Below are 57,671 nucleotides of genomic sequence, written 5' to 3' on the forward strand. Positions count from 1 at the left end.
AAGTATAATTTCAGAAGCTGATGCAAAGGACAAAATATCGGCAAGACAGCAGTCATTTATCGATAACGTTATTCGTACATTCTACAATACAGTTTGGGACTTCGTGAGTCAGGAGATATCTCTTCAAACGATGCGCGGACAGAACGTAGACGAGCTTCGGCCAGGAGTTGAGGCAAGCGTCCAAAAATACCGTGAAGGGTCCTGGAGGTCAGAGTTGAATGCGCTGAGAGAGAGAAGGGAGACAGTAGAGCTGGAGCCTCAGATAGATGATATAGAGGAAATAGACTCTGAGGGAAATCAGCAGAGTGAGGGGCAGTCGTTGGACGAAGAGATGGTTGAGCAGATCTCTGAAATGGGAGCAGAGGTGATCAGTAATTGAACTTTCCCGAGTACGGGGATCTGATACACGTCGATTTTACTCCATCTGAGAGATCCAAGCCTGGGGAGTTTGAGGACCCACACCCCGCAGTTGTAGTCCAATACACCAGCCAGGACGACAGAGCTGTGGTTGTCGCCCCGGTCTCATCGCGCGAGAAGGATAGCCGATCACGCGAAGTCAAACTTCCTGCTGAAACCCCCGGATTAGACGAAGAGTCAGTGGTAATTCTGAATTTAATAACTACTGTTTCATTCGATGGCCGAGTGGAGCCGGAGGACGATGGAGATTTAGACTCTTGGAGGCTTGGAAAGGTCCCACCTAAAAAGATGGAAGAGGTACAGAAGAAACTCAAGCGGTTGTTCAGAATCTAAGGCAGTGTATCACCACCAGACTGGGTAAATAAACACCCCACTTACATTCACTTGTGCTTCGGCAGAATCGATTGATAGTCCCGGGCGGATTCGAACCGCCGTCACGGGCTTGCTTCCGCGCGGGGACCGAGCGCGTCCAAAGGCCCGTATGATTGGCCACTACACCACGGGACTACGATTCGTCGGTAGACGGTCGTCCCACAAGAGTCTGCCGTTCGTGGGTCAGTCCGCCCCAGCCTCTTCTAACTCCATCAGCGCGCAGGCGTCGGTCTCGGCGTCGAAGCAGTCCGGACACTCCTCGGCGCGGTCGACGAGTCGGTCCAACCGTTCGGCGACGGTGTCGTCGATGACGGCCTCCAACGACCGGGCTTCGACCCGGAACGCCTCGACCTCGAGGACGTTCGCCAGGAACCGCTCGATGATGCAGTAGTTCGACAGTGCGTCGCGGGCGCGGACGATTCCCTCGTCGGTGAGGTCGACACCCTTGTACTTCTCGTGGTTTGCGAGCCCGCGGCCCTCCAGTTTGCCGATCATCTCGTTGGCGCTGGCGGGGCTCACCTCGAGCGCGTCGGCCACGTCGCCGGTGGAGGCGGGGCCGTCTTCCACTTCCTGGATCAGGTAGATCGCTTTGAGGTACTGATCTGCCGTATTCATGTTCGTCGTTCCATCATGTCGGTCACGGTCTCGACGCCCTCGGCCTCCTCTTCGCGTATCTCGCGGAGCGTCTCGACGAGTCGATCGCGGTCGAGTGAGAACTCCGCGTCGGCCGCGAGCGTCGACTCGTCGGCGTCGTCGTCCGTCACCCCGAGTGCTCGCAGGAGGTCGTCGTAGAACTTGTAGGCCGTCTCCTCGTTGCACAGTTGGTCGTACAACACGTCGTCGAAGGCGTCGTCTGCGGCGTACTGTGCCTCGACGACCGCCTCGATCTCCTCGTAGGCGACGGAGTCGGCGTCCAACTCCGCGATCAACGCCTCCAACCGCTCGCGGTGTTCGGCCGACTCCTCGGCTGCCTCGGCCAACAGCTCCGTGACCGGCTCGTCTACCGCCTGCGGCTCTCGGCGAACGTGGTGGGTGGCACCCGCCTCCACCATCTCCTCCAACACGACACCGATCTGGAGGAGCCGCGCGAGCTGCCGGTCGGAGTCGACCGCGCGGCCGAGGCTCACGGTCCCCCCTCCGGTCGTCGACTGTCTCTCATGCTCGACACTCTGTGAGTCGCAGACTTAAGCCCTCGCACGCGTCGCCAGCGGGGTCGCGGTGTGTGGCTGTCCGGCTCGGCGACGGCTCACTCCGTCGCGGCCGCGACGCGCTCCATCAGCGTCTCTGGGTCCTCGGCCGGCTCCCCGTCCGGACGGACGACGGCGGTGCCGTCGGGAGCGTCGTCGGCTCCCGGGACGACCACCTTCTCGTGATCGGCGACCCGCAGGGCGGCGCGGTGGAGGTCGCTGCCGGGCGCCGTCCCGACGGCGACGACGAGCGGGTCGGAGCGGTAGCGGTCGACCGTCCCGCCGTAGCCGGCCACCTGCGCGCCCATCCGCTCGGTCGCGCCGGCGAACGCCGTCAGCGCCCGCCGGCCGCGTGCCCGGTACGACTGGTCGCCGGTCAACACGGACAGCTCCAACAGCCCCTCCGCCAGCGTGACGCCGTCGTCAATGGGCCGCAGCGGCCGGTCCAACAGCCCGACACCCGTCGCCGGCCCGTCGCGGAACCCGTCCTCGTCGCCCAGTCGATCGATCAGTCGGTCGGCGACGCTCCGGGCCACGTCGACCCCGTCACCGAGCACCTGGGCGGCGGTCGTGAACGCCCGGACGACCCGTGCGCCGTCGGCCAGCACGTCCGTCGGCGCGTCCGGGTCGGCGAAGTGACGCACCCGACCGTCGTCGTCGACGATCTCCTGGCGGAGATACCGGAGCACTCCCTCGGCGTCCCGGCGGGCGGTCTCGTCGTCCGTGCAGGCCACGAGCGTCAGCAACGACGCCGCCAGCGTCGCGTTGCCGTCCGCGTACGGCGTCAGATCCCGGCGGCGACCGTCGGGACCGACGCTGCCCCCGTAGCCGTCGCCCACCCGGAGCTCCGACCGGAGGTAGTCGGCCGCGTCCGTCGCCGCCGTGTGGTACGCCTCGTCGCCGGTGTACAGGTACCCCCGGGCGAACGCTCCCAACAGCGCGGCGTTGTCGAGCAGGAGTCGTTCCTCGTGGGTGTCCGACCAGTCGCGGGCGGCCGCGTAGCGGTCGAAGCCGCCGTCGTCGCCTTGGAGGTGCGCCTGGACGGCGTCCAACGCCCGTGTCGCCCGGGTGCGGTCTCGCTTGAGCGCGAACTCCACCGTCTCCGGCAGGGGGAACTTCGCGTCCGTCCCCCACCCGGCGAACTCCGGGTCCCACTGCTCCGTCAGCTGGCCCGCGAAGTGGCGCGGAATCGACGCGTCGAGGTCACCCGCCGGCGTCGGCGCGTTCGCCAACGCCCGCGGCACCCGACCGGCCTCCGTCCCCCGGCTGTCCCAGGTCTCTCGCACTCGGTCCAGGATCTGGCGGAACCCGTCGGGCGCGAGGTAGGTCGCCCCCGTCAACAGCTCCCCCTCCGGGGTGCAGAAGACGGTCGACGGGAACCCGCCGACGTTGTACCGCTCTCGCACTCGGGGTCGACGGTCGGCGTCCACCTTCACCGGGACGAACCCGTCGTTCACGTTGGCTGCGATCCGGGGCTCGCCGAACGTCTCTGCCAGCATCTCGTGACAGTCGTCACACCAGGTCGCCGTCAGGAACAGGAGCACCGGCCGTCCCGTCTCGGCCGCGTCCGCGAACGGCTCCGGCCCCCACTCCCGCCACTCGACGCGGGAGTCGTCTCCCGGCGTCGACTCGCTGTCGTCGTTCACGGTCACGCTGAGGGTTCCGGTCGCATGAACCTCGCGGCTCGCCGACCGGCCACGGCGGTGGTGACCCGACAGTCTGTGCCGCAGGGTCACGGCTTCGTCCAGCGCAGCCGAGGAAAAGGCTGATACACCGCTGCCGCGAATCGGCGGCATGGTCGACACCCGGTACCTCCTGGCGGCACTCCTGGGGGTCCCGTTGATCGACGCGACGCTGCTCGTGTTCGTCGCCGGCGCTATCGGTGGGGTGACGACGGTGTTGCTCGTCGTGTTGACGGGACTCGTCGGGATGCTCCTGGTCCGCGCGGAGGGCCGTCACACCCTCAGACGAATCCAGGGGTCGCTCGCGGACGGTCAGCCGCCCACGGACGAACTGCTGGACGGTGCGTTCCTGATCGCCGCCGGGGCGTTCCTGCTCACTCCCGGGCTCGTCACGGACGTGCTCGGGTTCCTGTTCGTCCTGCCGCCGACGCGGTACCCGCTGCGGGAGCTGCTGTCCCGGCGTGTGGTCACGCCGTACTTAGACGAGAAGACCGGCGGGTTCGCCAGCGGAAACGTCTACATCGGGGGGTTCCCCGGCGACGACGACGGCGACGGCAGCGCGTTCGGAGACCACGACGCGAGCGAGGAACGACGACGCGCGGAGTCGGACGGCGACACCGTCGACATCGGCGACGACGAGTACAGCGTCGAGTAGGTAACCGACGACAGTACAGCGTCGGGTAGGTTACCGACGACAGTACAGCGTCGGCGGCGGCAGACGAGTGCAGGCAGTGTCTACCCGTCTTTCTCCCAGTCGATCCACTCCTGTTCCCAACCGGTGCGGGCGAAGTAGCCCTGCCGTTCGAACTCGCGGTCCTCGCGTCGGGTGCGATTTCGGACCGGCGCGCCGGGTTGTTCACCCTCTGCCAACAGGGGTCGGAGGGCGACGTCGCCGCCGTCGGCGACGGTCTCCCCCCCCGAGTCCCCGTCGACCTCGACGGCGACGATCTCCTGCCCGCCGGCGCGACCCCTGGGGACGACCAGGCGCCCGTCGGGAGTGAGTTGGTCCAACAGAGCACTGGGCGGGGAGACGACGGCGCCTTCGACGAGGACGCGGTCGTAGGGGGCGTAGCGGGCGAGTCCGTCGGAGCCGTCGGTACGGTCGACGAGCACGGCGTCGTAGCCGGCGGCCGCGAGGTTGTCGCGGGCCTCCTGCACCATCCCGCGGGCGATGTCGACGGCGTGGACGCGGCGGGGGCCGACGATCTCTGCCAGCACCGCGGCGGTGTAGCCGACACCCGCGCCGACGACGAGCACCTCGTCGTCCGGCGTCGCCGCGAGCACGTCGAGGAATCGGACGACTGTCGCCGGCGAGAGGACGCGGGTGTCCCCCTGCTGGCCGGTCCGGTTGGCGTACGGCGCCTCGGCGACGAACTCGTGTCGGGGAACGCGCGCCATCGCCTCCCGGACCGGGTCGGAGGGGGCGCGACCGAGACTGTGTTCGACCCCGTCGAGCATGTCCTCCCGGAGCAGTTCCGGGTCGGGGCTGTCCATACGACACCTCCGCAGTCGTCGCTATTGAACCACTCGGTGCGGCGGCTCGGGGGGCAGCGGTGACCCGAGGTCTGTCGGACCGCCAGAACGATACGCCGGCCGGCCGCGGGTGGGCGTGTGTCAGATCCCACCGTGTTCGCACACCGCGGCTGTCCCGCACGCGGCCCCGAGAACACCGTCGCCGCCTTCCGACGGGCGGCAGCCCGTGTTCCGGCGGTCGAACTGGACGCCAGACGCTGTGGCTCCGGCGAACTGGTCGTCTTCCACGACGACACGCTCGACCGATTGCTGGGGCTCGACGGCCGGGTCGCCGAGACGTCGCTCGACCGACTCCAGTCGCGTGGCGTCCTCGACAGCGACGAGCGCGTGCCGACGCTGTCGACCGCGCTCGCGGCGATCCCCGACGACGTGACGGTCAACGTCGAGCTGAAGGAGACCGGAATCGCCGACGGCGTCGCCAGAGCGGTCGCGGCCGTCGACAACGAGGTGCTCGTCTCGTCGTTCTCGCGGACGGCGTTGTCGGAGTACGCCGCCGTCGCCGACGACCCGCGGGCGTTCGTGACGGTGCCGGACGAGTGGGAGAGTGCCGTCGAGACGGCCGCAGACGACGGCTGTGTCGCGCTCCACCCACAGTACGAGACCCTGTTCGTCGGCGACGACGACCGCGTCGAGACCGCCCGCCGCCGGATCGAGACCGCCCACGATCACGGACTGGCGGTGAACGTCTGGACGATCCGGTCGCCGGATCCGGTTGCGGATCTCCGGGCGGCCGGGGTCGACGGTCTGATCGCCGACGACTGGGCCGACGCCGGCGTCTCGGACGAAGGTTGAAGTGAAGAGCCGGGACCAGACGCCCCGTGCACCGAGCCAGCGACGACGGTTCGAGCGAACGACGACGGCGGCGGCCGACACCACACACCTGTCGTGGGCGGCGGCGCTGGAGTCGACAGCGCCGTTCGGGTCGACGCCACTGCTCCGGTCGGCGACACCGTCGACGGCGACGACGCAGACGACGCAGACGACGGCGACACACGACGGACGACGGGGTCATCCGGCGGCGGCGCGGCACTGGCGACTCCTCGCGGCCCCCAGTGTCGCCAGTGGTCGTCGGCACCGTCGCGTTCCTACTGACGGCTGCCGCGGTCGCGGTCGGGATCGGGCTCCTGACGGCGGCGTTCCCGAGGCCGACGACGGCGCTCGGAGTCGGTGGCGACGGGTCGACGGTCGGCGTGACCGACGAGAGTGCGGCCGTCGGGCTCGCGCGGACCGTCGCGCTCGTCACCGGCGCAGTCGGCGCGGTCGTCGGACTGTACGCCGTCGGACGGGCGGCCCGTCGGTGACGGGCGAGCGACGGTACGGCTGGTGGCCGTAGTCCGTCGGTACCGTGGACGGCGAGCAGCCCCTGGCTCGTCGTCACTGGGGTGTGCGGGGGCGAGGACGGGGGCGTTCCCGCGGTCAGGCGCGTCGTTCCTCGCCGTCCCCCCCGGGGGCTCCGGCAGTCGGGTCGACCGGGCCGCCGTCGGCGTCCGTCGGGTCGCCCCTGTCGACGCCGTCCGCAACGGTGACGCTGCGCTGTGGGAACGGGATGTCGACGCCCGCGTCCGTCAGCGCTGCGTACAGCCCACGGTTCACCCGGTGTCGGGTCTTCCCCTCCACCGTCGGGGAGGCAACCCAACAGAGGAGGTCGTACTGGAGCGCAGAGTCGCCGAACGACCGGAAGCGCATCCGCGGGCAGGGCTGGGCCAACACGAGCGGCTCCCCGTCTGCGACCGCGAGCGCTGCCGCCTCGAAGGCGTCCAAGTTCGTGTCGTAGCCCACGCCGACGGGCACCTTGATCCGCTTGCGCCGCTCGGGGGCGGACTCGTTGGTCACCTTCCCCGCGTTCAACGTGGAGTTGGGGACGGTGACGAGCACCTCGCCGCGGGTGAGCAGCGTCGTCGACCGGACGCCGACGTCGACGACCGTCCCGGAGTCGCCGTCTTCGAGGACGACGAAGTCGCCGACGCGGTAGGTGTCGTCGACGTACAGCGCCAGCCCGCCGAAGAAGTTGGCGACCGTGTCCTTGGCGGCGAAGCCGACGGCGACGCCCGCGACACCGGCCGCGCCCAGCAACGGTGTCACGTCGACGGTCCACAGCGACAGGAGGCCGAACCCGGCAGCCCCGCCGACCGCGAGCGTCCAGACGTTCGACAACACCGGCGCAACGTCGTAGTGGTGATCGCCGGCCCGCATCGTCTCGACGACGGCGTCGGCCACCCGGATCAGCCCTCGTGCCCAGACCAACAGGACGACCGACAGCGCCGGCCGCCCGAGGAGCTGCTGGACAGCCGTGTCGCCGAGGACGGCGGCAGTCGCCGGCAGCAGTGCGACGGCGTACACGCCGCCGAGGAACACGCTCGTCACGACCGGGAGCCGAAGCTCCGCGAACACGGCGTCGTCGATCGCGCTGTCCGTCCGGGCGACGACCCGCCGCAGCAGTTCTAGCCCGACCCGTTCGGTTGCGACCGCGAGCACAGCCGTCGCGGCCACGACGACGGCGACCGCCTGCCACAGCGGCAGCCCGCCGAGCGCGGCGGCGACCTCGGTCGGCAGCGTCGAGACGGACTGGAGCGGGACGACGGTGGGGGCAGAGGCGTGTGTCATGCTCTCACAACGCGGCCGGGAGGCATAGCCGTATCCGTCGGCGTGGTGTGCGCAGTGTGAACGGTTTTGTGGTCGGCGAACGGAGCGATCGTATGGTCGCAGCCGAGTCGGAGACGGATCTGGAGATCGGCGACGAGGCACCGCCGTTCGAACTGCCGGGCGTCGACGGGGAGTACGCCCTGTCGGCGTTCGACGAGACGGCAGTGCTCGTCGTGTTCACCTGCAACCACTGTCCGTACGCGAAAGCGAAGTTCGACCTCCTGAACAGTCTCGCGGCGGAGTACGACGACCTCGCGGTCGTCGGGATCAACCCGAACGACGCCGAGGAGTACCCCGACGACTCCGTCGAACAGATGGAAGCGTACGTCGAGTCGGGAGAGACCGCGTACGACGCCTACCTCCGGGACGAGAGCCAGGCGGTCGCGCGGGCGTACGGCGCCGTCTGCACGCCGGACCCGTTCCTGTTGGCGCGCGACGACGACGGCTACCGGCTGGCGTACCACGGCCGGCTGGACGACGCGCTCAATCCCGACGACGAGGTCACGGAGGTGTACGTTCGGGAGGCGATCGATCGGGTGTTGGCGGGCGAGGTCGTGGAGATGGACCCCGGGCCGAGCCGGGGCTGCTCGATCAAGTGGCGGGAGTGAGTTGGCGCGAACCGCAAGGGTCGTACCGTTGCCCGCCGACGCTCGGGTATGGACCTGTTCGGAACGGCCGGCATCCGCGGCGACGTGCGCGACCGCGTGACGACAGACCTGGCGCTGCGGGTCGGACGCGCCGTCGGCGCCCACGCCCACGAGGCGGGCGACCGGGAGTTCGTCGTCGGGCGCGACGGGCGGACCACCGGCCCGGGGCTGGCGGCGGCGGTGGAGTCCGGGCTGCTGGCGACCGGCGCGGACGTGCGCCGGGTCGGGCGCGTCCCGACGCCGGCGCTGGCGTACGCCTCCCGCGGTCGGCGAGGGGTGATGCTCACTGCCTCCCACAACCCCCCGACCGACAACGGCATCAAGCTGTTCGTCGACGGCCAGGAGTACGGCGAGACCGCCGAGACGGCAGTCGAGTCTCGCGTCGCCGACGACCCGGGCCACGCCGACTGGACGGCGTGGGGCCAGCGGACGGAGACGGAGCCGTTGGCGGCGTACCGCGAGGCGATCCGTTCGTACGCCGAGCGGTTCGGTGCCGACCCGTCGGAGACGACGGTCGCGGTCGACTGCGGCAACGGCGTCGCCGCGCGGGCGACCCCACAGGTGTTGCGGGCGCTGGGGGCGAACGTGGTGACGCTGAACGCCAACGTCGACGGCCACTTCCCCGGACGGGAGTCGAAGCCGACGCCGGAGACACTGCGAGATCTCCGGGCGTTCGTCGCCGACGGCGACGCCCAGCTGGGGATCGGTCACGACGGCGACGCCGACCGGATCGTGATCGTCGACGGGGACGGGGAGGTGGTCCACGAGGACACCGTCCTGGCAATTCTCGCGGAGGCGTACGTCCGGGCCCAGGAGTTCGCGGACCCCGTGGTGGTGACGACGCCGAACGCCTCCGGTCGGATCGACGAACGAGTGGCGGCCGCCGGCGGCCGCGTCGAACGAGTGGCGCTGGGCTACCTCCACGACGGAATCACCGCGGCACGCGAGGCCGGCGGCGACGTGGCGTTCGCGGCAGAGCCGTGGAAACACGTCCACACGGCGCTGGGCGACTGGATCGACGGGGTCGCCAGCGCCGCCGTGTTCACCCGGCTCGTCGCCGAAACGGGACTGGACGGCCTGCGTGAACCCGTCACAGAGCGACCGTACCGCAAGGAGAGCGTCGACTGCCCGGACGACGCCAAGCGAGCAGCGATGGAGCGGCTGGAGACGGCGCTGCCGGCGGCGTTCCCGGAGACGGACGCCGAGACGGAGTACGGCGTCCGGCTGACGTTCCCGGACGAGTCGTGGCTCCTGGTCCGCCCCAGCGGGACGGAGCCGTACGTCCGGGTGTACGCCGAGAGCGACGAGGTAGACCGAGTGGTCGCCGAGGCGGTGGAGACGGTCCGGGAGACTGTCGAGACGACCACGGGGTGAGCCCTCGCCGCAATAGCAGTATATAGACCGGTATCGGTATATGGCCACGAGACGTAGATTCGGAACGAAACGGTCCGAGGCGCCCGATTTCGGGGGAAGCGTCCGCCCCGAGGCGAGAGTTTTAAATCGTTAACTACCACCAGTACAGACGAGTATGACACGAGACATCGACAGACGGCAGTTCGTGCGCGCCGCGGGGCTCGCGGGCGTCGCCGGACTGGCTGGCTGTGCCGGTGAGAGCGGGGGCGGCGGGACCGAGACGGCGACCGCGGCCGCGAACATCGGGATGGTGTACGCCACCGGTGGCTTGGACGACGGGTCGTTCAACGACCAGGCCCAGCAGGGACTCCAACGGGCCAGAGAGGAGTTCGACATCGCCTCCGACCGGACACAGCCCAGCGAGGTGTCGCAGTTCACGAACTTCCAACAGCAGTTCGCGCAGTCGACGAACCCGGACTACGACCTGGTGTGTTGTATCGGGTTCCTCCAGACGGACGCGCTGGAGCAGACCTCCGAGTCACACCCGGAACAGAACTTCATGATCGTCGACAGCGTCGTCGAGCGCGACAACGTCGGCTCCTACGTGTTCAAGGAACACGAGGGGTCGTACCTGGCGGGTGTACTCGCCGGGATGCTCTCGACGCGGGAATTCTCCGCCGGGGCGGGCGAGAGCGCCGGCAACGCCAACGTCGGCTTCGTCGGCGGCGTCGAGGGGTCGCTCATCAAGAAGTTCGAGGCCGGCTACCTCTCCGGGCTGGAGTCGATGGACACGGACATCCAGACGCAGTCGACGTACGTCGGCTCCTTCTCCGACCCGCAGGGCGGGAAGGAGGCCGCGCTGTCGATGTACGACAACGGCGCCGACGTGGTGTACCACGCCTCCGGCAACACCGGGACGGGGGTGTTCCAGGCCGCACAGGAGCGAGGGAAGTTCGCGATCGGCGTCGACCGCGACCAGTCCGTGACGAAGAGCGCCTACGCGGACGTGATCCTGGGGTCGATGGTCAAGCGCGTCGACACGGCGGTGTACGAGTCCATCGCGTCCGTCGTGAACGACGATTTCGACGGCGGCGCGGTGACGACGCTCGGCCTGGACAGCAACGGGGTCGCGCTCGTGTACGGCGACGAGCTCGGCGGCGACGTGCCCGAGGACGTGAAGTCCGCGGTGTCGTCGGCCCGCGAGGGGATCATCGGCGGAGACATCTCCGTTCCGACGGACCCGAGCGGCGTCTGATCGGCCGTCGCAGTCGGGGACACGGGTGGTGTAGCGTCGACTCTCGCTCTCGTGATACGGGCCGACAGCCGCTCTACACCCCGGGAACACGGGCTTTATCACTCGACCACAGAAACCCCACACAGGATGGTCGAAGCGGTTCGTCTAGAACGGATCACGAAACGATTCCCCGGCGTGGTCGCCAACGACGAGGTGACTCTCTCCGTAGAGCGCGGCTCCGTCCACGCCCTGTTGGGCGAGAACGGAGCGGGCAAGACGACGCTGATGAACGTCCTCTACGGACTCTACCGGCCGACCAGCGGGAGCGTGTACGTCGACAGCGAGGGGCTGGCGACGGACACGGGTGGGACGGTGGAAGCGAGCCCTCGGTCGTTCGACTCACCGCGGGACGCTATCGACGCCGGCGTCGGGATGATCCACCAGCACTTCATGCTGGTCGACACGATGACGATTGCGGAGAACATCACACTGGGCAACGAGCCGACGAAGTGGGGCGGACTCGCGGTCGACCGGGCGGCCGCGAGAGAGGCCGTGCGCGACCTGTCCGAGCGGTACGGCTTCGACGTGGACCCGACCGCGCTCGTCGCGGACGTCTCCGTCGGCGTCCAACAACGGGTCGAGATCCTGAAGGCGCTGTACCGGGGGGCCGACGTGTTGATCTTAGACGAGCCGACCGCCGTGCTCACGCCACAGGAGGTGACGGACCTGTTCGAGGTGTTCGAGGAACTCACCGCGGCCGGGAAGACGATCATCTTCATCACACACAAGCTGGGCGAGGCGATGGAGGCCGCAGACGACGTGACCGTGCTGCGCGACGGAGAACACGTCGGCACGGTCGACGCGAACGCGACCACCCGCGAGGAGCTGGCGGAGATGATGGTCGGTCGCGGGGTCGTGATGGAGACACAGACGCCGACGGTCGACCACGGTGACCCGACGCTGTCCGTCTCCGACCTCGTCGTCGAGGACGACCGCGACGTCCGGGCGGTCGACGGGGTCGACCTCACGGTCCGGGAAGGGGAGATCCTGGGCGTCGCCGGCGTCGACGGCAACGGCCAGTCGGAGCTGATCGAGGCGATCACCGGTCTCCGGACGCCCGAGACCGGGAGCATCAGTCTCGCCGGCCGCGACCTCTCGGACGTGTCGCGCCGGGAACGGGCCCGCGCCGGGATGGCGTACGTCCCCGAGGACAGACAGGAGCGTGGGCTCGTGATGGAGTTCGATCTGACCGCGAACGGTCTGCTGGGGAGCCAACACGACGAGCCGTTCTCGGCGGACGGCCGGATCGACTGGCGGCACACTCGGGAGCACGCCGAAGACATCCTCGAGGAGTACGACGTGCGGCCGCCGGACCCGGAGGCGACGGCAGAGTCACTGTCGGGCGGCAACCAACAGAAGTTCGTCGTCGGCCGGGAGGTGTCCCGGGAGCCGAGCTGTCTGATCGCCTCCCACCCGACCCGAGGGGTCGACATCGGCTCGACGGAGTTCATCCACGACCGACTGATCGACCTCCGGGGAGAGGGGACGGCCGTGCTCCTGGTGTCGTCGAAGCTCGACGAGGTACGCGGACTCTCCGACCGGCTGGCCGTGATGCACGACGGCGAGGTGGTGGACGTGGTCGACCCGGACGCGGTGACCGAAGAACAGCTCGGCCTGCTGATGGCCGGCGAGGAGCCGACAGACACCCCGGCCGCGGCGTCGGTCGAAGAACGCGACGACACGGTCGCCGCCGGGGAGGTGGCAGATGAGTGACGACAGCCTCCGGGGGCGCGTCGAGACCGTCCTCGAACGACTGACGAGCGCGTCGGCCCGGGAACGGTTCGCCATCTCCGTGTCGGCGTTGCTCCTGTCGGTGGCGGTCGGCGGGCTGTTGATCTACGGCGCCGGGCTCGTGACGACCTGTCGGCGGGTGGCGTTCCTGGGGTCGTGTTACGACCCGTTGGTCGTGTACGACGAACTGTTCCTGCGGTCGTTCGGCGACGCGCTGGCGAATCCGACGAACGGGAAGGTGGCGACCACGCTCGGCGAGACGACGATTCTCGTGCTCACGGGGCTGTCGGTCGCGGTCGCGTTCAAGGCCGGCGTGTTCAACATCGGGACACAAGGGCAGTTGGTCGTCGGCGCGCTGGCGACGGCAGTCGTCACCTACGCCGTCTCACAGACGGTCTCCGGCACGGTCGGGACCCTCGTCACGCTGCCGATCGGCGTGTTGACCGGCGCCGTGTTCGGCGGGCTGTACGCCGCCATCCCGGGTGCGCTGAAGGCGTACGCCGACGCCAACGAGGTGATCACGACGATCATGCTCAACTTCGTGGCCACCAACCTCGCTCTGTTCGCCGTCCAGGCGGAGTTCAAAGACCCGGAGAGCTTCGCCACCCAGACCCGGACGCTACCGGAGTTCGCCCAGTTCCCTCGGGTCGTGTTCCCGGAGACGGCGGACTTCTCGATCGTCGCGTTGGCGCTGGCGGTCACGCTCGCGTTCGCGGCGGCGTACCTGCTCGCGGCGACGGCGTTCGGCTACGACGTGCGGACGAGCGGGCTCCAGCCGCCGGCCGCGGAGTACGGCGGGGTCGACGCCAAGCGGACGGTCGTGGCCGCGATGACGCTGTCGGGCGCGCTCGGCGGCATCGGCGGCGCGGTGTACGTGATGATGAAGCTCGGTAACTTCCAGACGAGCGTCCCGGCGTACGGCTTCGACGGTATCACCGTCACGATCCTGGCCGGCAACAACCCGATCGGCGTGCTCGCGGCCGGACTCCTCTTTGGGGTGTTGAAGTCCGGTTCGATCAACGTCAGCGTAGCGACGGACGTGCCCCCGGAACTGGTCGGCGTCATCCGCGGGCTGATCGTCCTGTTCGTGGCGATGCCGGAGTTCTTCCGGCTGCTGGGCCGCCGGTACGTGAGCGACGACGACGACGCCGGCGTCGCCGTCACGGACGGCGGACGGCCGACGGGAGACGGCGACACCTCCGGCGGGGGTTCGGGATCGACCGCCGACGCCGACGCTTCCGACGGCGGCCCACCGACGGCCGCCGACGCTTCCGACGGCGGCCCACCGACGACCGCCGACGCTTCCGACGGCGGCCCACCGACGGCCGCCGACGCTTCCGACGGGGGTGACGGCTCGTGAGTGAGACACCGACACCGTCCGGCGACGACGGGGACGGGTGGATCACCGCCTGGCTCGCCGACGCCGGGGTGACGGAGTATCTCGGGCTGTTCGTGGCCGCGGTCGTGGCCGTGACGCTCGTCTTCGGGCTGGCGGTGCCGTCGTCGCTGCCGGGTGCGGTCGTCGCCATCCTGCTGTCGGAGGGGACGCTCGCGGCGACGCTCCGCCGGACGGTCCCCATCGCGTTCGCGGCGCTGGGCGGCATCTTCGCCGAGAAGTCGGGCGTCATCAACATCGGACTGGAGGGGCTGCTCATCATCTCGGCGTTCGTCGCGGCCGCGGGCGCCCACTTCACCGGCAGCGTCTGGCTCGGACTCGTCGCCGGCGTGGTGGCGTCGATGCTGTTGGCGCTGTTGTTCGCCGTGGCGTGTATCGAGTTCCGCGCCGACCAGATCATCGCCGGGCTGGCGATCTGGCTGATCGCGCTCGGGCTGGCGCCGTTCGCCTCCGTCGTGATCTTCGGCTCGAAGAACACCCCCACCATCGACTCCTTCGGGACGCTCACGCTGCCGGTACTGTCGGAGATCCCGGTGTTGGGGGCGTTGTTCGACGCGTCGCCGACCGTCTACCTCCTGTTCGTCGCCGTCGTGGGGTCGTGGTGGCTCCTCAACCGGACGACGTTCGGCCGGTGGGTGCGCGCGTCCGGCGAGAACCCGGAAGCGTTGGACACCGCCGGCGTGGACGTGGCCCGGGTGCGGTACGCGGCGGTGCTCCTGTCCGGCTTCCTCGCCGGCGTCGGCGGCGCGGCGTTGTCGATCTCGCTGCGCGCCTTCACCGGCAACGGCCCGACGATGGTCAACGGCCGCGGGTTCATCGCCATCGTGGCGTACCTGTTCGGCAACTACGACCCGATCGGCGCGCTGCTGTCGACGATGCTGTTCACGTCGCTCACCCAACTCCAACTGGAGCTCCAGGCCAGCGGCGTGTTGGCCGTGCCGGGGTCGGTCGTCCGGACGATCCCGTTCCTCACCGTGATCGTGGTGCTCGCGTTGTTCGGGAAGACCCGGATCCCCGCGGCCGCGGGCGACCACTTCGAGTCCGGCGAGGAGTGACGAGTCACCGGGCTGGACGCCGGGCACGACCCCCGTCCGGTCGCCACCGCCCGGTCGCGCGCCGACACAAGACGTATGCCGTCGGTCGGTGACGCCCCGTCCGTGTCCGACCACACGCTCTCCCGTCGTCGCGTCCTCGCGACGGTCGCCGCCGTCGCCACCGGCGGTTGTCTCGACGCCGGCACGTCTGGGCCGGGAGCGACGGCCGCCGACACCGACGCGCCGCCGTCGGAGGCGGACCCGACGGACTCGACGAACTCGACAGACTCGACGGACCCAACGGGCTCGGCGGATCCGACGTCTACACGCTCGGCGTCTGCGACGCCGCCGCGCGCGGACGTGGGTCCGGACTGGCCGGCACCCGACGCCACGACGACCCCGGGGTACGGGGCAGAGCCGACCGCGACCGCAGCCGTCGGGGACCCCGAGCGGCGACCGTCGGGGATGGAGCCACACGGGGTCGTCGTCCGGAACGCGGCCGGCGGCACCGCGACGGCCGACGACACTACGACGACCGACGGTGCCGCGACCCGGATCACGACCCGAGTCTGGCGCGACGGGACGCGCGTCCTCGCCCGTACCGACCCGCTGGCCACGGGGGAGTTCCTGCGCGTCACGCTCCGAGAACCGGGGGGGTACCTCGTCGCCGTCCGGGCGGCCCCCGACCGCCGGGGCGTGGTCGTCTCGAACCGCGACCGGACGTGGTTCGACTGCAACGCGTCGACGACGACGGTCGAGGCCCGGCCCGAGGGCTACGCTCGCGGGTACATCACGACCTCGCTGGCGTGCGTGACCCCCGAGTGACCGGGCGACCGGGCGACGAGACGGGAGTGTGGGCCCGGGGCTGCCGACCGGCTTGACAAGAGTTTTGCCCGGGCGGTGGCCAGTTCCTGCCAATGAGTACCACCTACGAGCCGGACGTCGCGGTGGTGGGCGCCGGCACCGTCGGCTGTTACGCGGCCGCGACGGTCGCGGAGGCGGGACTGGACGCCGTCGTCGTCGAGCGCAAGCCCGAGTCGGAGGCCGGCCACATCGCGTGTGGCGACGCGCTGAAGGGGGCCGCCAACTTCCCCGACGCCATCCCCAAGTCGCAGATCGAGTCGGCGTTCACCAACACCGGCGTCGACCACGGCCGGTTCGAGATCCCCACCGAGGACACCACCCTGGAGATCCCCGTCCCGGGTGAACTCGCCGTGATCGACCGGCTGGAGTACGGCCGGAAGCTGATCGAGGGCGCCGAGCGGGCCGGTGCGGAGTTCCACTACGACACGGTCGTCCAGGACGTGTTACAGGACGACGACGGCACGGTGACGGGCGTCCGTGGGAAGTCCGGCGGCGACGTGGTCACCTACGACGCGGAGATGGTGATCGACGGCGCCGGCGCGCTGTCCATCCTCCAGGACAAGGCCGACCTCCGCGACACCACCTTCGACACGAACGTCTCCTTCCAGCAGTTCTGTTCCGCCTACCGCGAGGTAGTGGAGGTGCCGGAGCCGGTGGAGTACGACGACGCGCTCGTGTTCAAGCCGACGGAGCGGGCAGCGGGGTACCTCTGGTACTTCCCGCGGACGGACACGGAGATCAACGCCGGGCTGGGGTTCCAGATGACCGAGGAGCCGATGAAGCTCGTGGACGACCTGAAACGCGACATGCAGAGTCGGGCGGAGTTCGCCGGCGCCGAGGTGAAAGACAAGCTCGGCGCCTCGCTGCCGACCCGTCGGCCGTACGACTCCGCGGTCGCGCCGGGGTTCCTGGCCGCGGGCGACGCCGCCGGCCACGTCAACCCGACCACCGGCGGCGGAATCGCCGGCGCAGCCTACGCTGCCACCTACGCCGCCGAGCAAGCCGTGACGGCGATCTCCGAGGGGGACGTGAGCGAGCCGAACCTCTGGAACTACAACGAACGGGTGATGGACCACTTCGGCGCCCGCTACGCCGGCTTGGACGTGTACAACCTCCTGTCGACGGCCGTCGACGTGGACGAACTGATGGGGCTGCTGGCGGCGCTGCCGGGCGAGAAGCTCGCGGAGGCGCTGTACTCCGGGAAGGCATCCGTCGGCCTCCGGCTGGCGCTGAAGACCGCCTACGAGAGCTACGGCCACTGGAGCCAGATCTGGGAGTTCTACAAGACGAAGCGGACCGCCGAGGACCTGATCGACCACTACGGTCGCTATCCGGACAGCCCGGAGGACTTCGCCGGCTGGCAGAACACCCGCGACGCGCTGATGGAGGACGTGTACGAGGTGACGGGCGCGGAGCCGAAGTACTGAGCCGAGTCAGTCGGCACCATCCCGGAACCGTTCAAGTGGAACGTCGGCCACCTCGTCGTAGTCGTCGTCACCGCCGACGACGAGCACCGCACCGAGTCGTTCTGCGGTGGCGAGCGCAACGGCGTCGCCGAGAGCTGGACTGTACCGGAGCACGTAACGGCAGTCTGCCGCCAGACACCGTCGGTGTCGACCGGTTCGACACCGATGGTGACGAGCCAATCGAGGTACTCGTCTTAGTGCTCGGTCGTGGTTTCGTGCGAGGACGCACCGTACTTCGGCGATGGTTGTTTGACTCGCGTAGCCACCTCTATCACCCGACTCAACCGCGTTGAGCAGTTTTGCGACGTACTCCGCACCGAGTTCGTCGTCGGCGTGCGCAATCAGAGGCTCCGCGTCGAACACCAACGGCCGATTGCTCGTCGGTGTCCTCGAACTTCGCCTCCCGATCGGGTACGTCTTGTTCGCGTTTCTCCTTGAGCAGGTCGGTCGCTCTCTTGTCTCCGTCCGTCTCCGAGCCTGCGCGTGCCGTGAACCCTCGCATCTCGTCGGGCGACGGAACCGGCTCGACGACAGTTTCACCATCGTCGGTCTCTCTGAACGACACTCTCCCCGGGGTGTCCAGCCCTAACCGGTCACGGAACCGCTTCGGGATCGTCGCCTGTCCGTGTTTGCTCACAGAGACAACTTCTTTGACAGAGCTGTTCTTACATTCAGAGTCACTCGTGTTCTCGAGTATAGCGTAGAGTCTGAATAACTGTTTGCCAGAGCACGTCGCCGGTACGTTCGTCTACCGAATTCGGTCAGTCAGACTCTGCTCACGACAACACCCGTCCCGACACGGAACGCTTTAGCCGCCCGTGGCCGCAGGATTTGCCAACAGATGACCGGACAGCCACGAGGTGGTCGCCCGTGACGATGGACGACCGGATCGAAGAGCTCCGGGAGCGACGGAGCGAGGCGGAGAAAGGTGGCGGCGAGGAACGCATCCAGTCACAACACGACAAAGGGAAGCTGACCGCCCGGGAACGGATCGACTACTTCCTCGACGACGACACCTTCCACGAGTTCGACCAGTTCCGCAGCCACCGCACCCACAAGTTCGGGATGGAGGAGAAGCAGTACCCCGGCGACGGCGTGGTGACGGGCTACGGCGAGGTGAACGGTCGGAAGGTGTTCGTGTTCGCCCACGACTTCACCGTCCTCGGCGGGTCCCTGGGCGAGGTGTTCGCCGAGAAGGTGTGTAAGGTGATGGACAAGGCGATGGACGTGGGGGCGCCGGTGATCGGGCTGAACGACTCTGCCGGCGCGCGCATCCAGGAGGGGGTCCAGTCGCTGGCGGGGTTCGCGGAGATCTTCCGGCGCAACACGGAAGCGTCGGGCGTGATCCCGCAGCTGTCGGCGATCATGGGGCCGTGTGCCGGCGGCGCCGTCTACTCGCCGGCGATCACGGACTTCGTCTTCATGGTGGAGGACACGAGCCACATGTTCATCACCGGGCCGGACGTGATCGAGACGGTCACGGGCGAGCAGGTCACCTTCGAGGAGCTGGGGGGTGCCAACACCCACGCCAGCACCTCCGGAGTGGCCCACTTCGCGGAGCCGTCGGAGGAGGACGCCTTGGACGACATGCGACGGCTCCTGTCGTACCTCCCGCAGAACAACGTCGAAGACCCGCCGCGGGTGGAGCCGTGGGACGACCCGGAGCGGCGCGACGACGCGCTGAACGAGATCGTCCCCGACGAGCCCCGGAAGCCGTACGACGTGACGGACGTGATCGACAGCGTCGTCGACGAGGGCTCCTTCTTCGAGACCCACGAGCGGTTCGCGCAGAACCTCGTCACCGGGTTCGCCCGGCTGGACGGCCGGTCGGTCGGGCTCGTCGCCAACCAACCCCGGGTGAACGCCGGCACACTCGACATCGAGGCCAGCCAGAAGGGGGCGCGGTTCGTTCGCTTCTGTGACGCGTTCAACGTCCCGATCGTCACGTTCGTCGACGTGCCGGGGTTCATGCCCGGGACGGATCAAGAGCACGACGGGATCATCCGTCACGGGGCGAAGCTGTTGTACGCCTACAGCGAGGCGACGGTGCCGTTGCTCACCGTCATCACCCGGAAGGCGTACGGCGGCGCCTACGACGTGATGGCGTCGAAACACATCGGCGGCGACGTGAACTACGCCTGGCCGACGGCGGAGATCGCGGTCATGGGCCCGAAGGGTGCCGTCAACATCCTCTACGACGAGGAGCTCGAGGCCGCAGACGACACGGAGGCGCGGCGCGACGCCCTGATCGAGGAGTACCGCGAGGAGTTCGCCAACCCGTACACCGCCGCCGACCGCGGGTTCGTCGACGACGTGTTGGAGCCGACCGACACCCGGCCGCGACTGATCGACGACCTGGAGCTGCTGAACAGCAAGCGCGACGAACTGCCGGACAAGAAACACGGCAACATCCCGATCTGATGAGCGAGGACGACAGCGAGCCGGCGACGCTCGCGGACGCGCTGACGCTGCCGGCGGACGCGACGGCAGACGAGACGGCGGCGATCACGGCCGCCGTCGGCGCTCACATCCGCGATCAGGCGGCCGCCGCGGCCGCGGCCGAAGCGTCGGGTGACGACGAGGAGACCTGGGACGACCGTCGGTGGCGCTTCGCCGGCCGGGCCCAGGCGCTCCAGGGCCGTGCCGCGCGGGCTCCCGACGGCGCTCCGGCGGACGCCTGGACCGCTTCGGGCCGGACGGATCGGTTCTGACCGTGTGAGCGGGCCTCGGAGGGTCGTGAGGCTCGTCGCCGGGGGGAGCCGACGAACCGAAACGGCCAACTCACCCAGTCCGTTACCCGGTCGCGTGCAGAACGTCACGGACAGAGTGTCGAACCCGTTCGGCTTCCGGCCGGACTGTGAACGGTTCGTCCCGGGGTACGGCGACGCGAACGCCGACTTCCACGTCGTCGGCGACCACCCGAAGGCACACGGCGGCGTCGACACGGGCGTGCCGTTCACCGGCACCGCCGCGGCCGAACGACTCCAGGACACTCTCCTGCGGGCCGGGCTGTTGAAGACGACCGGCGACCGCCCGACCGTCGCCGACGCGTACCTCTCGTACCTCCACCTGTGTGTCCCCGAGGGCGACGAGCCGACGGCGGCGGCGTACGCCGACGCGGAGCGGTTCCTCGACACGGAGGTACGGGCGATCACCGCCCACGTCCTCCTGCCGGTTGGCCAGCGGGCGACGCAGTACGTTCTCGACAACTACACCGCCCGGGCCCGGACGGTCGACGAGGAGTTAGACGGGCTCCACGCGACGGAGGTCCGGGGCGCCGGCTGGCTCGTCTTCCCCGTGCGCGACCCACGGGAGTGGGCGGACGGCGACGGCGACGCGCTCGTGGACGCGCTGACGCGGCTCCGTCAGACGGACTACCGTCGGGAGTCGGATCTGGGGCGGTTCCTCCCGGGCGACGACCCGTACCGAGTGCGGTGAGCCGTCGAATGCGAACGCTCTTGTCGGCCGGTCGCACACGTCGGGTGTGAAGCGGATTCGGCTCCACAACTCCGAGTTCGAGGGCGAGAACGTCGTCTACGTCTTGGACGACGGGACGGAGACGGTGCTCGTCGACGTCGGTGCCGCAGAGGAGGCGGTCCGATCCGACCTCCGGGCGGGACTCGCGGAGATGGACCGGGAGCTCGCGGACGTCGACGCGGTGTTGCTCACACACTGGCACTACGACCACTGTGGACTGGCCGGCGAGGTGCAGGCCGCGTCCGGGGCGACAGTGTACGCCCACGAGGCGGACGCCGGGCTGATCGCCGGGGGCGAGGGCTCACCGTTCGACGACCCCGACGAACGGGACGAACGACTGACCGGGTGGGGTGTCCCGGGCGACGCCCGCGAGGAGCTGTCGGCGTTCGTCGACACCCACCTCGACCTCGCCGGCGAGTCGGTGGACGTGACCCCCCTGTCGGACGGCGAGGAACTGACGCTGGCGGGTGTCGATCTCACCGCCGTCCACCTCCCGGGTCACGCCGCCGGGCTCGTCGGGTTCACCGCCGCGAACGAGGATTTAAACGCGACGCTGGGCGACGACACCGTCGAGACGGGCGGCGACGGCGCGACGGCGGCGTTCGTCGGCGACGCGATCCTCCCGCGGTACACCCCGAACGTCGGCGGCGCGGACCTCCGGCTGTCGGAGCCGTTGGGGCAGTACGTCGACAGTCTGCTCCGGCTCGCCGACCTGGCGCCGGCGGTCGCGTACCCCGGCCACCGCGACCCGATCACCGACCCACGCGGGCGGGCGCTGGAGATCCTGGAGCACCACCGCGACCGCACCAGCCGCGTGGTCGACGTGTTGGCCGAGCGGGGACCGTCGACGCCGTGGGCCGTCTCCGCGGCGTTGTTCGGCGACCTGTCCGAGATCCACATCCTCCACGGCCCCGGCGAGGCGTACGCCCACCTCGCGCACCTCGCAGCCGCCGGCGTCGTCGCCCGCGACGGCGACCGCTACGAGCTCGCCGTCGACCCCGAGACGGTCGCCGTCGCGGACCTGTTCCCGACCGCCGACTAGTCCTCACTCGTCTCCGTCGCCCGCTCGCGGGGCGTCCTCGCTCGCTCGCGGAGGTACAGTACGACGACCACGACGAGCGCCCCGACGAGCAACGGGACGACCGGTGACAGCCCGTCTCCCTCACCGTCGTCGCCACCGGGTGCGGCCGTCGGGCTCCGGGTTGCCGTCTGCGTTCGTGCCGTCGTCTGCGTCCGTGCCGTCGTCTGCGTCCGTGCTGTCGTCTGCGTCCGTGCTGTCGTCTGTGTCTGCGTCGCAGTCGGTGTAGCCGTGGTGGTCGGCGTCTGGGCCGCGGTCGGGGTCTGCGTCGGGGTCTGTGTCGGAGTCGGGGTCGGTGTCACGACCGCGACGGAGCCGACCGGCCGGCCGTCGACACCGAACGTCCGTCGGCCGGGGCGTCCCGGTTCCCGGACGAACCGGACGGTCGCCCGGCCACGCTCCCGGACGGTGACGCGCCGGGTTGCGACCAGGCTCCCGTCGACCCGGAGCCGGAGCCGTCGGGTCGCGTCGACGGAGTGTCGGTTGGCGAGCGTGACGTTCACCTCGATCGACTCGCCGACGCGGACCCGTCCCTGGCTCAGCTCCGTGGCGACGATCTCCGGCTCGGCGGTCGGGACGCTCCCGACGGCGAACACGGACAGGCCCGGCGAGACCGCGCGGAAGCGGTGGTAGTCACCCTCCCGGCCGACGTGGACCGCCTCCAGGTCGTCCCACTCCCGCTCGTGGAGTCGGAACAGCGTCACCTCGTCGGGAGCGACCCCGGCGTCCTCCAGCCTGTCGGCCGCCACTCGGAAGCCGAAGGTGACGAAGCCGATCTCCTCGTCGGCGACGGAGTGGTTCACGACGAGGTAGCCGACCACGGCCGGCGACGGCGGACCGTCCGCGGCCGCGTCGTCGCCGGCGACCGTCCCGTTCGTAGCCGCCCCGTCCCCGCCAGTCGTGTTGCCCGCAGTCCCGTTCTTCACACCGTCGACGGTCGTGTTACCGGTCGTCCCGTTCGTCTCGTCCCCGACGGTCGCGTTGCCCGCAGTCCCGTTCCCGCCCGGTCCGTCGCCGGTCGTCTCGTCGCCCCCGACGGCGACGCCCGGCGGCGCCGCCGTGGAGATCGTCGTGTCGACGCTGTAAGTGGTCTCGTCGACCGACAGCCCGATCTGGTCCACGACGACCGTCTCGGACGCCGAGCTGGTGTCGACACCGACCGTCACTCGTTCCGTCGGGGTCGCGTCCGTCACGTTCACGCCGACGCTCTGGTTCGATCGTCTGGTGACCGTCACGTCCGCGGCGGCGTCACGCTCGTCGGCCGTGGCGTTGCTCCCGCCGCCGAACCCGTCCGTCGCGTCGGCCCCGCCGGCGTCGTTCGCGCCGTCGGGACCGTCGGTGGCTCCGTCGTCGCCCGGCTGTGGCGGCGGGCTGATCCCGGCGGGGGGCTGGCCGCCACCGTCGTCGCCGCCGTCGTCGTCACCGGGGACGAGGCTGAATCCGCCGCCACCGCCGCCGCCACCACCGTCGCCACCGCTCCCGACGGAGACGGCGACCACCTCGCGGTACGTCACTGTAGTGCCGTCGTCGTCTGTGAGCCGTTGGACCTGGACGGCGTAGCTGCCCGCCTCGGCGTTCGGCAGCGTCGCGGTGTAGGTGTACGGGCCGTCGCCGGTCTCGGTGAACGCCACGCGCCGGAGCGTCGCCTCCGACGCCCCGGTCAGCCGGACGGTCAGGACGTGGAGCCGCTCGTCGCTGTCCAGCCGCACCCGGACGCCGCCGGCGTCCGTCGCCGTCGCCGTCAGCCCGCTCGGCTCCGGTACCGTGTCCACCGTCACGTTGTCCGTCCGAACTGTCCGGCGGTTGCCGAGTCCGTCGGCGACGACAGTCGTCGCGTTGGTGACCCCCTCGCTGTCCGGGGTGGGCGCGGTCACCGTCAGGGTCGCCGTGTACCGCCGGCCCGTCCTGGTCACTGTCGGGTCGGGTGCCCCGAGCCCGGGCGCAGAGACGTTCACGGTCGCCACGCGTGTCGCGTCCGTGACGTTCACCGCGATCCGGACGCGGTCCCCGTCCGCGACGACGCCGTCACCGTCCGTCAGATCGCGGATCGAACGGTTCGCCGTCGCCGGCGGCGTCGTGTCCAGTTCGAGCCCGCCGACCGACCGGGTGCGCCGTTCGCCGGCCGCGTCCGTCGCCACGAACTCGACCGTGACGCCGCCGTCCGGGTCCGCCCTCGTCGCGTTCACCGTCGCGTTCGCGGTGTAGCCCCCCGTCTCGTCGGGAGTGAGTGTCACCACGCCCGCGCCGACGGCCGTCAGGTTCGCACGCACCGTCGCCACGCCGCTCGCGTCTGTCGCCGTCGCGGCGACCCGGACGCGGTCCCCGTCCGCGACGACCCCGTCCTCGTCGCCGTCGGTGACGACGAGTCCCGACAGCGTCGGCGCCGTCGTGTCCAGCGTCAGGTTGCCCTCGCCGTCGGCGACCCGGCGGGTCGACAGTCCGGCGTCGTCCGTCGCCCGGATCCGGACCGCGCGTTCGCCGTCGGCGGCGGCCGCACCGGCCCGTACGTTCGCCGTCGTCGTGTACACGCCGTCGTCGTCCGGGTCCGTCAGCGCGACCACGTCGCCGCGGCCGAACGCCGAGAGGTTCGCCGTCACGGCCGTCACTCCGGCGGTCGCGTCCGCGACGGCCGCCCGGACGGTGAACGACTCGCCGCCGCCGACCAGCCCGTCGTCGTCCGAGTCCGTGACGGTCGCCTCGACGGTCGGCGCCGTCGTGTCCAGCGTCACCGTGTCGGTCACGGTCGTCGTCTTCCCCTCGGCGTCCGTGACGGTCGCCGTCACCGTCGCCGGCCCGTCGGCGAGCCCTCCCGTGTCCACCGGAACGGTCGCGGTGTAGTTGCCCGCGCGCCTCTGGAGTCGGACCGTCGACTCGTTGCCGACCGCCGACAGGTCGGCCGTCACCGTGTCGACGCCGCTCGTGGCGTCCGACGCCGTGACGTTCACCCGCACCCGGGAGTCGTTCGTGACGAAGCGTCCGCCGGTGACGGCCCGGACGACCCCGGTCGCGGTCGGCGCTGCGGTGTCCAGGGGCACCGTCGCCGTCGCGGTCTGGGTGTTGTTCGCCCGGTCGCGCACCCGGACCGTCACCGTCCGGGGGCCGCTCCCGCCGGCGGCGTCGCCGTCGGCCGTCACCGTCCGACTGTACACCCCGTCGTCGTCCCCGTCCGTCAGCCCGACCGCGTCGCCCGCGCCCACGGCCGACAGGTCTGCCGTCACGTCGCCCGTGTCGATCCCGGTGCCGTCGTCCGTCGGCGCGACCACGACCGTGAGCTTCTCCCCGTCCGTGAGCCCGCCGTCGCCCTCCTCGGTCGTCAGCGTCGGCGTCGGAACCGTCGGCGCCGTCGTGTCGACCGTCACCGTCGGCGTCCGCCGGGTCGTCTGGTCGACCCAGTCCCGGACCGTCACCGGGAGTTCGACCGTGCCCGTCGCCGCCGTCGCTGCGTCGACGGTCGTCGTGACCGTCACGCTCCCGTCCGTCGGGGTGCGGGTGACCACGCTCCCGCCGACGCGAGTGAGATTCACCCGGACCGTCTCCACGCCCGCCGTGGCGTCGCTCGCCGTCACCTGGAGCGTCAGCGTCTCGCCGTCCCGGACCCGGTCGTCGTCGCCGTCGCCGTCCGTGACCGACAGCCCGGAGACAGTCGGTGCCGCCGTGTCCAGCGTGACCGTCGCCGCGGTCGTCGTCGCCAGCCTGGCCTGGTCTTCCCCGGTCACGTCGACCGTCACGTCACCGTCCGGGTCCGCGTCGTCCGCGTCCACGCTCCCCTGGCCCGTGTACGTCCCGCCGCCCTGGTGGGTGAGCGTCACCGTCCCGGCGCCGAGCGGGCCGAGGTCGGCCGTCACGCGCCGGACGTTCGACCCCGTCCCGTCGACGGTCGCCGTCACCGTCACCGTCTCCCCGTCCGTCGCGTTGGCGTCCGTCTCCGCGCCGGTCGTCACGGTCACGCCCGACACCGTCGGCGGGGTCGTGTCCAGTCGGACGGAGCCGCTCGCGTTCGTGACCGCGTTGCCGGCGCCGTCCGTCGCCGTCGCCGGCAGCGAGACCACGCCGTCCGACGGCCCGCTCGCGTCCACCGTCACCGTCCGGTCGTACACCCCGTCGTCGTCCCCGTCCGTCAGCCCGACCGCGTCACCGCCACCGATCCCGGTCAGGTCCGCCGTCACGTCGACGCCGGTCGGTCCCGGGTCGGTCACGGTCGCGCGGACGGTCACGTCCGCTCCGTCGCGGACCACCCTGTCGCCGTTCGCCTCGTCGACGACTGTCACCGACGACACGGTCGGCGGCGACGCGTCGACGGTGAGCGAGCGCGAGCCGTCCGTCGCGTCGTTGCCCGCGGTGTCGACCGCCTCCACCTCGACCGGAGTCGTGCCGTCCGTCGGGTCGCCGTCCGACCCGACCGTCACCGTCCGGTCGTACACCCCGTCGTCGTCCCCGTCGGTCAGTGTCGCGGCCGTCGTCGAGACACCCAACGCCGTCACCGTCGCGTCGGTCAGTCGGACGGTCTCGACGGAGCGGTCGTCCGAGACCGTCGCTTCCACCGTCACCGTCTCGCCCGCCCGGACGCGGCCGTCGTCCCCGTCGCCGTCCGCGACCGTCACCGCCGACACCGTCGGCGGCGTCGCGTCGACGACGACGGCGCCGGTCGTCGCCGTCTCCGTGTTCGTCTCCACGTCTTCGACCGTCACGTCGGCCGTCTGTGCCCCCTCCGTCGCTCCGGGTTGGACCGTCCGCACGACCGTGTAGTCGCCGTCCGCGTCCGGCGCCCCCAGACTGACCGTTCCGAGCCCGAACGCCGACAGGTCCGCCCGCACCGCGTCGACGCCGCTCGTGGCGTCGCTGGCGTCCACCGTGACGCGCACGTCGTCGCCCGGCCGGACGACTCCGTCCCCGTCCCGGGGCGTCGGGTCGCCGTCGTCCGCCTCCGCGAGCGCGACCGCGTCGATCACCGGCGCCGTCGAGTCGAGCTGGAGCGAGTCCTGCGAGGTCGCCGTCCGCGACTGCCCTTCTGCGTCCGTCACGGTCACGTCGACCGTGTACTCCCCGTCGCCGGCGGCCGCGGACTGTCGGACCGACCGCTCGACAGTGTACTCCCCGCCCGCGAGCGTCGCCGGCACGGCGTCGCCCAGCCCGAACGCGGAGAGGTTCACCGTCACGCCGCTCACGCCGGTCGCGTCCGCGGCGTCGACGGTGACGTTCACCGTGTCCCCGTCGCCGACCGCGCCGTCGCCGTTGGTCGCGTCCCGGACGCCGACCTCCGCGACCGTCGGCGGACCGCCGTCGAACACCGGCCCCACTTCCGACGTCGTCCGTCGGTTGGCCGTCGCGTCCGACGCCGAGACCGACACCGTGTCGGCACCGTCCGTCCCGGTCGCCGCCGAGTCCTGGTAGCCGTAGTCGTCACCCCCCTGCGGCGAGAGAGTGACGGTCCCGAGCCCGTACGCCGACAGGTCTGCCGTCACCGTCGCGTCGACGACGCCGCTGCGGCCGTCCGTGACGGTCACCGTCACCGTCACCCGCTCGCCGGCGACCACGCCGCCGTCGGCGTCCTCGTCGGTCACGGACAGCCCCGACAGCGTCGGCGCCGTGTCGTCCACGATCACCGACGCCGACCCGGTCGCCGTCTGGCCTTCCGCGTCCGTCACGGTCACGCCGACGGTCGCCGTTCCCGAGCCGACGCTCCCGACCGTGACCGTCGTCTCCGGGTCCCCGTCGCTGTCCGTGTCTGTCAGCGTCACGTCCGCGCCCCCGCCCAGCGCCGACAGGTCCGCCCGCACGCTGTCGACACCGCTCGTGGCGTCCGTCGCGGCCACCTCCACCGTCACCTCGTCGCCCGGACTCACGTAGCCGTCCCCCTCCGTGCCGCCGTCCGTCTCCGTCTCGGTCGGCGTCACGCGTTCGACGGTCGGCGCCGTCAGGTCGACGACGGTCTCGGCTGTCTCTCCGTTCGACACGTCCGGGTCCGGCTCCGTCCGGTCGCGCGCCTCCGTCAGTGTCGCCGTCACGTCACCGTCGCCGGCGAGCGAGACGGTCGCCGTGTAGACGTTCCCCGGCGACTCCCCGAACGTCGCGTTGGCGACTGCCGTCGTCGTCCCGTCGCGGTCGACGGTCGCCGCCACCGTCCCCAGCCGCTCGGACGCCTCCACCTCGACCGTGACCGCCGGACTCCCGGGGGTGGAACTGTTGATCACCTCGAACCGCTCGATCGCCGGCGGGCGGTCGATCCGGACGCTCCCGGCCGACTTCGTCTGCTCGTTGTCGAGCCCGTCGCGGAGCGTCACCGGAACCGAGTACGTGCCGTCCGGGTCCGCGTCCGCCGTGTCGACGGTCACGCTCGTCTCGTAGGTGCCGTCGTCGTCTGCGTCCGTCAGTTCGACCGTCGAGCCGGCGCCGAGCGCCGACAGGTCCGCCTCGACCCGGTCGACGCCGGTGGTGTCCGACACGCCCGTGGCCGTGACGGTGACCGTGTCGCCGTCTGTCACCGGTCCGCCGCCCGAGACGGACACCGACAGCGACGACACCGACGGCGCGGTCGTGTCGATCCCGAGACTGCCGGTCCGTGCGGTGTCGGCGTTCGTCGGCGACGCCGTGTCCTCGGCGGTGAGCTGTACGTCGTGCGCCCCCTCCGTCACACTGCCCGCCGAGCCGACCGTGATCGTCGCGGCGTACGTCCCGCCGCCCTGGTCCGTCAGCGTGACCGTGCCGGCACCGAACGCCTCCGTGTCCACCGTGACGTTCGCCACGTCGGTGGTGGCGTCGAACACCCCAGTCGCCTCGACGCGAATCTGGTCGCCCGGCGCGACCGTGCCGTCGACGCCGTCGTTCTCGACGTCCGACAGGGTCGCGTTCGCGGCCGTCAGGACCGGTGGCGTCGTGTCGACGACAGTGTCGTCGACGACGTCGGTCGTGTCCGCGCTCCCGCCGCCGCCCGTCTCGGCCGTCCCGAGGTCCACCGTGTAGTCGCCGTCACCGCCGAAGTTGGTCGCCTGGAACGTCGCCTCGTACGTGTACGGCCCCGTGCCGCTCTCCGAGAAGTCCGCCTCGTTCAGAACACCCTTGAACCCGCCCTCGTGCTCGATCGACGCCTGAATCTCGCTCAACTGCTGGCTGCTGTCGAACGTCACCCTCACCGTGTCGGCCGTCGGGTTCGTCACGGCGTACTCGGAGACCGTCGGGCCGGCCAGGGCGTTCGCGGCCACCGGCGGCGCGCCGTCCCCTCGTTCGTCGCCGGGCGCCGCTGGTCTTACCCCGTCGCCGGGCGGCACCCCCGTCCCGACCCCGTCGTCGGGCGGCACCCACGTCTCGACCTCGTCGTCGGGCGGCGCTGGCCCTACCCCGTCGCCGGGCGGCACCCCGACGGACAGCCCCGCCCCTCCGGCGACCACGACGACCGCGAGCAGCACCGCCACGAACGACTGGGCGTCCGTTCTCCCGAGACTGGTCATACTACCACCTACCGTCTCACGAACGGATTTAATCCCCACGGAGTGAATACGGACGGGGGAAACCGGTCGGCGGGGTGGCGTTGGGGAAGACATAACCCCGAACCGGACGGAGACGGGAACATGATCGACGAGACGGTCGCCGAAATCCGCGAGATGCAGACCCACTCCTCGTCGGTGGTCGCGGTGAAGGCGACACGCGCACTGGAGGAGCTCGTCGACCGCGAGTACGTCACGCTCGAGGAGTTCGACCGGGACCTGGAACACAACGCCGGCGTGCTCCGGCGGGCCAACCCCTCACACGCCTCGCTCCACCGCGCGATGCGGGACATCGTCGACCGGGTGGCCGGCGAGACGGCGTCCGTCGCGGAGGCGCGCGAGCTGTTGGCGAGCGTGGTCGACGACGTCGCAGAGCGGATCCAGGCCGGCAAGCGCGAGGCGGCCGCGACCGCCGCCGAGACGTTCGTCGACGGAGAGACCGTGTTCACCCACGACTACTCCTCGACCGTGTTGGAGGCGATGGAGACGGCCGTCTCCGAGGGGGTCGACCTCACCGTGTACGTCTCGGAGGCGCGGCCCCGCTACCTCGGCCGGAAGACCGCCCGCCGGCTCGCCGGGATGGACCCCGTCGACGCCCACCTTCTCGTGGACGCCGCCGCCGGACACGTCCTGGGCGACTGTGACCGGGTCGTCCTGGGGATGGACTGTATCGTCGGCGACAGCTACTACAACCGCGTCGGCACGTTCCCGGTCGTCGCCGCCGCCGACCGGCTGGGCGTGCCGGTGGACGTCGTCGGCTCCGGGACGAAGGTGGTCGCGGACGGCTTCCGGTTCGAGAACGAGTTCCGGCCCCCGTCGGAGGTGATGCGCGAGCCCGTCGAGGACATCGAGATCGAGAACCCCGCGTACGACGCCACGCCCGTCGATCTCGTCGACCGGGTGGTCACGGACCAGGGCGTCCGGGAGCCGGAGGCGATCCGTGAGTGAGACGGACGACCCCGCTCGGACGGGGGACCTGCTCGACGGCGTGAACGTGGCTTTGGGCGTCACGGGGTCGATCGCCGCGGTCAAGACCGTCGAACTGGCCCACGAACTCCGGCGACACGGCGCGGCCGTCCGGGCGGTGACGACGGACTCGGCCGAGGGGATACTCCACCCATGGGCGTTGGAGTTCGCCACCGAGCGCCCGGTCGTCCGGGAGATCACCGGGGCGGTCGAGCACGTCGAACTGTGTGGCCGGGACGGCTGGGCGGACGTGCTCCTGATCGCGCCCGCGACGGCCAACACCGTCGGGAAGATCGCGGGGGCCGTCGACGACACCCCGGTGACGACGTGTGCGACGACGGCGCTCGGCGCCGGCGTCGAGACGGTCGTCGTCCCGGCGATGCACGAGCCGATGTACGACCACCCGGGCGTGCTCGACGCCCTCGACCGCCTGGAGTCGTGGGGCGTCCGGTTCGTCGACCCCCGGATCGAGGAGGGGAAGGCGAAGATCGCCGCCGCGTCGGCAGTCGTCACGGAGGTCGCCCGCGCCGCCGGCGACCGTCCGCTCTCCGGCCGCCACGTGGTCGTCACCGCGGGCGCGACCAGCGAGGCGGTCGACCCCGTCCGGGTGTTGACGAGCCGGGCCTCGGGCAAGACCGGCCGCGCAGTCGCCCGGGCCTGCCGGGCGGCGGGCGCCGAGGTGACGCTGGTTCACGACGGCGACGACGTGCCGTGGGCGGACTGCCGGCGCGTGGAGTCGGCCGCCGAGATGCTGGCGGCCGTCCGGGATGCCGTCGGGGGCGACGCGGGCGACGGCAACGACACAGGCGAGAGCAGTGACGCAGGCGACGGCAACGACACAGGCGAGAGCGAACCGGCCGCAGACGCCCTGGTCTCGGCGGCAGCGATCTCCGACTACACGGTCGCGGCCGCAGACCAGAAGATCCGTTCCGGTCGGGAGTCGCTCACGCTGGAGTTGGAGCCGACGCCGAAGCTGATCGACGAGGTCGCCGCGGACCACCCGGAGCTGACGGTCGTCGGGTTCAAAGCCGAGACGGAAGGCGACGACGACGCGATGGTCGCTCGCGCCCGCGAGACGATGCGCCGCGCCGGGCTGGCGTTCGTCGTCGCCAACGACGCGAGCGTGATGGGCGACGACGAGACCCGGGCGTTGGTGGTCCGGGAGCCGGGGGCCGCCGAGCCGGTCGCGGAGTTCACCGGCACGAAGGCGCGGCTGGGGACGCGGGTCGCCGCGGAGTTGGCCCGCGAGCTCTAGTCGCGGCTGCTCACGCCCAGCAGTCGGTAGATCCCACACCGCGAGGTGAGACCGTTGGCGAGCAGGCCGACGGACGCGACGCCGAGGTAGGCGGCGTACCGTCCCGGGGCGGCGACGCCGTCGAACAGGACGGCCAACGCGGCCAGCCCGGCGACGGCGCCGAGCACGATCCGGAGGCGGCTGTCGAGTGAACTCAGGTTCTTCTGCACGAACGGACCGAGGGGCTGCAGCGACGAGAGTGCTTCGCTCGGGTGGGTGAGAGTAGTCAGTCACCGTCTGCGGGCGGCTTCGGTCCGCCGCCGCAGTCAGTCCCCGTCTGCGGACGGCCTCGCCCCGCCGCCGCAGTCAGTCACCGTCTGCGGACGGCCTCGCCCCGCCGCCGCAGTCAGTCACCGTCTGCGGACGGCCTCGCCCCGCCGCCGCAGTCAGTCACCGTCTGCGGGCGGCCTCGCCCCGCCGCCGCAGTCAGTCCCCGTCTGCGGGCGGCTCCGGCTCGCCGTCGCGGTGGCCGGGCCACCGCACGCCGGCTTCGAACTCGACGCCCATCCGTTGGGCGGCCCGGGAGATCAGGTGCCCGCCGGTCGGCGCCGTGACGAACAGGAACAGGATCGTCACGAGCGCCTTCAGCCCCTCGCCGGCCGGCCCGAAGTACACCCACGCCGCCAGCGCGATGGAGGCGGCACCCAGCGTCGACGCCTTCGAGGTGGCGTGGAGCCGGTTGTACACGTTCGGCAGCCGGAGCAGCCCGACCGTGCCGGAGACGAGGAACAACACCCCGACCGCCAAGAGCACGACGACGAGCAGCGAGCCGACGAGCCCGGGCGGACCCGTCGTGACGCTTCCGCCCGCCATCAGTGGTCACCCCCGTCGTCGCGTCCCCGTCCGTGTCGCTCGTCGCCGCCGCGGCCCGTCGTCGTGTCGGTGGTGTCGTGCATGGTGGGTGTCACTCGATGATGTCCCCGTCCGTGACGTATCGCGCCACGGTGACGGTGCTGATGAAGCCGATGATCGCCAGGACCAGTCCCACGTCGAGGAAGTAGCCCCGGCCCGTCGCCATCGCGTACACGACCGCGACGGCGACGACGTTCGTCCCGATCACGTCCAGCCCGACCACACGGTCCGGCGTCGTCGGGCCGACGATCACCCGGTAGCCCGCCAGGAGCGTCGCCAGCGCCGCGATCGCCAGCGCGACTGTCAGGATCAGCTCCAGCGTCACCGGTCCCGGAAGCGGGTCAGCCATCCGTCTCACCTCCGTCTCCGGCGGGGTCTGTGTCGCCGCCGGGGTCGCCGACGCGACCGCCGTCCGTCTCCGGCCGCGGATCGGGGACGGGGTCGCCCGGCTTCAGCTCCTCGTCGAAGATGGCGAGCGCGTAGTCTTCCCAGGTTCGGATCGGGTCCAGCACGGTCTCGCGGTCGGTGACGACGAGACTGTGAACGATCAGGGTGTTAGTGGCGGCGTCGTAGTCCATCGTGAGTGTTCCCGGCGTGAGTGTGATGCTGTTTGCGATGGTGGTGACGGCGGCGTCCGACTGGACGCGCAGGGGGACCTCCACGACCGCGGGGTCGATCGGCAGCGACGGCGACAACACGATCCGGGCCACCGAGAGGTTGGCGATCAACAGCTCCTTCAGGAACGTGGCGACGTACAGCAGGGCGTACGGCGCCACGCGGAGCGTCCGGCTCGTGACGGTGTCGCCGTAGAACCGTCGGAGTCCGACGGCGACCGGCAGCCCGACGGCCAGCCCGATCAACCCCTCCTCGGCGACCCGGGTGGCCGTCGGCGGCACGCCGCGGACGAACAGCCACAACACGGCCAGGAACACCGTGTTGGCGATCAGGCGTCGCATCAGTGTTCACCTCCGCCGGCCTCGACCGGCACACGCTCGGCGCCGAGCACGGCGTCGACGTAGCCCGCGGTGTCCGTCGCGGCGTCGCCGGCGGTCGCGGCCGCGTCGACGACGAACTCCGCGCCGACGCCGAAGCCGACGAGCGCGACCGCCAGCGATACCACCACGGCCACCTCAACGACCAACGTCCGACTCCCCGTCGTCGTGTAGCCGCCGTCGGCGGCCGCGCCCGTCGGGTCGGGCCCGCCAGCGCGCCACCGGTCGGGGACGAACGTCTCCACCCGCCCGGACGGGTCACCCCAGAAGACGGCGTTCCACGCCCGGGTGACGTACGCGATCGTGAACACGGCCCCGACGAGCGTCGCCGCGAGTCCGAGCCACGCGAGGGTCGCGGCGACGCCGCTCCCGGCGGCACCGCCGACGACTGCGACCCGGAACACGAGCAGCTTGCCGAAGAAGCCGACCAACGGTGGGACGCCGATCAGCGACAGGCCGCCCAGCAGGAACCCCGCCGCGAGCACGGGCGTCCGGCGGGCGAGCCCGCCCAGCTCCGAGAAGTCGGCCGACCCGACGGCGTCCCGGAGCGTGCCGACCACCAGGAACAGGAGCGCCTTCGCGATCGCGTGGTTGAACGCGTACACGAGCGCGGCGGCGACGCCGAACGCCGCCAGCGTCTCGCCGGGCGCCGACGCCGGGACGGCCGTCGCCGGCGCGAGCGCGACCACGCCCAACGGGACGATCACGAACCCGATCTGGGCGATCGAGGAGAACGCCAACAGCTCCGACAGTCGGTCGCGGCCGATCGCCGCGACCCCGCCGTAGACGGTGGAGGCGACGGCCGTGACGAGTAGGATCGGGCCGACGTAGTCCAACGCCGAGCCGTTGGCGTACTCCGCGGCCGCGAACACGGTGAAGAACAACCGGATCACGGCGTACACGCCCACCTTCTTCACCACGCCGGCGAGCACGGCCGTCACGGGGTCCGGGGCGGCGTCGTACGCCGCCGGCACCCAGAAGTGGAACGGGACGACCCCGGCCTTCAGCGCGAACACGGACAACAGCAGCGTCGCCAGCCCGAGCGTCGGCGCGACTGCGACGTCGTACGCCGCCGGGTTGGCGAGCCGTTCGGCCATCGCCGCCATGTTGAGTGTGCCGGTCGTGGCGTACAGCCCGCCGATCGCGACGAGCATCACCGCGCTGCCCAACAGGTTGAGCACGACGTACGACAGCGCCGCCCGGGTCTCGTCGGGACCGGACCGGAACACGACGAGCACGTAGCTGGCCATCAGCATCACCTCGAACCAGACGAACAGGTTGAACACGTCGCCGGTGAGGAACGCGCCCGCCACGCCGGCGATCATGAAGTGGTACAGCGGGTGGAACGAGAGGCGTTGGCCCTCCCGAGAGACGGACACGAGGGCGAACACGAGCGCCGGCAGCGTCACGACGCCCGACAGCGCCAGCATCGACGCCGACAGCCCGTCGGCGACGAACGTGATCCCGTACGGGGCCGGCCAGTTCGAGAGGTAGTACGGCAACACGCCCGACCCCTGGAGCACGACCCGTTCGAACAACAGCGCGACGGCGACGGTGTAGCCGACCCCGCCCAGCAGGCTCACCGCACGCTGGAGTCGGAGATCCAGGCGGGCGAGCAACGAGAGGATCGCCGTCGACAGCGCGATCAACACGGGCGCGACGACGAGCGGGTCGCCGGCGACACTCATCGCGGCTCACCCCCGTCGCAGGCGGCTGTGGCGGCTGTCACAGCCCCTCACCCCCGAGTTCGTACACGTCGATGGTGCCGTGTTCCTCGTACACCCGGTAGGTCAACACGAGCGCGAGCGCAGTCGTCCCGAAGCCGATGACGATGGCAGTCAACACGAGCGCCTGGACCAACGGGTCCGTCGGGGCCGCCGCCGTCCGGAAGTCGCCGATGGGGGCCGGGCCGAGGAACCCACCCATCGTGACGAGGTAGACGTTGGCCGACTGCGAGACGATAGCGACACCCCAGACGACACGCACCACGTCCCGCCGGAGGACGAGGTACGTCCCGAGGGAGAACAACGTCCCGAGCACGGCCGCGAGCAGCCACTGGGTCACTCCGAACCCACCTCCGAGACGATGGTGAGGAGTCCACCGACGACGGTGCCGTACACTCCGAGGTCGAACGCGAGAGCGCTGGCTACCTCTAGTTCACCGTACAACGGGAGTCCGTGGACGAACGCCACACCCTGGGTGAGGAACCCGGAGCCGGCGGCCATCGGGACGATCCCGCTGCCGGCCGCGACCGCGAGGCCGCCGGCGAACAGCCACCGGTACCACTCCGTCGCGCCGTGGCTGCCGTCGGCGGTCGGCGGCCCGATCAACAACCCCTGGAGGTAGTCCAGGCCGAACGTGACGTACACCAACACCGCGGCGGTCGCGGTCAACACCGCGCCGATGAAGCCGCCGCCCGGGCGGTTGTGGCCCTGGAACAACAGCGCCAGCGCCGTCACGACGATGATCGGCACGACCGCCTTGACGACGGTGCGCGCGACGACTGTCGTCTGGTCGTACGGTTGGCCGGGTGGTCGGTCGTCGGTGCGTCCGTCGCTCGCGGTCCCGCCGTCCGGGACCGGCTGGCTGTCGTCTGTCACTGTGTCTCACCTCGTTCCCGCATCCGGATCAGCGTCAACACCGCGAGTGCCGCCATCGCCACGACGGCGATCTCGCCCATCGTGTCGGTCGCCCGCAGGTCCACTAAGATCACGTTGACGACGTTCGAGCCGCCGCCGTAGTCCGTGAAGAACGCACCGTGTTCGCCCGGCGGGAGGTTGGCCCGCGAGACGAGCACCTCCGACAACGGCTCGGCCGGCGACGCGCTCGTCGAGACGACGACCGTGACGAACACGGTCGCGCCGACGAGCGTCGCCACGGCGCCGTCTCGGATCGCCCGCAGCCGCGACGGTTCGCCGTAGAACGCCGGCAGCCGGTTCAACACGAGCAGGAACAGGACGAGCACCAACGTCTCCACGACCAACTGCGTCAGCGCCAGGTCCGGCGCGTCCGCGAGGATGTAGAAGATCGCCACCATGAACCCCAGGATCGACAGCGTGAGCACGCCGGCGATGTGGGACGGCGCGCCGGTGACGGCGGCCGCGCCGACGACCGCGACCGCCAACACGATCACGAACGCAGGGGTCAGCCCCGCGGCGGGCGTCAGTGCCGGGATCGACACCGCGGCGACGAGGTACGCCCCCAAGGCGAGCACGGCCGTCGTCGCCACGGTCCAGGCGGCGTACGTCCGGACGAGTCCGGTCTGGGCCCACTCGGAGAACCGCCGGCCGGCCGTCGTCAGTCCGTTCACGCCGTTGTCGTACCACCAGTTCGCCCGGGCGGGGCCGGCCAGCAGCCGGCGGACGCCGCGGTGGAGTCGGTCGTACTGGGGCCACAGCAGTGCGCCGACGCCGATGGTGATCGCCGACATCACGACCGCGGGCTTCAGCTTCGTCGGGAACTTCACCGAGAAGGAGTGTGCCTCCCCGGCGACGGTGCTGGCGTACACGTCACCGACCAACAACCGGATGGCGCCGTTCGGGTCGGCGCTGATGGCCGCGACGGCGACCGCGAGCACGGCCGCCGGCGCCAGCATCGCCGCCGGCGGGCGGTGGACGTGTCCCAGCGTCTCCGGGCGGTCGCCCAGGAACAGGGAGAGGAACTTCACGGAGTAGAGGAAGGTGAACACGCTCCCGAGGACGGCGACGACCGGGAACACCCACGCCGCCCCGCCGGCGGCGTGACCCACCTCGTAGGTGGCCTCGAACAGCAGTTCCTTGGAGTAGAAGCCGTTGAACGGCGGCAGCCCGGCCATCGACAGCGAGGCGAGCCCGGCGATCACGGCCGTCACGGGGAGGTCGTGACGCAGCCCCCGGAGGTGTTCGATCTTTCGGGTGCCGGCCTCGTGGGCGACGATTCCGGCGACGAGGAACAGAGCCGCCTTGAACGAGGCGTGGTTGAGGACGTGGAACGCCCCCGTCTCGGCACCCAGCCCGTTCGCGGCGCCGAAGCCGGCGGTGATCAGTCCGAGGTGCGAGGCCGTCGAGTACGCCAACAGTTCCTTGATGTCCGTCGCCGCCACCGCGAGGACGGCCGCGACGGTCATCGTCAGCAGCCCCAGAGAGAGCACGACCACGGACCACTCCGGGACGAGCGTCTCGGCTTCGGCGGGCAGGAAGAACGGCCGGAACCGGCCCAGGAGGTAGACGCCCGCCTTCACCATCGTCGCGGAGTGGAGGAACGCCGAGACGGGCGTGGGCGCTTCCATCGCGTTCGGCAGCCAGACGTGGAAGGGCACCTGCGCGGACTTCGTCGCCGCGCCGACCCCGACCAGGAGGAGCGCGGGGACGAACAGCCCGGCAGTCCGCAGCTGCTCCCCGGTGGAGCCGGCCTGTGCGACCAACGACCCCTCGCCGGCGATCAGGGTCGTCCCGCCGGCCCACGCCAACACGAGGAAGCCCGCCAGCATGAACAGCCCGCCGGCGACCGTGATCAGCATCGACTTCCGGGCGGCGTACTGGGAGTCGTCGGCCGACGTGTAGTGGCCGATCAACAGGAACGACGAGAGACTCGTCAGCTCCCAGAACGTGAACAGGGCGAACAGGTCGCCCGCGAGCGCCACGCCCAGCATCGACCCCATGAACGCCAGCATCGTGGCGTAGTACTTCGCCTGGCCGGGTTCGCCGTGCATGTAGCCGCCGGAGTAGACGAGCACGAGCACGCCGACACCCGAGGCGAGGAATGCGATCAGGAGCGCGAGGCCGTCGACGTACAGGGCCAGCGACACTCCGAGCGAGGGGACCCACTCGACGGCGTACCGCGTCCCACCCTGGAGGCCGACGCCGGCGGCGTACAGCCGCCAGACGAGCCCGAGACAGACCGCCGCCACCCCGGCCGCGTAGTAGGCGGTCTGCTCCCCGAAGACCCGGTAGGCCGCGGGAGCCAGCGCCGCCCCGAGGAACGGGAGGAAGACGACGGCGAGGACGGTCTCTATCACACCACTAACTCGGCCAGACCCGGCCTTGAGTGTTGTCAAAGCTCGTGGTCCTCGCCGAGCGGACGGAGCGGACGGCTCCGGTCGGTCTCAGTCGTCGACGTGGATGGTCGTGACGGGGACGGCGGCGGCTTGACCGACGTGGTCGGCGACGCTGCCGGTGACGAGTCGGTCGAGCCCCTGGCGGTTGTGGGTGCCCATCACGACGAAGTCACAGTCCTGGTCCCGGACGGTCTCGACGATGGCGTCGCCCGGGTCGCCGGTTACGGTGACACGCTCCAACGGGACGGCGTCGTCGACGTGGTCGGCGACCGCCTCGAAGACGGCGTCTGCGCCGCGTGGTTCCGTGACGGTGCCGGTCTCCCCGGGCGCGGCGGTCCCCCCGTCGTCGTCCGGGTCGACGACGTGGAGCGCCAGAAGCTCGGCGTCGAGTGCGACGGCGAGGCTGCGGGCGTGGTCGACGACCGGGTCCACGTCGCCGTCGCCGGCGACCGGGAGCAGGATACGCTCGTACTCCATCGTACCTGCGTGTGGCGACACCACGGAGTTAACTCCTCGTGTTTCGCCGCGACGGACGCCACCCGTAGCTTTAGCACCTGGGGTGTAGTAACGCCGAACATGTCAACGATTGTGATAGAAGGCGGGACGGTCGCGGACGCAGACGGGACAGTCGTGGCGGACGTGGCGGTCGACACGGAGGCGGGAGAGATTCTCGCAGTCGGTGACGTGTCGGGAGCAGTCGAGGCGGCGACGACGGTGACGCGGCTGGACGCGACCGGACAGTTCGTCGCGCCGGGGCTCGTGGACGCTCACGTCCACCTCCAGATGGACGGTCGGCCGGACACCCAGTCCGGTCGCCACGAGCCGCGGGACAGTTACGCGTACACCGCGGCGTCGAACCTCCGGACGGCCGTCGAGAACGGGGTGACGACCGTCCGAGACCTGGGGGCGACCGGCGAGGTGGCGATCCAGGCCCGAGAGGCGGTCGCCGACGGCCGGCTCGTCGGGCCGCGGGTGTGCGCCTGTGGCCGGACGGTCGTCGTCACCGGCGGGCACACCCACTGGAGCGGTCGGGAGGCGGACGGTCCGGCGGAGGTCCGCAAGGCCGCCCGCGAACAGCTGAAACGCGGCGCGGACGTGGTGAAGTGTATGGCGACCGGCGGCGTCCTCACCGAGGGCGCCAAGACGGAGGCGACGGAGCTGACGCCCGCGGAGTTGGAAGCGCTCGTCGACGCCGCGTCGGCGAAGGGGGTGCCGACGGCCGCCCACGCTCACGGGAAGGCGGGGATCGTGAACGCCGCCGAGGCCGGGATCACGAGCGTCGAGCACGGGACGTACATGGACCGGGAGGCGGCCGCGACGATGGCAGAACACGACACCTACTGGGTGCCGACCGCCTCCGCCCTCCGCGGGATCGTCGACAACGCCGACGCCGAGGGGGGTATCCCGGCGGATGCGGTCGAGAAGGCGGAACGGGCCGCCGAGGTGTTCGCCACCTCTTTCGAGCACGCCGCCGCCGAAGGGGTCGAGATCGCAATGGGGACGGACGCCGGCACGCCGTTCAATCACGTCTCGGAGATTCCGACGGAGCTCCAGTACATGGTCGAGTACGGGATGGAGCCGGCAGCGGCGCTGGAGGCCGCAACTGTCACCGCTGCCGAACTGTGTGGCGTCGGCGACGTCGGACTGATCGAGGCGGGCTACGCCGCCGACCTGGTCGTCCTCCCGGCGAACCCACGCGAGGACCCGGCCGCCTACGAGGAACTGTCGGCGGTGATCGCCGACGGACAGCAGGTGGTCTGAGTCGGCGGTGGACACACGCCGGCCGCGTGGCCGACCATTCATACCGTCGCCCGGCGTAGCCGTCTCCGTGTCGCACAGACTCGGGTTCGAGACGCAAGACGAGGAGCACACCGGGGAGTCGCTGCCGGTGTCGGGGTCGCTGCCGGACTGGCTCGTCGGCCGGCTGATCCGCAACGGTCCCGGGCAGTTCGAGGCCGGCGAGACGGAACTGCGCCACTGGTTCGACCCGCTCGCCATGCTCCGGGCGTTCCGGATCGACGGGCGGACGGACAGCGTCACCTACACGAACCGGTTCGTCCGCAGCGAAGACTTCGAGTACGCCCGGCAGGAGGGGGGCGTCCGGCGAATGCTCCCGGGGACGCCCCCGGACCGACCCGTCTGGACGCGACTACGTCACAGCCTCAGCGGGGCGTTCCAGGACAACCCCTCTATCGGCGTGGCCAACTTCGGGAACACCGTCACGGCGATCACGGAGTCGCCGGTCGGTGTCCGCGTCGCCGCCGACGGCCTGGAGACGACCGGTCGGCGCGACCTGACGACCGGGCTGGACGCCGACTTCACGCTGGGTCACCCCCACTACGACCCCGACCGTGAGGTGTTCGTCAACCTCGCGGTGTCGTACGGCCGCGGGGCGACGTACACCCTGTTCGAGCGCGACCCACAGACGACGGCCGTCGAGCCGATCTGCGAGCTGCCGTTCGACGACGCGCCGTACGCCCACTCGTTCGCGCTCACCGACGAGTTCGCCGTGCTGGCGGCGATCCCGTACGGGTTGGACACGACGCAGTTGCTGACGGGTGCTCTCTCCGGCGGGACGTTCGTCGACGCCGTCACGTCGTTCGAGGACGGAATCGGCGGCGAGACGGAGACGAGAGACGCCCGGTTCGTCGTGGTCGACCGCGAGACCGGCGAGGTCCGGCGGGAGGTGCCGGCGGACCCGTTCTTCGTCTACCACCACGCGAACGCCTACCGCGACGGCGACGACCTCCTGGTGGACATGGTCGCGTACGACGACGAACGGGCGATGACGCGGCTCACCGTGTCCAACCTGGCGAGTGACGACCCGGACGTGCCCGCCGGCGACTTCGTTCGCTACCGGGTGCCGTTGGACGACGGCCGGGCGACCTACGAGACGCTGTACGAGGGCCAGGTGGAGTTCCCCACGTTCGACTACCCGACGAGGCTCGGGGAGTCGTACCGCTACTGTTACCTCGCGGCCAACGCCGACGGCTCCAGTCTCCCGACGCGGCTCGTCAAGTACGACTTACGAGAGGGGTCGACGACGACCTGGACACCCGAGGGGGAGGGGTACCCCGGGGAGCCGTTGTTCGAGGCCGCGCCGGGCGCCGACGGGGAAGACACCGGCGTGATCGTCACGACCGTGCTGGACGCCGACGCCGAGCGGACGGACCTCGTCGTGTTGGACGCCCGGGACATGACGGAGCGTGCCCGCGCGATGGGAGTCCACCGGCTGCCGTACGGCTTCCACGGCCAGTTCTACCGGGACGGCAACCGCGTCCGGAGTATGGCGTGAGTCGTCCGAAGCGGTAAGCCGTTCCGGGCCCCACCCAGAGCGTGAGACGGAGACGGTTCCTGCGAGGGGTCGGCGTCACCGCGGTCGCCGCAGCCGCCGGCTGTGGCGCCGCCGACGAGTCACAGACCCGGACGGTCAACCCCGCGCTGGCCGGCACGCCGACCCAGTCGTCGACCCCGACGGCGACGGCCACGGCGTGGGCCGCGCCCGCCAGCGCCGTCGTCCCGGCGGTCCTGCTCGGGGGGCACGTGGTCGTCTCCCGTGGCCCGCCCGAGGCCCCTCGGGTCGTCGGCTTGGACCCGGCAGACGGGAGCGTCGACTGGCGCCGGGAGTACGACGCCCCCGTCCGGGCGGACACGGACGGGCGACTGCTCGGCTTGTCGAGCGAGATCGCCGCCGACGAGCCGTTCGGCACGCTCGTCGACCCCGAGACCGGGCGACGGCTGTGGCGGACGGACGCCGTCTTGGGGGTGGAGGCGACGACGGCGACGCGGGCGGTCGTCGAACTGTGGCGGACGGACGGCCGCGGGCCGGACCGTAACGCCGTCTTGGAGGCGGACGGGCTCGGCGACTGGGGGCCCGTCTGGCGCGTTCGAGGCGACCCACGGCTGTTCGACGGCGACCGGCTGTACCTCACCCGGATGGACGGCCGGGTGGCGACCGTCGAGGCGCGAACCACCGACGGGACGGTCGTCTGGCGGCGGGGCTGGGAGACGACTGCCGGGGTCGCCTGGCTGGGGCACCACGACGGCCACTGTGTCGTCGCCGTCGGCGACACGGTCAGGGCGCTGTCGCTCTCCGACGGCGAGACTCGCGCTCGGGCGAGCAACCGGTTCGGGCTGGACGCCGCCGTCGTCGCCGGGGAGGAACGGCTCTACCTCGGGGCGGGCGTCCCCGGCGGCGACGGCGGCGGACTGCTCGTGCTCGACACGGCAGGCGGACGGTTCGACTGGCAGCCGCTGGAGGCGGCCGCACGCCCGGTCGCCGTCCGCGACGGGCCGGTCGTCCAGTTCGTCGACGAACGCGGGCGGTGGGTGGCGTCGTACGACCGGTCGCTGTCCCGGCGGTGGCGCCGCGGCGGCACGGCGGTCGCCGAAGACGACCTCGGGCTCTACCTCGCCGCCGGCCGTCGGCTGGCCGCCGTCGACGACGGCGGCGAGGTGCGGTGGCGCGTCACCCCGGAGGTGGGGAGCGGGTCGGCACCGCTCGACGGGCTCCGCGAACGGGAGGCGACACGGGTCCGGCTCGGGCCGGCGCTCGTCGTCGCCGGCAGTCGGGGGATGGTCTCGTACGACCCCCGCGACGGGACGGAGCGCGTCCGGGCCGAGGGGCTCGGGCCGGTGCGGCGCGTGCTCCCGCGGCAGTGGCTGGACCGCCCGACGCCGCCGTCTGGCGACCGAGTCGTGCTCGTCACCGGCGGCGCGGTTCACGCCGTCCCGGTGTGAGGGCGACGACGACGGCGACTCACCCGAACGGTTCGGCGACCACCGTCGTCGTCTCCCCACCCGGGCCAGTCACCCGAACGGTCGCCGTCGGCGGCGGTGTCCCCTCGTCTGGGAGTCTGACGAGCAGGAGTCGCGTGGGCGCCGCCTGTGTCGGCCCCGGGTCGACCTCGTGGACTGCCAGCCGCGGCTCGGTCGTGCCCACCGCCTCCACGGACTGGAGTCGGAGTCTGGACGCCCCGGAGGTGGCCCGCCGCTGAACGACGACGACACTCGCCGTCGAGAACTCCGTCGCCGCGGTGAACCGGTACCCCGACAGGGAGACGTCCGTCGCCGACTCGACGGCCGCGTGGAACTGCTCTGCGTCAGTCGACGACGCCAGCAACGCGGCCGCCGTGTCACTGTCGCCGAGCGGTCGTGCAGCGGTCCGGCCGACGACACCGTCGGGGGCGAACGGCCACGCCGCCGCGTAGTTCGTGTGGTTCAGGTCGTTGGCTGTGTCAGTCGGCTTGTCGGTATTCGTCCGAGTGGGAGTTGTCTCGTCGCTCCCGTCCGTCAGAGTCCTCGTTCCTTTACCATCCGTCGCTGTCTGGGTGTTGTCTCCTTCGGTCGTCTCCGTCTCGGCGCTCGGGCTGTCGGCACCACACCCACTCAAGCCGATCGTCATCCCCGCGAGGAGCGCCGAGACGCGGCGTCGTGTAATCTTGTCAGCGTTTGTTAAACTACCGACACCCAAATTCATGCGTAACAAGTATTCACTTTTTACGCGTGAATTTTTTAATTCTCAGAACTTTGGTGATCAATCCATCGATACTGCTATCGCCGTTGTTACACCAGATTTGGTACGTTCAACACATCGCCTTGTTGTGAGGATTCGCTAGGACAGACCGTGTAGTTGGACATCTCGTGGTACTTACGAACGTGATCGTAGTACGAGATTGGACCATTCGCGGACGCATGGATCGCGGTCCCAGCACCGACGATTGGCGATGCATATGAGGTCCCAGCGATGGTCACACTCGCGTCAGTATCGTACTCGTATGCCGAGTAGACGTTCGGTTGGAACCCGTAGTCTCCCCAGTCGGTGTGACACCACTTACAGTAGGCAGTGTCGTAGTTGTCCGCGTAGTAGTCGATAGACCCATAGTTCGAGTTCTGATCGTAACTGTACCCACCCGAACAAGAGCCGAAGTAGCCACCGACGCCGATGGCGTGATACGAGGTCGCTGGATGACACACCTCGCTGGACTCATCATCGTTCCCCGTTGCGACGGTCATCGCGTACCCCGCGCTTGTGTACGAGTCAAGTTCTTCACACAGTGTACTCGTACAGTACGGCTCGTTAGCTGCGGTCTCCAGTGCTGTCACACTGGCCGGGATGTCGTTTTTTACAGCGTACTCGATTGCGTTGCGCCACTCACTGGCCTTGATGTCTTCCGACGTGTCGTACACACGGAGCGGAACGTGGTGACTCGAACTCGTCGTCTTCCCGTCAAGCATGAACGCTGTTGCGTCCATCACGTTCGTTCCGTGGGTAGCGTCGGAGGACTTCCACGACCCTGCACCCGTGAAGTCCTTTGCAAGCCCGGTGTCGATGCCTTGTGACTCCGCCCAGTTCTTGCTCCATTCGGTCGCATGTCCGCCATCACCGTATGCGTACCCTAAGTTGAAGCAGCCAATTTTTAGACTGGAGTCAAGGCTGTGTGATACTCCATCGAAGTCGCTGTGGGAGCTGCTACGTAGGTCATCGGCTGACGGAGGTGTCGCGGTGGTTGAGAGCTGTGAGTTGGTTTCTCGCAAGCGCACTTCGGGATCGTGCCCGATCTCCAGTACGAACCCGAGGTCAGCGATCTCTGCAACATCATCAACCTGTACACTTGAGAGACCCACCTTCGTTGAGGCGACTTCAGGGACGTACCGGACTGTCCCGTAGCTTCTGAGTTGTTCTACTTCGCCAGGAGCCGGCTGCCATCCGTGGAGGGTTCTCCCGAACGAACCGTTAGACGTGTACCTTGCTCTGCGGCCGGTTGTTGTGACCGTGATGTCTACTCTCTCTTGGTTACTCTTTTCGAGCTGTTCTCGAAGGTGAGGCGTTAAGAGGGCCGACCGCTTACCGCTCCGTTCGTACTGACGGACCAGCCTTCGGGCTGCCGATAGGTCGGCTATGTGGCGGAAGTACGCGGGGTCACGGAACGAATCACCGTCTGTGCCATGCTGCGAGTAGGTGTTCGGGAGTTGCTTGTCGGTTGGTTGACCTTGTGCGACTCTTGATCCGAGGACTCCGACAGCACCGAGGGCACCAGCGGACTTGAGTACGCCTCTTCTCCGATAGTTTAGCTTGTCTTCGTTGGACATACGTAATGATACGAGTGGAAATTGTATATATCTTGTGATTCCCCTAAGTTCTAGAAAACTTTTGGCAGGCGGAATTGCTTGTGAGAGTATATGAATGGCTTCGGTAAGACGAAGATTTCAAAACGATACCGAGACACTGCTCTCCTGACGCCGGACCGACGACGTTCCGACAGATTCCTACTCCCCCCCGGCGAACCGCCGGTCGTGACCGGAGCGACGACCGCCGGGCGACGACGGGGTGAGCCGGCGTGTACGTGAGCCACTACTTCGAGTGGGAGTCGGCGATCACGGGCGGCCACTACCAGACCGTCCAGAACCAACGCCGGATCTTGGACGACCACGGCGTCGCCTACACGACGGAGCCGGACCCCTCGGCGGACCTGCTCCACCTCAACAACATGGGGCCACGCTCCGTCGTCGCCGCGGTCCGGGCGCGGCGGCGCGGGACGCCCGTGCTCGTCCACACCCACCAGACGGCCGAGGACTTCGAGGAGAGCTTCGCGTTCTCGAACGTCCTGGCGAAGCCGCTGCGGCCGTACCTGGAGTTCGCATACGGGCTCGGGGACCACCTGGTCTGCCCGTCGACGTACACGAGCGACGTGATCGCGGGGTACACGGACACTCCGCGGACGGTGATCTCCAACGGCTTCGACGCCGACCGACTGGCCGGTCACGACGACCCCGACCTCCGACGGGAGTACCTGGACCGGTACGATCTAGAGCCGCCCGTCGTGTTCAACTTCGGCCACGTGATCGAGCGCAAGGGGCTGTCGGCGTTCGTGGAGACCGCCAGACGGATGCCCGAGGTGGACTTCGCGTGGTTCGGCTACCTCAACCCCACCGGCGGCCGCCTGGACGCCGTGCTCAAGAGCTCCACCGTCCGCCGGACCGTCCGCGAGAGCCCCGACAACTGCACGTTCACGGGCTACGTCGAGGACCCACGAGGCGCGTTCGCCGCCGGCGACGTGTTCTTCTTCCCGACGAAGAACGAGAACGAGGGGATGGTGTTGTTGGAGGCGATGTCGTGTGGCCACCCGCCCGTCGTCCGGGACATCCCCACCTTCGAGTGGCTCACCGGCGGGGAGGACTGCCTGAAGGCCGACGGGGTCCCCGGGTTCGTCGACGCCCTCTCGACGTTGTTGGACGACCCCGAGCGCCGCGACCGTCTCGGCGACCACGCCGCCGAGTTGACCACCGACTACGGCCTGGACGCCGTCGGCGAGGAACTGTTGGACCTGTACGCGGATCTCGTCGGCGAGGACCCACGCGGGAGCTGAGTCGAGGCGTGGCCCTCACTCCGGCGTCTCGTGGAGGAACGTCTGGAACTCCGCCGTCCGGCCGTCCGGGTCGTCTGCGAAGAACTGGTAGATCTCGTACGGCTCGTTGAGGTGTGGTTCCTCGCGGGCGGCGTCGCCGACGCGGTCGTGGAACTCGTCGACGCCCGCGCGGTCGTCCGTGACGAACGTCAGGATCCCCTCCGTCTCCGTCTCGCCGTCGTCGGCGTCACAGAAGCCGAACCGGAACCCCTCGTACGTCAGAATCGTGCAGCCCGGCTGTTCCAGCCAGACGCTCGCCCCGACCGTCTCTGTGTACCACTGTACGACCCGTTCGCGGTCTGCCGTCCGGAAGAAGACGAGTCCACTCACGTCACCGGCGTCGCTGCCCGGGGACAAAAGCGTGGGCGGTGTCGCTTCCGGTCTACCGGAAGGGCTCGGTCACTCCCCCTCGCTCGGCCGTTCCTCGGGCGGCACGACCCCCGCGACGAGCACGACGAACCCCACGACCCCGGCGACGCCGAACGCCGGCAGCGCCGCCAGCTCCAGCTCCTGTGACAGCCCCGTCGCCGCGACCGCGACCCTGACGGCCAGGTAGCCTGCGACCGCGAACAGGATCGTGAACCCCCCGACCAGGACTCGTCGCGGCTCCAGGCGTGCGCCACTCGTGTCGTCGCTGCTCACGTTCCCTCGGGCGGTTGGCTCGGTCTTAGTCCCTCCGGACTCGTCGGCCGGCGAGGCGGCCCGGACCCGGAGTTTATCCGCGATGCCGCGCAACTTCTGGGCGAGTCGATGGCCCACGTCGAACGTGTCTCCGTGGAGGGGTTCAAGAAGATCGAGGAGCTGACGGTAGAGCCCGGGCAGTTCACCGTCGTCACCGGGCGGAACAACTCCGGGAAGACCTCGTTGCTGGAGGCGATTCGGCTGGGGTGTGAGCCAGGAAGTGTAGACCAATTTACCCATTCAGACCTGGTGCACTCTAATGGCACTCCTGGTAGAGGAGTCGAGAAAGTATTCAATAGACAACGGAGCGAATCTGTCGTTGAGGTGAAAGTTGGCGATCAAGAAGGGCTGACGAGGCTGCGTCCGGCTCCAGTCGCACAGGCGAGGGCAGCGGTCGCGCAGGCGGCAGCGAACCTACTCGAGTCGAGTGCTGGGGGGTTCGAGGATCTGATAAGAACCCTATCGGACCACCGTGAGTTTGAGCCGATCAGGGAAGAGCCGGAGGAGGGTATTCCTAATCTGATTGCAGACCACATACCCACAGACAGTCAGTGGGTTCGTCACGGAGTCTCTGTTCTGGAAGTCGACGGTGAGTCTTATCCGATTGTCGAGGATCCGGGGACAGTGGAGAAGGCTGCCGGAACATTTATACACAGTTTGAATGCAGAGACTGGGATCGATCTGGCAGAGAAGTTCGACGTTCGGCTATCTGACGAGCCGGAAGGAGAGGGTATCACAACGATAGTCCCACGCGGACTGGTGCGGCGGCCGTCTCTCCCGACTGAAGTGAGTCCAGACCCTCGCACTTCCACGAACTTCGTCACCCACGGGACCACAATCAAGCCTGACAAAGAAGAACCGATCAAGACCGACAACGTCGGCGACTTCCTCCGCGAGAAGGAGATCGTGGACGATCTCAAGACGTTCACGCTCGACGACCTGATCTTCGACCCCGAAGACGGCGAGAAGTACTCCGTCCCGTTCGAGCAGATGGGCGAAGGGTTCCGAGCTATCGTCGCGCTGCTGTGGGAACTGCTCGACGACGACCTCCCCGAAGTCCTCTTCCTCGAAGAGCCGACCACGCACATGCACCCGGGCTACGTGCGCGAGGTGGTGTACTTCTTGATCGGGCTGGCGATGGAGGAGGATATTCAGTTGTTCGTCACGACACACAGTAACGACTTCCTGAACGACCTGTTCAACGAGAATCTGCGTGACGACGAAGTCGCGTTCCTCGAAGAGGAGTTCAAGCTGTTCCAGATGCAGGACGGCGCCGCGAAGACGCTGGAGTACCGCGAGGCGGAGCGGTCGCTGACCGAGTTGTACAACGATCTGCGGGGACTATGACCCAGGAACGAGATCGCGTCGTTCTCTGCGAGGGGAAGCGCGACGTGCGGCTCGTCGAACAGTTCTACGAACTGGAGTACGCCGGCGTCGAGGTGGATCGGTTTCTCGCCGAAGACGTGGACCACCAGCGCGTCCGGAACTTCGAGCGACGGAAGCTACAGAACTTCACCGAGCGTCGCAACCCGTACGACGTTCTGGTGAAGTCGGAGAACGGGGTGGAGAATCTCGAGTTCCAGTTCGCGGGGCTGTGCAACGTTCTGTTGAAGCAACCAGACTACGAGGTGTGTCTGCTCACGGATCTCGACAAGAAAAACTACGATCACCTGACACACGGCTCGGACATCCGGAAGTACCGAGAACTGCTCAAGCAGTTGGACGAGCGGATCCAATCGGTCCACGAGGGCCGAGCGTACGAGATCGAGTGGTCAGATCCACACGCGAAGACGAGCGTCCAGGTCGCCGGAGAGGCGACGCTCCACAGCAAACAGGGACCCGTCGGGAGCTTCGACGTGCTGGCGTTCCGATCAGATCTCGAAGAGGCGAGCGACATCCGCGACGGCGATAGAGACGAGACGGAAGGTGACAAACTGCGTTCGTTTCTGGCGAGTGCGGACTCCAGAGCGATGACGCGCGTCCTCTGACTACTCGTCCGCGGGCGTCACACCCTCCTCTTCACCTTCCGCCAGATCGCGTCGCATCGCCATCTCGAACCACGGGCAGAGTCGAAGCTGCCGGTAGAACTCGGGGTTGTCGTGGAGGTGTTCGTAGTTGGCCCACAGCAGTCCGGCGATCTCCTCGTCGTCCGGGTCGAGCGAGATGTCCGACAGCGTCACCTTCAGGACGGCACACACCTCCCACTCCAGGCCGGCGTTCTCGTAGTAACGCTTGTACTCGAAGCGGTCGGTGACGCGGAGGTCGTCGTACTGGTCGGGGGTGATGCCCAGTTCCTCCTCCAGTCGCTGTCGGGTGGCGGCCTCCTGGCTCTGCCCCTCGACGGGGTGGGAGGCAACGGTGCCGTCCCAGCAGGTGTCCCAGAGGCGCTTGTCGTGGGCGCGTTGGGCCAGCAGGATACGGCCCTCCTCGTCGAAGACGAGACAGGTGAACGCACGGTGACGGATGCCGTCGCCGGTGTGGGCGTCGAGCCGGTTGACCGTCCCCTGGGGCTCGTCGTCGCCGTCGACGGCGATCACGTCCTGGAGTGCGTTCTCGTGGGCCGGTTCCTCGGCGGACTCCGCCGCCGACTGGGCGTCGTCTGCGCTCATACGCCGACAGACGGCGAGGGGTATGAAGGCAGTTCCGATACGGCGTTGTAGCTGGTGTTCGACGGCGCAGGCGTAGTGTCACGCCTCGTCGGCAGTCAGTCGGTGCTCGACGCCGAGGTACCCGAGCGCGACGACCGTGGCGACGGCCCACCCGCTCAGCAGCGTGGCCAGTTGGGTCGCGGGACCGGCTGTGTCGAACGACACTCCGACGGTATGAGGGGCAACGAGGCTCACACCCGGTATGCACACACCGAGCGCGACGATGTACACTGCGAGGAACACGACCGGGTGTGACAGTGAACGGGTGCCCCGGCCGGGTTCTGACATCCGTCCACCGAACTCCCCACGAGATACTTCAGTTTTGCTCGTCCGATCCGGGGGTCTCTGGCCCGGAGACGCAGTAGGGCGTTCGGACACTCCCCGACGCTCGGAAGTCGTCTCTCACCCCAGCCGTTCGTCCAAGATCAGTCGCGTCTTCGTCCCCTCCACATCGTCCACCTCCCGGGCGCGGGAGATGAGTTCGTTCACCGCCGCAGTGTCGACACAGTCGACGACCAGGACGATGTCCTCCTCGCCGGAGACCTGCCAGACGAAGTCCACCTCGGACCACTCCGCGAGGCGGTCCGACACCTCGCTGGTGTCGACGTTCATGTCGACGCTGATCTCCACCATCGCCTTCACGTTGCCCGTCCGAGTGGTGACGGTGAACCGTTCGATGATCCCCTCCTCTGTCATCCGGTCGACGCGATTTCGAACTGTCCCCTCGCTCGTGCCGACCGCCTCGGCAATCTCCGTGTACGGCGTCCGTGAGTCGCGTCGTAGCCGATTGAGGATCTCCCTGTCGAGGTCGTCCATACGACCCAGTCGACCGCCACCCACAAACGAATTACGAATTTCGTAACTCGCTTCGAACGACACAGTTATGCCCCGCCGGTTCGTCCGTTTCTCGTAATGACGAACGCCTACGTAGCGCTGGCGGACGGACGCGTGTTCGAGGCACGCTGTCGTGCGCCGGGGCGTGCGCGCGGAGAACTGGTGTTCACCACGGCGTACACGGGCTACGAGGAGTCGCTGACGGACCCCTCCTACGAGGAACAGGTGTTGACGTTCTCGTACCCGTTGGTCGGCAACTACGGCGTCCGGCCCGAGCGGTTCGAGTCCGAGCGAGTCCACCCGAACGCGGCCGTCGCCCGGGAGTTCACGGACGACGTGGCAGAGTGGCTCGCCGAGGCGGACGTGCCGGCGGTCGACCACCTCGACACCCGAGAGATCGTCACGAGCGTCCGCGAGGAGGGGGCGATGGCCTGCGGAATCGCGGCCGGACCCGAGGCGACGCCCGCGGACGCCCGGGCGGAGTTGGACGACGCCGTGCCGATGTCGGACCACACGGAGATCGGCGCCCAGGTGTCGACGCCGGAGGCGTACACGGTCGCCGGCGGGGACGAGGCCGACGTGGCGCTCGTCGACTGCGGTGCCAAAGGCTCCATCGTCTCCTCGCTCACGGAGCGCGGGGCGACCGTCCACGTCCTCCCGCACGACACGACGCCCGCGGAGCTGACCGACTACGACCCGGACGTGTTGTTCCTCTCGAACGGGCCGGGCGACCCGGCGACGTACGGGGCCGCCGAGACGCTCGTCTCGGAGTTCCTCGGCGAGCTCCCGGTCGCCGGAATCTGTCTGGGCCAACAGATCGTCGCCCGCGCCGTCGGCGGGGAGACGGAGAAGATGGCGTTCGGCCACCGCGGCGTCAACCAGCCCGTCCGCGACCTGGAGTCGGATCGGGTCGTCATGACGACCCAGAACCACGGCTACTCCGTCGCCGACCCCGGTCCGTTGGAGGTGACGCAGGTGAACGTCAACGACGGCACCGCCGAGGGGTTGGACCACGAGGAGTGGAACGTCCTGACGCGTCAGTACCACCCGGAGGCGAATCCCGGCCCGCACGACTCGCTCGGCTTCTTCGACGACGTGCTCGCGGCCGTCGAGGCCTCCCCGCGGGTCGCTGCGGACTGACCACGAACGACACCGTTGAAGTAGCCGGGTCGCAGACGGCCTCGTATGGCCGACCACCACGACCACGACCACTACCGTGAGTTCGACGACGAGCGTGTGACCAGCCCGATGCAGTCGTTCGGCGGGCGCGAGGTGGCCGTCGGCACCCTCGTCGCCGCCGTCGGCTTCTTCGTCCTGTTCGGCGTCCCGACGCTGTTGGGCGTCTGACCGACGACGACACCGTCTTCGCCGACCGTCACCGTCGCGTTCGCGACGAACCCGGGGTCGCCGGCGACGAGTGCCGTCGTCCGGTCGTCCAGCCGGCGGAGTCTGTACGTCCGGCCGTCACTCCGCCAGCCGGTCGTCTGGCCGTTCGGGCCCGTGACGGCGGAGCGGTTCTGTGTCGCGTTCAGGTAACGGCCGAACGCCGCCGTGAACTCCCGGGCGTCGCCGACGGTGTCCCAGCGGTGTGTCCAGACGTAACCCGCAGCGTCGGTCGTCTCACTCTCCGTTCCGTCGACGAACACGAGTCGTTCGTCCGTCCCCCAGCCGGCGGCCGCTCGGGCGGCGACGGACGGCTCCAGTCGGGTCGCCAGCGTCTCCCGGACGAACAGTTCGCCGAACGTCGTCCGGCGGCGGGGGCGTGTCTCGTACGTCTCCGTCTCGGCTGTCACCGGGAGCGTCGCCTGCGGGCCGGCGTCGCGGCCGTGGAGCAGTTGTTCCGTCGTCTCCGGCGGCGACTCGTACACCCGCTCCAGCCCCGCCGGCGAGTCCAGCCGGTCGCGGACGTGACGAGCGCCGTAGTAGTAGATCCCGTAGCTGATCCGGCCGACGGTCGTCCGGTCGGCGAGGAGCCGCCGCAGGTCGTCGATCCGAGTGGTCGTCGCGTTCTGGTAGCGCCGTTGGTAGACACTCTCCGTGTAGACTGCGGTCCCCTCCAGCAGCGCCGTGACGACGTAGCTCTCGTCGACGGTCACTCGCCCGCCGGCGACGGCGCGCCGGAGCGTGACCGGACGACGGTTACTGAACTGGAGGACGTGAACCGCCTCTTGTGCGAGCGTCGCCTCCAAGAGCGCCGGTCGCGCCGTCAGATTGCGGTTGACGACGATCCGGTCCGGGTTCGCCACGAAGGCGGGGTACGCCTGGGTCCCGTTCGGGCGGGCGATGCCGAGCACGTCGAAGAACGGGGGGTACCGCCCTGGCCCGACCTGCGTGCCGGCGTCACGCCGGATCTCGACCGTCGACGGCGGCTCGGCGTCGGGTCGGTCGGCGAGCAGTGCCGTCCGGGCGAACACGAGCGAGACGTTCGTCGGGAGCGCCGCCGGCGTGTCGACGTCGTACGTCGCCGCGAGCGCACGCGGTGACCGTGGTGGGGTGGGTGTCGCCGTCCGGGTGGTGTCGTCTCCTGCGGGCGCGTCCGCCGCGGAACTGTCGGTTCGGCCGGCAGTCGTCGCCGGCGTGTCGCCGCCGGCAGTCGTCGCCGGCGTCTTCGCGTCCCCGGCGGCAGTCGTCGCGGGAGTCCCGGTCTCGGTAGCCGACGGCTGTCGTGTCGCGGGTGCGTCACAGCCGGCGAGGACGAGACAACAGACGACGAGGAGGATGCGGAGACGAGCGCGCACGGCGGATGCGTCTACGCGGGGCGAAATAACTCCTGTGCCGGCCGCTGGCTCACGACAGCGCCGCGCCGACGGTGTCACGGAGCTCGGCGACGGTCGCGGCGTCGAGTTCGACCGTCTCGCCGCCGACGGTCAGGCTCACGACGCCGGTGTCGTCGGCCGTCCCGAGTTCGGCGACGGGCACGTCGTCCGGGAGCGTCGCGCGGACGGCCGCGGGGTCGGTCGTCTCGACGACGGCCCGGCCGGGTTGTTCGTGGAACAGGGCGGGGACGTCCGGGAGGCTCGCAGACAGGCCGGCGTCGGCGGTCGCCGTCTCGGCCAGCGTGACTGCGAGCCCGCCGTGGCTCGCGTCGTGGGCGGCGGTGACGGACGGGTGGGCGACGGCGTCGCGGACGGCCGCCAGCGTCCGGGCTGGGTCGGCCGGGAGCGACGGGAACCGGTCACTGCCGCCGATCTGGGCGAGGTACTCCGAGCCGCCGAGTCGGGCGTCGGCGTCGCCCGCGAGCACGCGGTCGCCGACGACGAGCAGTGTCCCGTCGCCGGTGAGTGTCGTCGGCGGGGCGTCCGTGTCCGGCCGGGTGCCGAGCACGGCCAGCGTCGGCGTCGGCGGGATCGGTCCGCTCTCGGAGTCGTTGTACAGCGAGACGTTGCCGCCGACGACCGGGAGGTCCAGGTCGCCACAGCCGTCCGCGAGCCCGTCCACGACCGCCCGGAAGCGACCGTACGTCTCCGGGTCCTCCGGGTTGCCGCCGTTGAGACAGTCGACGGCCGCCAACGGCTCCGCGCCGACGGTCGCGAGGTTGGCGGCGTTCTCCAGCGCGACCGCCCGAGCCCCCTCGTACGGGGCGGCGTCCGTCCACCGCGGCTCCGCACCCGCCGACAGCGCCAGCCCGGAGTCGGCCGCGCGGAGCGCGAGCACCGCCGCGTCCCCGCCGGGCCCGGTCGCCGTTCGGGCACCCACCTCGTGGTCGTACTGGCGGTACACCCACTCCTTCGACGCCGTGTTCGGCGCCGACACCACCGTCTCGACGGCCTCCCGGAGCGGGGGTGTCGACGGGCGGTCGCGGGCGGGCCGTTCCGGCTCGACGTGGTCGAGATCGTTCGCCGGGGCGCCGTCGCCGAGGAACTCGGCGTCGGCGTCGACCACGGTCTCGCCGTCGGCGACACAGACGAACCGGTCTCCGGTCACCTCGCCGACGACGGAACAACCGAGGTCGAACCGGTCGGCGATCTCGCGGACACGGTCCACGTCCTCGGGCGCCACCTCGTAACACATCCGTTCCTGGCTCTCCGACAGCAACACCTCCACCGGGGTCATCCCCGTCTCGCGGCGGTGGACGGCGTCTAAGTCGATCCGAGCGCCCAGTCCGCCCTTGGCGACCATCTCCGAGGCGGCACCGCCCAGCCCGGCGGCACCGAGGTCGCGGGCGGCGACCGGGAGCCCGGCGTCGATCAGCGCCTCGTTGCACTCGATCAGCCGTTTCTCGGCGTACGGGTCGCCCACCTGGACCGCCGGGCGGTCTTCCGTCTCGGCGTCTTCGTCCAGGTCCTCGGAGGCGAACGCCGCGCCGCCGAGCCCGTCCCGGCCGGTGGCGTTGCCCACGAGCACGAGCTTGTCGCCCGGCGTCTCTGCGTCGGCGGTGACGAGCCTGTCGGCGTCCGTCAGCCCCACGCAGGCGACGTTGACGAGCGGGTTCCCCTCGTAGTCCGGGTGGAACGCGACGCTGCCGCCGACCGTCGGCACGCCGATGGAGTTGCCGTAGTGAGAGATCCCCTCCACGACCCCCTCGAACAGGTACCGGGAGTGCTCGCGGTCGAAGTCGCCGAAGTACAGCGAGTCCAACAACGCGATCGGGTACGCCCCCATCGAGAGGGTGTCGCGGACGATTCCGCCGACGCCCGTCGCCGCACCGTCGAACGGGTCGACGTAGGAGGGGTGGTTGTGGCTCTCGACCCCGAAGGTGAGGTACGGCTCTGGGTCCGTTTCGGCTCCCGACTCACCCTCGCCGGCCGCGTCGCCGACGGGAACGGCCACGACGGCCGCGTCGTCGCCCGGACCGACGACGACCTGCTCGCCGTCGGAGTCGAAGGCGGTCAGGAGCCGGCGCGAGGACCGGTACGCGCAGTGTTCACTCCAGAGGTTCTCGAAGAGGGCCCGCTCGGCACGGGTCGGCTCTCGCCCGAGCTCCGACTCGATCAGGTCGCGGTCCGCGTCGTCGAGCGGCATTCGCGTTCGTGTTCACTGCTCCGTGTCATATGCGTTTCCATACGCACGTTCGTGTAGCGTGGAGCGCGTGACGGGGGTGTGGCGCGCTACCGGGGCGGCCGGAGTGCGAGCGCCCCGACCCCGGCGAGAATCGCCAGCGCGCCGCCGACCGCGAACGCGACGGACCACGAGGCGGCGCCGACGACCCAACCGACGACCGCGCCGCCGAACACCCCGCCCCACATCTTCCCGGAGTACAGCAGCGCGTAGTTGGCCGAGGAGTGCTCGCGGCCGTAGTAGTCGCCGACGACCGAGGGGAACAGGGTGTACTGTGGCGACCAGAAGAAGGTAGCCACGATCACGGCGGCGACGAACGCGAGCGGCCGGCCGGCGCGAGCGAACAACACCGTCCCGAGGACACCGACGCCACACAGCAGGAACGACGCCGCCATCGCCCGTTCGCGGTCGACCCGGTCCGAGAGGTCGCCGACGACGAGCCGGCCGACCCCGCCCGCGACCGGGAGCACCGTCGCCGACGCCGTCGCGGTGACGGCGTTCAGCTCCAGCGCGTCCGCGAACGCGACGATCTGTGCCGTCAACATCAGCCCCGCCGCCGACACCCCGATGAACATCCCGTACATCAGCCAGAACTGCCAGGTGCCCAGCATCTCCCGCCACTCGTACTGGCGGGTGTCCCCGTTCGTCGCCGGGTCGCCGGCACTCTCGTCTCTGCTCCCGTCGCTCTCGCTGCCCTCGCCGTTCCTACCGCTCTCGCCGTTCCCGTCGCCGTCGCCGTTCTCCACGTCGACGCCGTCGAGCCAGCCGTTCGGCGGGTCGCGGAGCACGACCGCGCCGACCAGAATGCCCAGCCCGATCACGAGGCCGAGGTTCTGGAGCACGCCCGGGTACCCCCCGACGGTGGCGTTCGCCCGGACGTACGGCACGACCAGCGCCGACCCGCCCGCGAACGCCATCGTCCCGATCCCGGTCGTCAGCCCCCGGCGATCCGGGAACCACTTCAGCGCCGTGTTCACCGCGACGGTGTAGACGATCCCCACCCCGACGGCGCCCAGCGAGTACAACAGGTACACCTGCCACACCTCCGTCGCCACGGACAAGCCGAGGTAGCCGCCGCCGGCGAGCACACCCGCCACGAGCGTGAGCCGCCGCGGACCGTGTCTGTCGCGGTACCACCCGACCGGAAACTGCGAGCCGGACTGGAAGATCACGAACAACGTGAACACCAGTCCGATCGCCTCCGGCGACACGTTCAGCGCCGACTCCAGCGGCGACTGGATCGACGACCAGACGTACTGGTACGGGCTCACGAGCCCCATCATCGCCGCCGCGGCCGCGACCTGCCAC

General features: G+C 69.8%; 53 protein-coding genes, 1 tRNA gene and 1 pseudogene (2 of these 55 cut by a window edge). 27 read left to right on the plus strand and 28 right to left on the minus strand.

The features are described from left to right. Window positions 1-379, plus strand: partial view of a DUF8098 family protein gene (locus RYH79_RS11105; RefSeq protein ID WP_370899087.1) — the final stretch only. It extends 644 nt beyond the left edge of the window; the window shows 379 of its 1,023 coding nt (coding positions 645-1,023); its start codon lies beyond the left edge, outside the window; its stop codon occupies window positions 377-379. Next, a complete protein-coding gene (locus RYH79_RS11110; RefSeq protein ID WP_370899089.1) occupies window positions 376-750 on the plus strand; it encodes a type II toxin-antitoxin system PemK/MazF family toxin in 375 nt (124 codons plus the stop codon). The genes RYH79_RS11105 and RYH79_RS11110 overlap by 4 nt, the downstream gene beginning before the upstream one ends. 75 nt (window positions 751-825) lie before the next feature. Here the strand turns inward: RYH79_RS11110 and RYH79_RS11115 are convergent. The 4 genes from RYH79_RS11115 to RYH79_RS11130 form a co-directional block, all read right to left on the minus strand. Then, window positions 826-924, minus strand: a tRNA-Gln gene (locus RYH79_RS11115). Window positions 925-972: 48 nt separating this feature from the next. Continuing rightward, the gene (locus RYH79_RS11120) at window positions 973-1,404 is read right to left on the minus strand and encodes a metal-dependent transcriptional regulator (RefSeq protein WP_370899091.1); all 432 of its coding nucleotides are present in this window, start codon (window positions 1,402-1,404) and stop codon (window positions 973-975) included. Continuing rightward, on the minus strand, window positions 1,401-1,916 hold the full coding sequence (locus tag RYH79_RS11125; RefSeq protein ID WP_370899093.1) for a ferritin-like domain-containing protein: 516 nt from the start codon (window positions 1,914-1,916) through the stop codon (window positions 1,401-1,403). Before RYH79_RS11125 ends, RYH79_RS11120 begins: the two co-directional genes overlap by 4 nt. A gap of 119 nt (window positions 1,917-2,035) precedes the next feature. Next, window positions 2,036-3,622, minus strand: a complete 1,587-nt coding sequence (locus tag RYH79_RS11130; protein ID WP_370899095.1) for a DUF255 domain-containing protein — start codon at window positions 3,620-3,622, stop codon at window positions 2,036-2,038. A gap of 148 nt (window positions 3,623-3,770) precedes the next feature. On the opposite strand from RYH79_RS11130, the gene RYH79_RS11135 reads away from it, so the two are divergent. Then, complete coding sequence (locus RYH79_RS11135) at window positions 3,771-4,313, plus strand: FxsA family protein (protein WP_370899097.1); 543 nt, start codon at window positions 3,771-3,773, stop codon at window positions 4,311-4,313. A gap of 80 nt (window positions 4,314-4,393) precedes the next feature. Here RYH79_RS11135 and RYH79_RS11140 read toward each other — a convergent pair whose 3' ends face one another. After that, the gene (locus tag RYH79_RS11140) at window positions 4,394-5,152 is read right to left on the minus strand and encodes a protein-L-isoaspartate O-methyltransferase family protein (RefSeq protein WP_370899099.1); all 759 of its coding nucleotides are present in this window, start codon (window positions 5,150-5,152) and stop codon (window positions 4,394-4,396) included. 117 nt (window positions 5,153-5,269) lie between these two features. Here RYH79_RS11140 and RYH79_RS11145 point away from each other — a divergent pair, with 117 nt between their 5' ends. Then, window positions 5,270-5,983, plus strand: a complete 714-nt coding sequence (locus tag RYH79_RS11145; RefSeq protein WP_370899101.1) for a glycerophosphodiester phosphodiesterase — start codon at window positions 5,270-5,272, stop codon at window positions 5,981-5,983. A 260-nt stretch (window positions 5,984-6,243) separates the two neighbouring features. Next, entirely contained in the window at window positions 6,244-6,492 is a 249-nt protein-coding gene (locus RYH79_RS11150; protein ID WP_370899103.1) for a hypothetical protein, read from the plus strand. 115 nt (window positions 6,493-6,607) lie between these two features. On the opposite strand, the gene RYH79_RS11155 is transcribed toward RYH79_RS11150, so the two are convergent. Further along, complete coding sequence (locus RYH79_RS11155) at window positions 6,608-7,795, minus strand: mechanosensitive ion channel family protein (RefSeq protein WP_370899105.1); 1,188 nt, start codon at window positions 7,793-7,795, stop codon at window positions 6,608-6,610. A gap of 92 nt (window positions 7,796-7,887) precedes the next feature. Here RYH79_RS11155 and RYH79_RS11160 point away from each other — a divergent pair, with 92 nt between their 5' ends. From RYH79_RS11160 to RYH79_RS11195, 8 genes are all read left to right on the plus strand, one after another. Continuing rightward, complete coding sequence (locus RYH79_RS11160) at window positions 7,888-8,442, plus strand: thioredoxin family protein (RefSeq protein WP_370899107.1); 555 nt, start codon at window positions 7,888-7,890, stop codon at window positions 8,440-8,442. A gap of 48 nt (window positions 8,443-8,490) precedes the next feature. Next, a complete protein-coding gene (locus RYH79_RS11165; RefSeq protein ID WP_370899109.1) occupies window positions 8,491-9,855 on the plus strand; it encodes a phosphohexomutase domain-containing protein in 1,365 nt (454 codons plus the stop codon). Between the two features lie 154 nt (window positions 9,856-10,009). Then, window positions 10,010-11,089: a BMP family lipoprotein gene (locus RYH79_RS11170; protein WP_370899111.1), complete on the plus strand. Its 1,080-nt coding sequence runs from the start codon at window positions 10,010-10,012 to the stop codon at window positions 11,087-11,089. Between the two features lie 126 nt (window positions 11,090-11,215). Next, on the plus strand, window positions 11,216-12,841 hold the full coding sequence (locus RYH79_RS11175; protein WP_370899113.1) for an ABC transporter ATP-binding protein: 1,626 nt from the start codon (window positions 11,216-11,218) through the stop codon (window positions 12,839-12,841). Next, on the plus strand, window positions 12,834-14,219 hold the full coding sequence (locus RYH79_RS11180; protein WP_370899115.1) for an ABC transporter permease: 1,386 nt from the start codon (window positions 12,834-12,836) through the stop codon (window positions 14,217-14,219). Before RYH79_RS11175 ends, RYH79_RS11180 begins: the two co-directional genes overlap by 8 nt. A 41-nt stretch (window positions 14,220-14,260) precedes the next feature. Then, window positions 14,261-15,310 (plus strand): ABC transporter permease, encoded by a 1,050-nt coding sequence (locus tag RYH79_RS11185; protein ID WP_370900872.1) that lies wholly within the window; start codon window positions 14,261-14,263, stop codon window positions 15,308-15,310. A gap of 102 nt (window positions 15,311-15,412) precedes the next feature. Next, window positions 15,413-16,114, plus strand: a complete 702-nt coding sequence (locus tag RYH79_RS11190; protein WP_370899117.1) for a RodZ family helix-turn-helix domain-containing protein — start codon at window positions 15,413-15,415, stop codon at window positions 16,112-16,114. 92 nt (window positions 16,115-16,206) lie between these two features. Then, entirely contained in the window at window positions 16,207-17,580 is a 1,374-nt protein-coding gene (locus RYH79_RS11195) for a geranylgeranyl reductase family protein (protein WP_370899119.1), read from the plus strand. Between the two features lie 6 nt (window positions 17,581-17,586). Here the strand turns inward: RYH79_RS11195 and RYH79_RS11200 are convergent, their stop codons facing one another. Next, the gene (locus RYH79_RS11200; protein WP_370899121.1) at window positions 17,587-17,982 is read right to left on the minus strand and encodes a type II toxin-antitoxin system VapC family toxin; all 396 of its coding nucleotides are present in this window, start codon (window positions 17,980-17,982) and stop codon (window positions 17,587-17,589) included. Beyond that, window positions 17,900-18,256: an AbrB/MazE/SpoVT family DNA-binding domain-containing protein gene (locus tag RYH79_RS11205; protein ID WP_370899123.1), complete on the minus strand. Its 357-nt coding sequence runs from the start codon at window positions 18,254-18,256 to the stop codon at window positions 17,900-17,902. Before RYH79_RS11205 ends, RYH79_RS11200 begins: the two co-directional genes overlap by 83 nt. Before the next feature lie 239 nt (window positions 18,257-18,495). Between RYH79_RS11205 and RYH79_RS11210 the strand changes: the two genes are divergently transcribed. From RYH79_RS11210 to RYH79_RS11225, 4 genes are all read left to right on the plus strand, one after another. Next, window positions 18,496-20,040 carry an acyl-CoA carboxylase subunit beta gene (locus RYH79_RS11210; RefSeq protein ID WP_370900874.1) on the plus strand — a complete coding sequence of 515 codons (1,545 nt, stop codon included), beginning with the start codon at window positions 18,496-18,498 and terminating at the stop codon, window positions 20,038-20,040. Then, on the plus strand, window positions 20,040-20,330 hold the full coding sequence (locus tag RYH79_RS11215) for a DUF8022 family protein (protein WP_370899125.1): 291 nt from the start codon (window positions 20,040-20,042) through the stop codon (window positions 20,328-20,330). Before RYH79_RS11210 ends, RYH79_RS11215 begins: the two co-directional genes overlap by 1 nt. Before the next feature lie 94 nt (window positions 20,331-20,424). After that, complete coding sequence (locus tag RYH79_RS11220; protein ID WP_370899127.1) at window positions 20,425-21,057, plus strand: uracil-DNA glycosylase family protein; 633 nt, start codon at window positions 20,425-20,427, stop codon at window positions 21,055-21,057. Between the two features lie 46 nt (window positions 21,058-21,103). Beyond that, a complete protein-coding gene (locus RYH79_RS11225; protein ID WP_370899129.1) occupies window positions 21,104-22,138 on the plus strand; it encodes an MBL fold metallo-hydrolase in 1,035 nt (344 codons plus the stop codon). On the opposite strand, the gene RYH79_RS11230 is transcribed toward RYH79_RS11225, so the two are convergent. After that, window positions 22,135-29,619 carry a PGF-pre-PGF domain-containing protein gene (locus RYH79_RS11230; RefSeq protein ID WP_370899131.1) on the minus strand — a complete coding sequence of 2,495 codons (7,485 nt, stop codon included), beginning with the start codon at window positions 29,617-29,619 and terminating at the stop codon, window positions 22,135-22,137. The two genes, RYH79_RS11225 and RYH79_RS11230, sit on opposite strands and share 4 nt — an antisense overlap. Window positions 29,620-29,739: 120 nt before the next feature. Here RYH79_RS11230 and RYH79_RS11235 point away from each other — a divergent pair, with 120 nt between their 5' ends. Together RYH79_RS11235 and coaBC are read left to right on the plus strand one after the other, a co-directional pair. Then, a complete protein-coding gene (locus RYH79_RS11235; RefSeq protein ID WP_370899133.1) occupies window positions 29,740-30,603 on the plus strand; it encodes an eIF2B alpha/beta/delta subunit family protein in 864 nt (287 codons plus the stop codon). A 28-nt stretch (window positions 30,604-30,631) separates the two neighbouring features. After that, entirely contained in the window at window positions 30,632-31,876 is a 1,245-nt protein-coding gene (gene coaBC, locus RYH79_RS11240; protein ID WP_370900876.1) for a bifunctional phosphopantothenoylcysteine decarboxylase/phosphopantothenate--cysteine ligase CoaBC, read from the plus strand. Here coaBC and RYH79_RS11245 read toward each other — a convergent pair. The 9 genes from RYH79_RS11245 to RYH79_RS11285 form a co-directional block, all read right to left on the minus strand. Further along, entirely contained in the window at window positions 31,873-32,085 is a 213-nt protein-coding gene (locus tag RYH79_RS11245) for a YgaP family membrane protein (RefSeq protein WP_370899135.1), read from the minus strand. The genes coaBC and RYH79_RS11245 overlap by 4 nt on opposite strands. Before the next feature lie 256 nt (window positions 32,086-32,341). Then, window positions 32,342-32,728, minus strand: a complete 387-nt coding sequence (mnhG, locus tag RYH79_RS11250; RefSeq protein ID WP_370899137.1) for a monovalent cation/H(+) antiporter subunit G — start codon at window positions 32,726-32,728, stop codon at window positions 32,342-32,344. 91 nt (window positions 32,729-32,819) lie between these two features. Further along, window positions 32,820-33,116: an MrpF/PhaF family protein gene (locus tag RYH79_RS11255; RefSeq protein WP_370899139.1), complete on the minus strand. Its 297-nt coding sequence runs from the start codon at window positions 33,114-33,116 to the stop codon at window positions 32,820-32,822. After that, on the minus strand, window positions 33,109-33,726 hold the full coding sequence (locus tag RYH79_RS11260; RefSeq protein ID WP_370900878.1) for a Na+/H+ antiporter subunit E: 618 nt from the start codon (window positions 33,724-33,726) through the stop codon (window positions 33,109-33,111). Before RYH79_RS11260 ends, RYH79_RS11255 begins: the two co-directional genes overlap by 8 nt. Further along, on the minus strand, window positions 33,723-35,447 hold the full coding sequence (locus RYH79_RS11265) for a complex I subunit 5 family protein (protein WP_370899140.1): 1,725 nt from the start codon (window positions 35,445-35,447) through the stop codon (window positions 33,723-33,725). Before RYH79_RS11265 ends, RYH79_RS11260 begins: the two co-directional genes overlap by 4 nt. A gap of 37 nt (window positions 35,448-35,484) precedes the next feature. After that, window positions 35,485-35,823 (minus strand): sodium:proton antiporter, encoded by a 339-nt coding sequence (locus RYH79_RS11270; RefSeq protein ID WP_370899142.1) that lies wholly within the window; start codon window positions 35,821-35,823, stop codon window positions 35,485-35,487. Further along, the gene (locus tag RYH79_RS11275; RefSeq protein ID WP_370900880.1) at window positions 35,820-36,233 is read right to left on the minus strand and encodes an MnhB domain-containing protein; all 414 of its coding nucleotides are present in this window, start codon (window positions 36,231-36,233) and stop codon (window positions 35,820-35,822) included. Before RYH79_RS11275 ends, RYH79_RS11270 begins: the two co-directional genes overlap by 4 nt. A 122-nt stretch (window positions 36,234-36,355) precedes the next feature. Beyond that, entirely contained in the window at window positions 36,356-38,755 is a 2,400-nt protein-coding gene (mbhE, locus tag RYH79_RS11280; RefSeq protein ID WP_370899144.1) for a hydrogen gas-evolving membrane-bound hydrogenase subunit E, read from the minus strand. A gap of 87 nt (window positions 38,756-38,842) precedes the next feature. Then, a complete protein-coding gene (locus RYH79_RS11285) occupies window positions 38,843-39,271 on the minus strand; it encodes a universal stress protein (RefSeq protein ID WP_370899146.1) in 429 nt (142 codons plus the stop codon). Between the two features lie 99 nt (window positions 39,272-39,370). On the opposite strand from RYH79_RS11285, the gene RYH79_RS11290 reads away from it, so the two are divergent. The 3 genes from RYH79_RS11290 (at window position 39,371) to RYH79_RS11300 (ending at window position 43,534) form a co-directional block, all read left to right on the plus strand. Then, window positions 39,371-40,555: a metal-dependent hydrolase family protein gene (locus tag RYH79_RS11290; RefSeq protein ID WP_370899148.1), complete on the plus strand. Its 1,185-nt coding sequence runs from the start codon at window positions 39,371-39,373 to the stop codon at window positions 40,553-40,555. Between the two features lie 67 nt (window positions 40,556-40,622). Beyond that, complete coding sequence (locus RYH79_RS11295) at window positions 40,623-42,089, plus strand: carotenoid oxygenase family protein (RefSeq protein WP_370899150.1); 1,467 nt, start codon at window positions 40,623-40,625, stop codon at window positions 42,087-42,089. Window positions 42,090-42,130: 41 nt separating this feature from the next. Continuing rightward, window positions 42,131-43,534 carry an outer membrane protein assembly factor BamB family protein gene (locus tag RYH79_RS11300; protein WP_370899152.1) on the plus strand — a complete coding sequence of 468 codons (1,404 nt, stop codon included), beginning with the start codon at window positions 42,131-42,133 and terminating at the stop codon, window positions 43,532-43,534. Window positions 43,535-43,553: 19 nt separating this feature from the next. On the opposite strand, the gene RYH79_RS11305 is transcribed toward RYH79_RS11300, so the two are convergent. Both RYH79_RS11305 and RYH79_RS11310 read right to left on the minus strand, forming a co-directional pair. Further along, window positions 43,554-44,273, minus strand: coding sequence for a hypothetical protein (locus RYH79_RS11305; RefSeq protein WP_370899154.1), 720 nt, complete (start codon window positions 44,271-44,273; stop codon window positions 43,554-43,556). Between the two features lie 86 nt (window positions 44,274-44,359). Further along, a complete protein-coding gene (locus RYH79_RS11310; protein ID WP_370899156.1) occupies window positions 44,360-45,886 on the minus strand; it encodes a hypothetical protein in 1,527 nt (508 codons plus the stop codon). A gap of 248 nt (window positions 45,887-46,134) precedes the next feature. Here RYH79_RS11310 and RYH79_RS11315 point away from each other — a divergent pair, with 248 nt between their 5' ends. Beyond that, window positions 46,135-47,163, plus strand: coding sequence for a glycosyltransferase family 4 protein (locus tag RYH79_RS11315; protein ID WP_370899158.1), 1,029 nt, complete (start codon window positions 46,135-46,137; stop codon window positions 47,161-47,163). A 15-nt stretch (window positions 47,164-47,178) separates the two neighbouring features. Here RYH79_RS11315 and RYH79_RS11320 read toward each other — a convergent pair whose 3' ends face one another. Both RYH79_RS11320 and RYH79_RS11325 read right to left on the minus strand, forming a co-directional pair. Beyond that, window positions 47,179-47,532 (minus strand): VOC family protein, encoded by a 354-nt coding sequence (locus RYH79_RS11320; RefSeq protein ID WP_370899160.1) that lies wholly within the window; start codon window positions 47,530-47,532, stop codon window positions 47,179-47,181. Between the two features lie 69 nt (window positions 47,533-47,601). Then, window positions 47,602-47,844: a hypothetical protein gene (locus RYH79_RS11325; RefSeq protein WP_370899162.1), complete on the minus strand. Its 243-nt coding sequence runs from the start codon at window positions 47,842-47,844 to the stop codon at window positions 47,602-47,604. Between the two features lie 108 nt (window positions 47,845-47,952). Here RYH79_RS11325 and RYH79_RS11330 point away from each other — a divergent pair, with 108 nt between their 5' ends. Together RYH79_RS11330 and RYH79_RS11335 are read left to right on the plus strand one after the other, a co-directional pair. Continuing rightward, window positions 47,953-49,230 carry an AAA family ATPase gene (locus RYH79_RS11330; protein ID WP_370899164.1) on the plus strand — a complete coding sequence of 426 codons (1,278 nt, stop codon included), beginning with the start codon at window positions 47,953-47,955 and terminating at the stop codon, window positions 49,228-49,230. Further along, a complete protein-coding gene (locus tag RYH79_RS11335; protein ID WP_370899166.1) occupies window positions 49,227-49,871 on the plus strand; it encodes a hypothetical protein in 645 nt (214 codons plus the stop codon). The genes RYH79_RS11330 and RYH79_RS11335 overlap by 4 nt, the downstream gene beginning before the upstream one ends. Here RYH79_RS11335 and RYH79_RS11340 read toward each other — a convergent pair whose 3' ends face one another. The 3 genes from RYH79_RS11340 to RYH79_RS11350 form a co-directional block, all read right to left on the minus strand. Further along, on the minus strand, window positions 49,872-50,492 hold the full coding sequence (locus tag RYH79_RS11340; RefSeq protein WP_370899168.1) for an NUDIX hydrolase: 621 nt from the start codon (window positions 50,490-50,492) through the stop codon (window positions 49,872-49,874). 78 nt (window positions 50,493-50,570) lie between these two features. Beyond that, the gene (locus RYH79_RS11345) at window positions 50,571-50,819 is read right to left on the minus strand and encodes a hypothetical protein (protein ID WP_370899170.1); all 249 of its coding nucleotides are present in this window, start codon (window positions 50,817-50,819) and stop codon (window positions 50,571-50,573) included. 114 nt (window positions 50,820-50,933) lie between these two features. Next, window positions 50,934-51,347, minus strand: coding sequence for an Lrp/AsnC family transcriptional regulator (locus RYH79_RS11350; protein ID WP_370899172.1), 414 nt, complete (start codon window positions 51,345-51,347; stop codon window positions 50,934-50,936). Between the two features lie 96 nt (window positions 51,348-51,443). Between RYH79_RS11350 and carA the strand changes: the two genes are divergently transcribed. Continuing rightward, complete coding sequence (gene carA, locus RYH79_RS11355; RefSeq protein WP_370899174.1) at window positions 51,444-52,505, plus strand: glutamine-hydrolyzing carbamoyl-phosphate synthase small subunit; 1,062 nt, start codon at window positions 51,444-51,446, stop codon at window positions 52,503-52,505. A 45-nt stretch (window positions 52,506-52,550) separates the two neighbouring features. Then, a complete protein-coding gene (locus RYH79_RS18075; RefSeq protein WP_489753353.1) occupies window positions 52,551-52,712 on the plus strand; it encodes a DUF7550 family protein in 162 nt (53 codons plus the stop codon). A gap of 71 nt (window positions 52,713-52,783) precedes the next feature. On the opposite strand, the pseudogene RYH79_RS11360 reads toward RYH79_RS18075, so the two are convergent. From RYH79_RS11360 to RYH79_RS11370, 3 genes and pseudogenes are all read right to left on the minus strand, one after another. After that, window positions 52,784-54,181 (minus strand): annotated as a pseudogene (locus RYH79_RS11360) (hypothetical protein); the annotation flags it as partial. Next, window positions 54,153-56,327 (minus strand): phosphoribosylformylglycinamidine synthase subunit PurL, encoded by a 2,175-nt coding sequence (purL, locus tag RYH79_RS11365; RefSeq protein WP_370899178.1) that lies wholly within the window; start codon window positions 56,325-56,327, stop codon window positions 54,153-54,155. The gene purL and the pseudogene RYH79_RS11360, both read right to left, overlap by 29 nt. Window positions 56,328-56,413: 86 nt before the next feature. Further along, window positions 56,414-57,671: the 3' portion of an OFA family MFS transporter gene (locus RYH79_RS11370; RefSeq protein ID WP_370899180.1), read on the minus strand. 77 nt of this gene lie beyond the right edge of the window; the window shows 1,258 of its 1,335 coding nt (coding positions 78-1,335); the start codon falls outside the window, past its right edge — the gene reads right to left on this strand; its stop codon occupies window positions 56,414-56,416.

The organism is Halobaculum sp. MBLA0143 (assembly GCF_041361465.1).
Classification (GTDB): Archaea; Halobacteriota; Halobacteria; order Halobacteriales; family Haloferacaceae; genus JAHENP01.

Excerpts from the sequence above, each read along its gene's own strand:
- mnhG (WP_370899137.1), bottom strand. The coding sequence starts at position 32,728 with ATGGCGGGCGGAAGCGTCACGACGGGTCCGCCCGGGCTCGTCGGCTCG.
- carA (WP_370899174.1), top strand. The coding sequence starts at position 51,444 with ATGACGAACGCCTACGTAGCGCTGGCGGACGGACGCGTGTTCGAGGCA.
- RYH79_RS11235 (WP_370899133.1), top strand. The coding sequence starts at position 29,740 with ATGATCGACGAGACGGTCGCCGAAATCCGCGAGATGCAGACCCACTCC.
- RYH79_RS18075 (WP_489753353.1), top strand. The coding sequence starts at position 52,551 with ATGGCCGACCACCACGACCACGACCACTACCGTGAGTTCGACGACGAG.
- RYH79_RS11120 (WP_370899091.1), bottom strand. The coding sequence starts at position 1,404 with ATGAATACGGCAGATCAGTACCTCAAAGCGATCTACCTGATCCAGGAA.
- RYH79_RS11285 (WP_370899146.1), bottom strand. The coding sequence starts at position 39,271 with ATGGAGTACGAGCGTATCCTGCTCCCGGTCGCCGGCGACGGCGACGTG.
- RYH79_RS11345 (WP_370899170.1), bottom strand. The coding sequence starts at position 50,819 with ATGTCAGAACCCGGCCGGGGCACCCGTTCACTGTCACACCCGGTCGTG.
- RYH79_RS11175 (WP_370899113.1), top strand. The coding sequence starts at position 11,216 with ATGGTCGAAGCGGTTCGTCTAGAACGGATCACGAAACGATTCCCCGGC.
- RYH79_RS11265 (WP_370899140.1), bottom strand. The coding sequence starts at position 35,447 with ATGAGTGTCGCCGGCGACCCGCTCGTCGTCGCGCCCGTGTTGATCGCG.
- RYH79_RS11330 (WP_370899164.1), top strand. The coding sequence starts at position 47,953 with ATGGCCCACGTCGAACGTGTCTCCGTGGAGGGGTTCAAGAAGATCGAG.
- RYH79_RS11165 (WP_370899109.1), top strand. The coding sequence starts at position 8,491 with ATGGACCTGTTCGGAACGGCCGGCATCCGCGGCGACGTGCGCGACCGC.
- purL (WP_370899178.1), bottom strand. The coding sequence starts at position 56,327 with ATGCCGCTCGACGACGCGGACCGCGACCTGATCGAGTCGGAGCTCGGG.
- RYH79_RS11180 (WP_370899115.1), top strand. The coding sequence starts at position 12,834 with ATGAGTGACGACAGCCTCCGGGGGCGCGTCGAGACCGTCCTCGAACGA.
- RYH79_RS11350 (WP_370899172.1), bottom strand. The coding sequence starts at position 51,347 with ATGGACGACCTCGACAGGGAGATCCTCAATCGGCTACGACGCGACTCA.
- RYH79_RS11340 (WP_370899168.1), bottom strand. The coding sequence starts at position 50,492 with ATGAGCGCAGACGACGCCCAGTCGGCGGCGGAGTCCGCCGAGGAACCG.
- RYH79_RS11255 (WP_370899139.1), bottom strand. The coding sequence starts at position 33,116 with ATGGCTGACCCGCTTCCGGGACCGGTGACGCTGGAGCTGATCCTGACA.
- RYH79_RS11290 (WP_370899148.1), top strand. The coding sequence starts at position 39,371 with ATGTCAACGATTGTGATAGAAGGCGGGACGGTCGCGGACGCAGACGGG.
- RYH79_RS11215 (WP_370899125.1), top strand. The coding sequence starts at position 20,040 with ATGAGCGAGGACGACAGCGAGCCGGCGACGCTCGCGGACGCGCTGACG.
- RYH79_RS11140 (WP_370899099.1), bottom strand. The coding sequence starts at position 5,152 with ATGGACAGCCCCGACCCGGAACTGCTCCGGGAGGACATGCTCGACGGG.
- RYH79_RS11210 (WP_370900874.1), top strand. The coding sequence starts at position 18,496 with ATGGACGACCGGATCGAAGAGCTCCGGGAGCGACGGAGCGAGGCGGAG.
- RYH79_RS11335 (WP_370899166.1), top strand. The coding sequence starts at position 49,227 with ATGACCCAGGAACGAGATCGCGTCGTTCTCTGCGAGGGGAAGCGCGAC.
- RYH79_RS11305 (WP_370899154.1), bottom strand. The coding sequence starts at position 44,273 with ATGAATTTGGGTGTCGGTAGTTTAACAAACGCTGACAAGATTACACGA.
- RYH79_RS11230 (WP_370899131.1), bottom strand. The coding sequence starts at position 29,619 with ATGACCAGTCTCGGGAGAACGGACGCCCAGTCGTTCGTGGCGGTGCTG.
- RYH79_RS11195 (WP_370899119.1), top strand. The coding sequence starts at position 16,207 with ATGAGTACCACCTACGAGCCGGACGTCGCGGTGGTGGGCGCCGGCACC.
- RYH79_RS11170 (WP_370899111.1), top strand. The coding sequence starts at position 10,010 with ATGACACGAGACATCGACAGACGGCAGTTCGTGCGCGCCGCGGGGCTC.
- RYH79_RS11155 (WP_370899105.1), bottom strand. The coding sequence starts at position 7,795 with ATGACACACGCCTCTGCCCCCACCGTCGTCCCGCTCCAGTCCGTCTCG.
- RYH79_RS11310 (WP_370899156.1), bottom strand. The coding sequence starts at position 45,886 with ATGTCCAACGAAGACAAGCTAAACTATCGGAGAAGAGGCGTACTCAAG.
- RYH79_RS11160 (WP_370899107.1), top strand. The coding sequence starts at position 7,888 with ATGGTCGCAGCCGAGTCGGAGACGGATCTGGAGATCGGCGACGAGGCA.
- RYH79_RS11135 (WP_370899097.1), top strand. The coding sequence starts at position 3,771 with ATGGTCGACACCCGGTACCTCCTGGCGGCACTCCTGGGGGTCCCGTTG.